At 61.0% G+C, this 57671-nt stretch carries 54 protein-coding genes and 1 pseudogene (1 of these 55 running past the window's edge); 15 read left to right on the top strand and 40 right to left on the bottom strand.

The window, feature by feature from the left end:
- Nucleotides 1-521: the final stretch of an HNH endonuclease signature motif containing protein gene (locus ACUY3D_RS07710; protein WP_269948027.1), read on the top strand. The gene continues 553 nt to the left of window position 1, outside the view; the window shows 521 of its 1074 coding nt (coding positions 554-1074); its start codon lies off the left edge, out of view; the stop codon is at nucleotides 519-521.
- A gap of 62 nt (nucleotides 522-583) precedes the next feature.
- On the opposite strand, the gene ACUY3D_RS07705 is transcribed toward ACUY3D_RS07710, so the two are convergent.
- The 19 genes from ACUY3D_RS07705 to mraZ form a co-directional block, all read right to left on the bottom strand.
- The gene (locus ACUY3D_RS07705; protein WP_168162406.1) at nucleotides 584-754 is read right to left on the bottom strand and encodes a hypothetical protein; all 171 of its coding nucleotides are present in this window, start codon (nucleotides 752-754) and stop codon (nucleotides 584-586) included.
- A 106-nt stretch (nucleotides 755-860) separates the two neighbouring features.
- Nucleotides 861-1991, bottom strand: a complete 1131-nt coding sequence (locus ACUY3D_RS07700) for a DivIVA domain-containing protein (RefSeq protein ID WP_269948026.1) — start codon at nucleotides 1989-1991, stop codon at nucleotides 861-863.
- A gap of 168 nt (nucleotides 1992-2159) precedes the next feature.
- Complete coding sequence (locus ACUY3D_RS07695; protein WP_070520150.1) at nucleotides 2160-2471, bottom strand: YggT family protein; 312 nt, start codon at nucleotides 2469-2471, stop codon at nucleotides 2160-2162.
- A 211-nt stretch (nucleotides 2472-2682) separates the two neighbouring features.
- The gene (locus tag ACUY3D_RS07690) at nucleotides 2683-3105 is read right to left on the bottom strand and encodes a cell division protein SepF (protein ID WP_070519876.1); all 423 of its coding nucleotides are present in this window, start codon (nucleotides 3103-3105) and stop codon (nucleotides 2683-2685) included.
- Nucleotides 3106-3174: 69 nt separating this feature from the next.
- On the bottom strand, nucleotides 3175-3888 hold the full coding sequence (locus ACUY3D_RS07685; RefSeq protein ID WP_448240787.1) for a YggS family pyridoxal phosphate-dependent enzyme: 714 nt from the start codon (nucleotides 3886-3888) through the stop codon (nucleotides 3175-3177).
- Nucleotides 3889-4629 carry a peptidoglycan editing factor PgeF gene (gene pgeF, locus ACUY3D_RS07680; protein ID WP_448240785.1) on the bottom strand — a complete coding sequence of 247 codons (741 nt, stop codon included), beginning with the start codon at nucleotides 4627-4629 and terminating at the stop codon, nucleotides 3889-3891.
- A gap of 24 nt (nucleotides 4630-4653) precedes the next feature.
- Nucleotides 4654-6018 (bottom strand): cell division protein FtsZ, encoded by a 1365-nt coding sequence (gene ftsZ / locus ACUY3D_RS07675; RefSeq protein ID WP_070596842.1) that lies wholly within the window; start codon nucleotides 6016-6018, stop codon nucleotides 4654-4656.
- A 206-nt stretch (nucleotides 6019-6224) separates the two neighbouring features.
- Nucleotides 6225-6884 (bottom strand): cell division protein FtsQ/DivIB, encoded by a 660-nt coding sequence (locus tag ACUY3D_RS07670; RefSeq protein WP_070685304.1) that lies wholly within the window; start codon nucleotides 6882-6884, stop codon nucleotides 6225-6227.
- Nucleotides 6877-8367 (bottom strand): UDP-N-acetylmuramate--L-alanine ligase, encoded by a 1491-nt coding sequence (gene murC / locus ACUY3D_RS07665; RefSeq protein WP_070565460.1) that lies wholly within the window; start codon nucleotides 8365-8367, stop codon nucleotides 6877-6879. Before murC ends, ACUY3D_RS07670 begins: the two co-directional genes overlap by 8 nt.
- 39 nt (nucleotides 8368-8406) lie before the next feature.
- A complete protein-coding gene (gene murG / locus ACUY3D_RS07660) occupies nucleotides 8407-9492 on the bottom strand; it encodes an undecaprenyldiphospho-muramoylpentapeptide beta-N-acetylglucosaminyltransferase (protein WP_070533315.1) in 1086 nt (361 codons plus the stop codon).
- A gap of 29 nt (nucleotides 9493-9521) precedes the next feature.
- Complete coding sequence (locus ACUY3D_RS07655) at nucleotides 9522-11003, bottom strand: FtsW/RodA/SpoVE family cell cycle protein (RefSeq protein WP_448240783.1); 1482 nt, start codon at nucleotides 11001-11003, stop codon at nucleotides 9522-9524.
- A gap of 19 nt (nucleotides 11004-11022) precedes the next feature.
- The gene (gene murD / locus ACUY3D_RS07650) at nucleotides 11023-12414 is read right to left on the bottom strand and encodes a UDP-N-acetylmuramoyl-L-alanine--D-glutamate ligase (protein WP_448240781.1); all 1392 of its coding nucleotides are present in this window, start codon (nucleotides 12412-12414) and stop codon (nucleotides 11023-11025) included.
- Entirely contained in the window at nucleotides 12411-13523 is a 1113-nt protein-coding gene (gene mraY / locus ACUY3D_RS07645) for a phospho-N-acetylmuramoyl-pentapeptide-transferase (protein ID WP_070519857.1), read from the bottom strand. The genes murD and mraY overlap by 4 nt, the downstream gene beginning before the upstream one ends.
- 23 nt (nucleotides 13524-13546) lie before the next feature.
- A complete protein-coding gene (locus ACUY3D_RS07640; protein WP_448240779.1) occupies nucleotides 13547-15082 on the bottom strand; it encodes a UDP-N-acetylmuramoyl-tripeptide--D-alanyl-D-alanine ligase in 1536 nt (511 codons plus the stop codon).
- Nucleotides 15079-16632 carry a UDP-N-acetylmuramoyl-L-alanyl-D-glutamate--2,6-diaminopimelate ligase gene (locus ACUY3D_RS07635; RefSeq protein WP_070685290.1) on the bottom strand — a complete coding sequence of 518 codons (1554 nt, stop codon included), beginning with the start codon at nucleotides 16630-16632 and terminating at the stop codon, nucleotides 15079-15081. Before ACUY3D_RS07635 ends, ACUY3D_RS07640 begins: the two co-directional genes overlap by 4 nt.
- Before the next feature lie 58 nt (nucleotides 16633-16690).
- On the bottom strand, nucleotides 16691-18559 hold the full coding sequence (locus tag ACUY3D_RS07630; protein ID WP_154761859.1) for a peptidoglycan D,D-transpeptidase FtsI family protein: 1869 nt from the start codon (nucleotides 18557-18559) through the stop codon (nucleotides 16691-16693).
- Between the two features lie 325 nt (nucleotides 18560-18884).
- On the bottom strand, nucleotides 18885-19721 hold the full coding sequence (ftsL, locus tag ACUY3D_RS07625; protein ID WP_070596835.1) for a cell division protein FtsL: 837 nt from the start codon (nucleotides 19719-19721) through the stop codon (nucleotides 18885-18887).
- A complete protein-coding gene (rsmH, locus tag ACUY3D_RS07620; RefSeq protein WP_070561916.1) occupies nucleotides 19718-20761 on the bottom strand; it encodes a 16S rRNA (cytosine(1402)-N(4))-methyltransferase RsmH in 1044 nt (347 codons plus the stop codon). The genes ftsL and rsmH overlap by 4 nt, the downstream gene beginning before the upstream one ends.
- Before the next feature lie 174 nt (nucleotides 20762-20935).
- Nucleotides 20936-21370: a division/cell wall cluster transcriptional repressor MraZ gene (gene mraZ / locus ACUY3D_RS07615; RefSeq protein WP_010190539.1), complete on the bottom strand. Its 435-nt coding sequence runs from the start codon at nucleotides 21368-21370 to the stop codon at nucleotides 20936-20938.
- A gap of 525 nt (nucleotides 21371-21895) precedes the next feature.
- On the opposite strand from mraZ, the gene ACUY3D_RS07610 reads away from it, so the two are divergent.
- The 3 genes from ACUY3D_RS07610 to ACUY3D_RS07600 are packed head-to-tail and all read left to right on the top strand — an operon-like array spanning nucleotide 21896 to nucleotide 24332.
- Nucleotides 21896-23044 (top strand): ABC transporter permease, encoded by a 1149-nt coding sequence (locus ACUY3D_RS07610; RefSeq protein WP_448240777.1) that lies wholly within the window; start codon nucleotides 21896-21898, stop codon nucleotides 23042-23044.
- Nucleotides 23041-23730: an ABC transporter ATP-binding protein gene (locus ACUY3D_RS07605; RefSeq protein ID WP_154761799.1), complete on the top strand. Its 690-nt coding sequence runs from the start codon at nucleotides 23041-23043 to the stop codon at nucleotides 23728-23730. The genes ACUY3D_RS07610 and ACUY3D_RS07605 overlap by 4 nt, the downstream gene beginning before the upstream one ends.
- Before the next feature lie 35 nt (nucleotides 23731-23765).
- Nucleotides 23766-24332, top strand: a complete 567-nt coding sequence (locus ACUY3D_RS07600) for a TetR/AcrR family transcriptional regulator (RefSeq protein WP_070561922.1) — start codon at nucleotides 23766-23768, stop codon at nucleotides 24330-24332.
- A 76-nt stretch (nucleotides 24333-24408) separates the two neighbouring features.
- Here ACUY3D_RS07600 and ACUY3D_RS07595 read toward each other — a convergent pair whose 3' ends face one another.
- Both ACUY3D_RS07595 and ACUY3D_RS07590 read right to left on the bottom strand, forming a co-directional pair.
- A complete protein-coding gene (locus tag ACUY3D_RS07595) occupies nucleotides 24409-24816 on the bottom strand; it encodes a DUF3040 domain-containing protein (protein ID WP_070596831.1) in 408 nt (135 codons plus the stop codon).
- A gap of 152 nt (nucleotides 24817-24968) precedes the next feature.
- Nucleotides 24969-25412: an SAV_6107 family HEPN domain-containing protein gene (locus ACUY3D_RS07590; protein WP_070561927.1), complete on the bottom strand. Its 444-nt coding sequence runs from the start codon at nucleotides 25410-25412 to the stop codon at nucleotides 24969-24971.
- A gap of 253 nt (nucleotides 25413-25665) precedes the next feature.
- On the opposite strand from ACUY3D_RS07590, the gene ACUY3D_RS07585 reads away from it, so the two are divergent.
- Genes ACUY3D_RS07585 through ACUY3D_RS07575 form a run of 3 tightly spaced genes read left to right on the top strand, consistent with a single transcriptional unit; the run spans nucleotide 25666 to nucleotide 28913 of the window.
- Nucleotides 25666-26238, top strand: coding sequence for a GNAT family N-acetyltransferase (locus tag ACUY3D_RS07585; RefSeq protein ID WP_448240775.1), 573 nt, complete (start codon nucleotides 25666-25668; stop codon nucleotides 26236-26238).
- A gap of 43 nt (nucleotides 26239-26281) precedes the next feature.
- Nucleotides 26282-27373, top strand: a complete 1092-nt coding sequence (locus ACUY3D_RS07580; RefSeq protein ID WP_448240774.1) for a polyprenyl synthetase family protein — start codon at nucleotides 26282-26284, stop codon at nucleotides 27371-27373.
- A 1-nt stretch (nucleotide 27374) separates the two neighbouring features.
- Entirely contained in the window at nucleotides 27375-28913 is a 1539-nt protein-coding gene (locus ACUY3D_RS07575; protein WP_070596830.1) for an alpha-(1->6)-mannopyranosyltransferase A, read from the top strand.
- Here the strand turns inward: ACUY3D_RS07575 and ACUY3D_RS07570 are convergent.
- Nucleotides 28882-29280 carry an Rv2175c family DNA-binding protein gene (locus ACUY3D_RS07570; RefSeq protein ID WP_070519830.1) on the bottom strand — a complete coding sequence of 133 codons (399 nt, stop codon included), beginning with the start codon at nucleotides 29278-29280 and terminating at the stop codon, nucleotides 28882-28884. The genes ACUY3D_RS07575 and ACUY3D_RS07570 overlap by 32 nt on opposite strands.
- Nucleotides 29281-29330: 50 nt before the next feature.
- Between ACUY3D_RS07570 and ACUY3D_RS07565 the strand changes: the two genes are divergently transcribed.
- Nucleotides 29331-30581 (top strand): protein kinase domain-containing protein, encoded by a 1251-nt coding sequence (locus tag ACUY3D_RS07565; protein WP_070533345.1) that lies wholly within the window; start codon nucleotides 29331-29333, stop codon nucleotides 30579-30581.
- 12 nt (nucleotides 30582-30593) lie between these two features.
- Here the strand turns inward: ACUY3D_RS07565 and ACUY3D_RS07560 are convergent, their stop codons facing one another.
- Nucleotides 30594-31982, bottom strand: coding sequence for a class II 3-deoxy-7-phosphoheptulonate synthase (locus ACUY3D_RS07560; protein WP_070565440.1), 1389 nt, complete (start codon nucleotides 31980-31982; stop codon nucleotides 30594-30596).
- Nucleotides 31983-32048: 66 nt separating this feature from the next.
- On the bottom strand, nucleotides 32049-32561 hold the full coding sequence (locus ACUY3D_RS07555; RefSeq protein ID WP_070519824.1) for a polyadenylate-specific 3'-exoribonuclease AS: 513 nt from the start codon (nucleotides 32559-32561) through the stop codon (nucleotides 32049-32051).
- 61 nt (nucleotides 32562-32622) lie between these two features.
- On the opposite strand from ACUY3D_RS07555, the gene ACUY3D_RS07550 reads away from it, so the two are divergent.
- On the top strand, nucleotides 32623-33885 hold the full coding sequence (locus ACUY3D_RS07550) for a glycosyltransferase 87 family protein (RefSeq protein WP_448240772.1): 1263 nt from the start codon (nucleotides 32623-32625) through the stop codon (nucleotides 33883-33885).
- A gap of 35 nt (nucleotides 33886-33920) precedes the next feature.
- Here the strand turns inward: ACUY3D_RS07550 and ACUY3D_RS07545 are convergent.
- The 12 genes and pseudogenes from ACUY3D_RS07545 to ctaC form a co-directional block, all read right to left on the bottom strand.
- Nucleotides 33921-34835 (bottom strand): annotated as a pseudogene (locus ACUY3D_RS07545) (acyltransferase family protein); the annotation flags it as partial.
- 72 nt (nucleotides 34836-34907) lie between these two features.
- Entirely contained in the window at nucleotides 34908-35654 is a 747-nt protein-coding gene (locus ACUY3D_RS07540; RefSeq protein WP_269948008.1) for a lysophospholipid acyltransferase family protein, read from the bottom strand.
- Between the two features lie 66 nt (nucleotides 35655-35720).
- Entirely contained in the window at nucleotides 35721-36677 is a 957-nt protein-coding gene (locus ACUY3D_RS07535) for an ROK family protein (RefSeq protein WP_269948007.1), read from the bottom strand.
- A complete protein-coding gene (locus ACUY3D_RS07530) occupies nucleotides 36670-37833 on the bottom strand; it encodes a glycosyltransferase family 4 protein (protein ID WP_448240770.1) in 1164 nt (387 codons plus the stop codon). Before ACUY3D_RS07530 ends, ACUY3D_RS07535 begins: the two co-directional genes overlap by 8 nt.
- A gap of 3 nt (nucleotides 37834-37836) precedes the next feature.
- Entirely contained in the window at nucleotides 37837-38913 is a 1077-nt protein-coding gene (locus ACUY3D_RS07525; RefSeq protein WP_070683229.1) for a C40 family peptidase, read from the bottom strand.
- 158 nt (nucleotides 38914-39071) lie between these two features.
- A complete protein-coding gene (locus ACUY3D_RS07520) occupies nucleotides 39072-39701 on the bottom strand; it encodes a C40 family peptidase (RefSeq protein ID WP_070533388.1) in 630 nt (209 codons plus the stop codon).
- Nucleotides 39702-40587: 886 nt separating this feature from the next.
- Nucleotides 40588-42210: a cytochrome bc1 complex cytochrome b subunit gene (qcrB, locus tag ACUY3D_RS07515; protein WP_070561948.1), complete on the bottom strand. Its 1623-nt coding sequence runs from the start codon at nucleotides 42208-42210 to the stop codon at nucleotides 40588-40590.
- Nucleotides 42210-43430, bottom strand: a complete 1221-nt coding sequence (gene qcrA, locus ACUY3D_RS07510; protein WP_070519809.1) for a cytochrome bc1 complex Rieske iron-sulfur subunit — start codon at nucleotides 43428-43430, stop codon at nucleotides 42210-42212. Before qcrA ends, qcrB begins: the two co-directional genes overlap by 1 nt.
- Nucleotides 43427-44314, bottom strand: coding sequence for a cytochrome bc1 complex diheme cytochrome c subunit (qcrC, locus tag ACUY3D_RS07505; RefSeq protein ID WP_070519807.1), 888 nt, complete (start codon nucleotides 44312-44314; stop codon nucleotides 43427-43429). The genes qcrA and qcrC overlap by 4 nt, the downstream gene beginning before the upstream one ends.
- A 67-nt stretch (nucleotides 44315-44381) precedes the next feature.
- On the bottom strand, nucleotides 44382-44993 hold the full coding sequence (gene ctaE, locus ACUY3D_RS07500) for an aa3-type cytochrome oxidase subunit III (protein WP_369815732.1): 612 nt from the start codon (nucleotides 44991-44993) through the stop codon (nucleotides 44382-44384).
- Between the two features lie 556 nt (nucleotides 44994-45549).
- Complete coding sequence (gene ctaF, locus ACUY3D_RS07495) at nucleotides 45550-45981, bottom strand: aa3-type cytochrome oxidase subunit IV (protein WP_070533361.1); 432 nt, start codon at nucleotides 45979-45981, stop codon at nucleotides 45550-45552.
- Between the two features lie 19 nt (nucleotides 45982-46000).
- A complete protein-coding gene (ctaC, locus tag ACUY3D_RS07490) occupies nucleotides 46001-47080 on the bottom strand; it encodes an aa3-type cytochrome oxidase subunit II (protein ID WP_070519800.1) in 1080 nt (359 codons plus the stop codon).
- A gap of 354 nt (nucleotides 47081-47434) precedes the next feature.
- Between ctaC and asnB the strand changes: the two genes are divergently transcribed.
- The gene (gene asnB / locus ACUY3D_RS07485) at nucleotides 47435-49357 is read left to right on the top strand and encodes an asparagine synthase (glutamine-hydrolyzing) (RefSeq protein WP_144675292.1); all 1923 of its coding nucleotides are present in this window, start codon (nucleotides 47435-47437) and stop codon (nucleotides 49355-49357) included.
- Between the two features lie 133 nt (nucleotides 49358-49490).
- Here asnB and ACUY3D_RS07480 read toward each other — a convergent pair whose 3' ends face one another.
- Entirely contained in the window at nucleotides 49491-49835 is a 345-nt protein-coding gene (locus ACUY3D_RS07480) for a HesB/IscA family protein (RefSeq protein ID WP_070512402.1), read from the bottom strand.
- Between the two features lie 167 nt (nucleotides 49836-50002).
- Here ACUY3D_RS07480 and ACUY3D_RS07475 point away from each other — a divergent pair, with 167 nt between their 5' ends.
- Together ACUY3D_RS07475 and ACUY3D_RS07470 are read left to right on the top strand one after the other, a co-directional pair.
- Nucleotides 50003-50695, top strand: coding sequence for a DUF3043 domain-containing protein (locus ACUY3D_RS07475; RefSeq protein WP_180952020.1), 693 nt, complete (start codon nucleotides 50003-50005; stop codon nucleotides 50693-50695).
- A 12-nt stretch (nucleotides 50696-50707) separates the two neighbouring features.
- A complete protein-coding gene (locus tag ACUY3D_RS07470) occupies nucleotides 50708-51625 on the top strand; it encodes a nicotinate-nucleotide--dimethylbenzimidazole phosphoribosyltransferase (RefSeq protein ID WP_448240768.1) in 918 nt (305 codons plus the stop codon).
- 12 nt (nucleotides 51626-51637) lie between these two features.
- On the opposite strand, the gene ACUY3D_RS07465 is transcribed toward ACUY3D_RS07470, so the two are convergent.
- Nucleotides 51638-52738: a branched-chain amino acid aminotransferase gene (locus ACUY3D_RS07465; protein ID WP_448240766.1), complete on the bottom strand. Its 1101-nt coding sequence runs from the start codon at nucleotides 52736-52738 to the stop codon at nucleotides 51638-51640.
- Between the two features lie 155 nt (nucleotides 52739-52893).
- Between ACUY3D_RS07465 and ACUY3D_RS07460 the strand changes: the two genes are divergently transcribed.
- Entirely contained in the window at nucleotides 52894-54393 is a 1500-nt protein-coding gene (locus ACUY3D_RS07460; protein WP_448240764.1) for a leucyl aminopeptidase, read from the top strand.
- A 48-nt stretch (nucleotides 54394-54441) separates the two neighbouring features.
- Here ACUY3D_RS07460 and ACUY3D_RS07455 read toward each other — a convergent pair whose 3' ends face one another.
- Nucleotides 54442-55716 (bottom strand): glutaminase, encoded by a 1275-nt coding sequence (locus ACUY3D_RS07455; protein WP_448240762.1) that lies wholly within the window; start codon nucleotides 55714-55716, stop codon nucleotides 54442-54444.
- Between the two features lie 28 nt (nucleotides 55717-55744).
- Between ACUY3D_RS07455 and ACUY3D_RS07450 the strand changes: the two genes are divergently transcribed.
- A complete protein-coding gene (locus ACUY3D_RS07450; protein WP_448240761.1) occupies nucleotides 55745-56287 on the top strand; it encodes an isochorismatase family protein in 543 nt (180 codons plus the stop codon).
- On the opposite strand, the gene ACUY3D_RS07445 is transcribed toward ACUY3D_RS07450, so the two are convergent.
- The gene (locus tag ACUY3D_RS07445) at nucleotides 56284-56682 is read right to left on the bottom strand and encodes an oxidoreductase (protein ID WP_070519782.1); all 399 of its coding nucleotides are present in this window, start codon (nucleotides 56680-56682) and stop codon (nucleotides 56284-56286) included. The genes ACUY3D_RS07450 and ACUY3D_RS07445 overlap by 4 nt on opposite strands.
- A gap of 148 nt (nucleotides 56683-56830) precedes the next feature.
- On the opposite strand from ACUY3D_RS07445, the gene ACUY3D_RS07440 reads away from it, so the two are divergent.
- On the top strand, nucleotides 56831-57671 hold an 841-nt coding region (locus tag ACUY3D_RS07440; RefSeq protein ID WP_448240759.1), incomplete at its 3' end, for a biotin/lipoyl-containing protein.

Here is a 57671-nt window from a genome sequence, read left to right as displayed (position 1 = left end):
TCTTGGTCCCGCTGGATGCAATGACGAAGATTCTCAACGGCGACGGCGAGGAAATCACGCTGCAGATGACCAACGGCGCAACGATGACCGGCGCGGAATACCTCAACAAGGTCCTAGCCGAAGAGATCGACCTCGATGGCGCGCTCGCGACTCTCTTCCACCCCTATCACGGGCCGGTCAATCTCTACTATGAGGAGCGCTCCGCCAGCATCAAGCAACGCATCATGGCCATGGCCGAGTTCCCGGTCTGTGCTTGGGGCTCCTGCATGAAGCCCGCCGATGAATGCCAAGTTCACCATCTCATCGCGTGGAAGAACGGCGGGTATACCAACCAGGAAAACCTGGTGATGCTGTGCCCATATCACAATGGCGTGAACCAGGACGATCCGAACGCGCCACCGGGACGCGGCCGCATGGCCCGGGTCAACGGAACGGCCATGAGGACGTACGGTCCCCTCCCGCCGCCCACGCCTCTGCAAGCGCCTCCCGGGCTATTCGACGCCCTGGAAAGAGACGACTAGGAGCGACACAACTAGGAGTCTTCGCAAAAGCCCTCCACCCAGAACTACTCCTGGGGCGAGGGCTACTCGTCGTGCTTGCGGCGCAGTTTAATCACGGTATCTGCGATGAACAGGACAATGCCCACCCCCGCAGAAGCAAAGAGCAGGTACAGAGACCACTCAGCGGCGGAGAGGATGTAATTCACGAACGCCAAGAAAGCCACAAAGGCCAAAAGCAATGCACCAATAAGCATGCGCGCTCTCCTTCCCCGTCACTGCCTGAAAATCAATACCTACTGAGAATACATACCCACAGAAAAGAATAACGGCGCCCCCGCAGGGACGCCGCTGATTCAGTGATTAATTGTTGGACTTGCCGGCTTCACCGTTAGGAGCAGCGGTGCCGCGGGACTCCAGCTCCTCAAGCTGAGACTGCAGCAGCGTCTTGAGGCGAGTACGGTACTCGCGCTCGAAGGTGCGCAGCTCGGAGATGCGAGCCTCCAGAGCGGTCTGCTGCTGCTTGACCGTGTTCATGACCTCGGTGTGCTTCTTCTCGGCATCGGCCTGCAGCGCAGCTGCCTTCTCCTCTGCCTGGCGAATCTGCGCCTCGGCGCGGGACGTAGCGTCGGACTCAGTCTGCTTTGCCTTGTTCTCAGCGTCCGCCACCAGCTTCTTGGAGCGGGTATCGGCCTCCTGCAGCTGAGCTTCGTAGCGCTTCTGGGCGTCCGCGAGCTGGGCCTTGGAGTGGGAGTCAGCGTCGGCAAGCTGCTTCTCTGCCGCCCTGCGGGCCTCAGCCAGCATGGACTCGGAATCAGCCTTGGCCTCGCTGGTGAGACGGTCCGCCATCTCCTGAGCCAAGCCCAGCACGCGGGCTGCCTGCATGTGAGTATCCGGGGTAGCCAGGCCCTGTGCGTTGGACTGGGCAGCGCCCGCACCAACCACGGCAGCGGCGGAAGAGGCCGTGGTGGAGGCTGCGGAGTTCTTCTTTGCGGACTCCAGCTCCTTCTTCGTGTTCGCCAGTTCCTCCTTGGAAGCCTCGAGCTCGCGCTTGGCGGCGGCAGCTTCCTCGCGAGCTACCTTGAGCTCGGCGGAGTAGTCCTTTGCCTGAGCAGCCGGCGCCTGGGAAGACTGTGCCTGAGCAGCCTTTGCCTGCTCCTGCGCACGCTTCGTCTCTTCCTTGGCCTTGGCAATCTCATTCTTGGAGTCAGCCAGCTTTGCCTCGTACTCGGCGCGAAGCTTGGATTCAACTTCCTTGCGCACAGCGGCCTCGTCGACCTTAGCGGCAGTAGCGCCGCCAGCGGCGCCGGCCGAAGTCTGAGACTTCAGTTCCTCAACCTGGGCGTGGAGATCATCGTTCTCGTCCTGCAGCTGAGCAAGAGCATCCTCAACGAGGTCGAGGAACTGATCTACCTCATCCTCGTTGTAGCCACGCTTGCCAATTGGCGGCTTGCTGAAAGCGACGTTGTGTACATCAGCGGGTGACAGTGGCATTGACTTCTCTTCCCCTTACGAATCGGTCAAACCTCTAGAGGTTCCAGAGGCCGGGTACATATGCGGTTAATAATACGGATTTTGCTAACTCATTGTATCCGAATCAACACATTATCTAACGCTGGCACGAGTCTCAACGTTAACAGGAGGGTTTAATACACCCGTTAGTTACACAGCAAGTCCGCTGGGGCCGAAAAATAGCCACGAAATCAGTTGCGAAAGAATGGACAAAAGCAGGAACAAAACAATGATGGAAACGTCGAGCGCAACGCCTCCCAACTGCAGCGGAGGAATCACCTTTCGCAGCGCCTTAACCGGCGGGTCAGTGACTACGAAAAGCACCTCTGCAACCATCATGAACCAGCGGGGTGGATTGAATTGGCGCGAAAAAGATTGAATCATTTCGATGACGATTCGCGCTAACAAAATCCACGAGTAAAGACTCACGGCAACGAGGAGAATTGAACCTAAAGCATTCACAGTGCCCGAGCCTATCCGAACCACCCCCGCTAACGGTATTCCCCTACCCTCCGGTTCGCGCTCGGCGAACATGAACGGCTAATCGTCGGCTGAACTATCCCCGAACTCAGTTCGCCGCCGGCCTCATAAATACGAAACCGCCCCATCGCTTCCCCTCCCCTAAGCCAACACGGGAGAAAAGAAATCGATGAGGCGGTAGAACGCGACGTACTTAGCGCAGATGCGCTGCGCGCTCCAGCTCAACAGTGGAGATATCGGCACCCTTCGGCACGATGGCAAACACCTTACGGCTGGTGTCCACGCCCTTGGTCAGGTTCTTCATGCGGCCCTCCAGTGCAAAGCAGAGGCCAGCGGCAAAGTCAACGAAGCGCTTTGCGGAGCCACGGTCAGCGTCAGTGAGCTCGAAGACCACTGCGTCACCGTCGCGGAAAGGGCCACCAACCTTCGCTGCATCGTCGAAAGAGACGAGCGACAGCGCCACGATGGTCGGGACAAATTCCTCTTCCGGCTTCTCGTAGGAAGGTGCGTACGCCGGAGCGCTGTAGCTGCGCTCGTCAGCGTAGTAAGCATCGTCGGTGTCCATGTCCATCGGGCCCAGCCCGAAGAACTCTTTAGTCCTATCAATCAGTGACATTCTGGGTCTCCCTCTGACCTAGTGTGTGCTGTTCATTTGCTGTCTTGTAATGCACTTTTGCAATGTCAATTAACCTAGCGGGCGCGCTCCCATGATCCCGGTTCCGACACGCACGATATCCGTTCCAGATGCAATCGCCGCCTCCAAATCTGCGCTCATTCCGGCAGACATTTTTAAAGCCCGTCCGAGCTTCGCCGCGACCTCGTCGGTCAGCGCCCTTACCCGAGCGAATACCTCCGCAGGCTCGCTCTCCAGCGGAGGAACCACCATGAATCCCTGCAGCTGCACATTCTCCAGCTCTTCAACGACATCCACCAGAGCGGGGACATCCTCCAGCGGGCATCCGCCGCGTGCGGTATCGCCATCGGCGGAAACCTGAATAAATGCCGGAAGGGCGTCCTCGCGTTGCCCGCGTTCTTGGGCAAGCGCCACTCCTCGGTCCAGCGCCCGGGCAAGCTTTTCTGAGTCAAGGGAGTGCACGCTGTGCGCCCAGCGGGCGACGTGGTTCGCCTTTTTGGTTTGGATCTGGCCGATCATGTGGAAGCGAATCTCGGGCAGCGCCTCTGCTTTGGCGCGCGCCTCCTGCTCGCGGTTTTCTGCCACATCCGTAATTCCCAGCTCCCCCAGCAGCGCGATGTCCTCTGCCGGGTGAAATTTCGTCACCGGCAGCAGCTGTGGCACGGGACGGTCATACGAGGCGGCAAAACGTCGAATCTCAGCGCGGGTGCGCTCCAGTCCGGCCCGTAGTTCTTCGCGACGCTCAGCGGGGTCCTTGCTAGTCATTTAATCCTCCAACCAAATCACACCGGCTTGACGCCCGGTGACGCCCTCGCGGCGATAAGAAAAGAAATCAGTGTCTTCGATCGTGCAGCGTGGATCCGACTCAATGGCCGTAACCCCCATCCCCATCAGCTGGCGAATCAGGCCGGCGCGCACGTCAACTCCCCACGTACCAGACGAGGTGCGAGTCTTGGAGCCGGGCAGATGCTTCTCGACGTCGTCCGCCATCTCCTCCGGCACCTCATAATTGCGCCCAGAAGCAGCAGGCCCCATAAGTACCTGGATCGACGCGGGGGTCGCCCCCAGCTCAACCATTGCGTTCACGGTGTTCCGGACGATTCCGTTGCGTGCGCCAAGGCGCCCGGCGTGGGCGGCGGCGATGACGCCCACGGAGACGTCGACAAGCAGCACCGGCGTGCAATCAGCAACGAGCACGCCTAGCCCCAAGCGCTTTTCGGTGGTTACGACGGCATCGGTGGCGGGGACGGGTTCGCGGACACCGCGGCGTTCGGCCCCCACCACCGTGACCGTGTTGGTGTGGAGCTGTTCCATCCACACGATGTCTTCTAGACCAGTCACCCGCAGAAGCCGCTGGCGATTGGCGGTCACGGCCTCGGGCTCATCACCAACGTGATCGCCCAAGTTGAAAGAGTTATAAGGGGACGACGACGCCCCGCCGGCACGGCTGGTGAAAACCATGCGGACGGGGCGTTGTGCTACGTGTGCTTCCTCGTTTACTGGCATGCACTCCAGAGTAGCGGGCTGGGGTTAACGCATGAAGGACGGCACGTCGAGATCGTCGTCGCCGTCATCATCGAAGTCGCGGCCACGGCGCTCAGCGGGGCGCGAGAGGCGGTACTCGTCATCGGCGCCGCGGCGGTACTCCTCACCGCGGAATCGGTCCGAGGTGGTAAACAGCCCGCTGGACGGGGCCGGCTCGGCCGGCTGCTCGCGCTCGTAGGAGTGGCGCGGGGTGTACTCCTCGCGCTCGATACGCTGGGCGTCGACACGCTGCGGCTCGGCGCGGGTGTAGTCCTCACGCGGGGCCTCGGCGCGGGATGCGGCGGGGCTTTCCGCCTGTGCCTCGGCGCGGTTCTCAAAGAGGGAACCCGGGCGGGCAGCCGGGGTGGCCTGCTGACTCTGCGGTGCAGCCTGACCGGGCTGCGCCGGCTGCGTAGTCATGTTGGCCTGTGCGTCGAAGCCGGTGGCGATGATAGTGACGCGAACCTCATCACCGAGGTTGTCATCGATGATGGTGCCGAAGATGATGTTGGCGTCTTCGTCGGCGCGCTCCTCCACCATGGAGGCGGCTGCGTTGACCTCGTGGAGGCCCAGGTCGGAGCCACCAGCGATGGACAGTAGAACGCCCTTGGCGCCTTCCATGGTCGACTCCAACAGCGGGGAGTTGATGGCCTGCTCGGCGGCGTTGAGCGCGCGGTTGTCACCGCGGGCGAAGCCGATACCCATGAGGGCGGAGCCGGCGTCGGACATGACGGAGCGAACGTCCGCAAAGTCGACGTTGATCATGCCCGGGATAGTGATGAGGTTGGTAATACCTTGAACACCATTGTGCAGAACTTCATCGGCGGCGCGGAAGGCTTCGACGATGGACAGCTCCTCGCCACCCAGCTGCATGAGGCGGTCATTCGGGATAACAATCAGGGTATCGCAGACCTCGCGCAGCTCTTCGATGCCGGCCATGGCCTGACGGGTACGGCGCGCGCCCTCAAACTTGAATGGGCGGGTAACGACGCCAACGGTCAAAGCCCCCATCTTCTTCGCGATGGACGCCACGACGGGGGCCGCGCCGGTGCCGGTTCCGCCGCCTTCGCCGGCCGTCACGAAGACCATATCGGAGCCCTGGAGGGCGTCTTCGATTTCGGTCTTGTGATCCTCCGCGGAGGTCTTGCCCACCTCCGGGTTAGCGCCGGCGCCGAGGCCGCGGGTGGCCTCGCGGCCGATGTCGAGCTTGGTGTCCGCATCGGAGAAAATCAGCGCCTGGGAATCGGTGTTGATGGCGACGAACTGGACTCCCTTGAGCCCTTCTTCGATCATGCGGTTGACAGCGTTGACACCGCCGCCGCCGACGCCGACGACCTTGATGTCCGCGAGGTTGTTGCTAGATGAGATCATACGAGGGTCTCTTGCCTTTCGAATAAGCTTTTAATGTAAACGAGGAGGCGCCTCTTTTCGCGAGAGGCGGTTACATCCATCTTTAACGACAACGGGGTAATTTCGGCGCACATTTTGCCGCGTGTCGGTACCCTCAACCTCTACTTTAGGGTTGCTGACATGCGGTTTTCTTAACAAGCGCCACACCCGCCCCACTCGCGACGGACCTAGCGGCGAGTCACCAGCGACGGGTTGGAAATGTTCCAGGATTCACCCTCGAGTTTGAGCACATCCTCGAAAGCGATCGCCTTGTTCTTGTTGTCCTCCGAGGCACCCCAAAAGATGGTCTTGTTGTCCTTGGTTCGGAACGTCAGCGAGTACCTATCCTTGACCTCGAGGGTCGATACCTTTTCCCGAATTGGAGCAGGAAGGGCCGCTACGGCATCGACGGCCGCTTGCATTTCCGGGGAACCGGAGTCGGTGCGCCCGGTGACCTCCACGGCTTCGGGCGGAGCCTCGGCTTCCACGAATTCCTTGCCGTGGTTATCCACTAGGACGGTGCTGTCACCGTCGCGCACGAAAGCCACTGCCTCGTGCTCGACGATTTCAATGTGCACCGTCGAGGGAAAAGCCCGCGACACAGTTGCGCTTTCCACCCAGGGGATCTCCGCCACGCCCTGCGCGGCCTCGCGAGCGTCCAGGCGCGCCAGGTTTGTGCCCTTAGGCACGCCACTGGCCTGTTCCACGTCCTCAGCCGTGACATGGTCATTTCCCACTACCTCGAAGGACTTCACCGTAAGGATCGGGAAAAGCCACACCACTGCGGCAGCGATCACCGCTACGAGAAGGACCGCGCCCACCACGAGCACCCCAGCCTTTTTAGACATTCGGTTCCTTCGGCTCCTCCGCCTCGTCCTTATTGCCCAGCTCGGACAGAATCTCGCCAGCCACGTAGGTAATCGTGCCCGCACCGATGGTCAGGACGATATCTCCGGGCTGTGCCAAGGAGATGACGTCGCTGGCGGCTTCGGAGAAATCGGGCTCGAAGATAACCGGCATGTCTTCCGGCATCTTGTCGGTGATGATGCGGGAGGTAATGCCCTCTACCGGCTTCTCACGGGCGCCGTAGATGTCGAGGACGACGGCGGCGTCGGCAAGCGCCAGCGCCTGAGCAAATTCGGCGTCGAACTTCATCGTCCGGGAGTACAGGTGCGGCTGGAAGCAGGCGATGACGCGCGCGCCCTCGCCCTCCGCATCCGCCTTTGCGCGGGCCGCACCGAGAACTGCGGAAACCTCCGTGGGGTGGTGCGCATAATCGTCGAAGACGCGGATGCCGCGCTCGCTTCCGCGGTACTCAAAGCGACGGCGCACGCCCGTAAAGTCGGTCAAGCCCGCGGCGAGCTCCGCCGGATCCCCGCCAGCGAGCGCACCGGCCAACAGGGCAGCGGCCGAATTGAGCACCATGTGGTGGCCGGGAACGTGCAGGTCATAGCTTAGCTCCTGCGGAGCCTGGCCCGGCAGGGTCAGGCGAACGCGGACGTGCGCGCCGACGGCAGAGACTGTCTCCTCCACAACCTCAGCCGCGAGGGGCACCGAAGAAGCAGCGTCTGCCTCGCCGCGCGCGCCATAGCCCAGCACCTGAATACCGCGCTCAGCGGCACGCTCACCGGTGGCGGCCGCCTGCGCATCCTCGAGGCAGACGACAAGGTAGCCGCCGTCGACAATGCGGTCGGCGAAGTCATCGAAGACCTGGTAGTAGCTCTCCGCGGTGCCGAAATAATCGAGGTGATCGGGCTCGATGTTCGTAATCACGGCCACGGATGGGCTGTAGCGCAAGAGCGAAGCATCGGACTCATCGGCCTCCGCCACGAAGGCATCGCCCGTACCGCCGTGTGCGTTCGTACCAGCACGGTTCAGCTGTCCACCGATAGCGAAGGAAGGATCCAGCCCCGCCTGTTGGAGCGCGGATACCGCCATGGACGTGGTCGAGGTCTTTCCATGGGTTCCGGCAAGCAGCACCTGGCGGTGGCCTTCCATCAACTCGGCCAATAGATCGGAACGGCGAATAACCGGAATACCGGCGGCGCGCGCGGCAGCGAGCTCAGGATTATCCTGCGGGATGGCGGCGAAGGAAGTCACGACAACCGTCGGCCTATCGCCGGCCATTTCAAGGTTCTCGGCCGCATGCCCAATGGCAATGTGCGCGCCCATTGTGCGGAGGACGTCAACAGCCGTCGATTTCTTAACGTCCGAGCCGGTGACGACCGCACCCCGGCTGACCAGGATGCGCGCGAGACCGGACATGCCGGAGCCTCCGATACCGACAAAGTGAACGCGGGACAGGTCCGTGGTGGAGGGGGTGTCAGTCATAGTGAAAAAATCCTTCTTTAATAAACCTGTACTGTGCGCCTAATCGCGGACGCCGGCGGCGACGCGTTGCGCGATGCGGTCAGCGATGACAGCCGCAACGTCGCCGGCCTCGCTGGCATCGGCAGCGGCACGCATGGCTGCCAGGGCCTCGGGGTGGTCAAGAATAGCGCGAACTTCTCTGATAAGGCGCTCCGAGGTCAACTCGGCGTCCGGAATCTGGACCGCGGCCCCCGCCTCCACCAATGCCCGCGAGTTCAGCGCTTGCTCGCCATTGCCGTGCGGCAGCGGCACGTAGAGCGCGGGTAGACCGGCGGCGGAAACCTCGGCCACGGTCATTGCACCGGAGCGGCACACCATGAGGTCAGCAACCGCGAGCGCGCCAGCCATGTCATCGATATAAGGCACCGCCGTGTAGTGTTCGCGCCCAGCCGGCGCCTCGTTCTTCTTGCCATAAGCATGCAGCACTTGAAAATCCCGGCACAGGTCTTCGAGTGCGCCGGCCACGGCAGTGTTGATGCTCACCGCGCCCTGCGAACCGCCGGTCACCACGATCGTCGGGCGATGTGCGTCCAGGTTCCAGTTCTGGCGAGCAGCTGCCGCCTTTGCGCCGTCGGGGTCCTCCCCCATGCCCGGCCGCACGGGGATGCCCAAGACATCCCCGGGCATCCCAGAACCTTCTTGCGCGTTAATGCCCGTGCCGCCCAAACGCACGCCTAACTTGTTCGCCATGCCGGCCAGGGCATTGGTTTCGAGAACGAAGAACGGAATGCCTAAGGACTTGGCCGCCAAATAGGCCGGGGCGGCGACATAGCCGCCGGTTCCAAACACAACGTTGGCCCCAACGTCTTTGAGTACCGCGCGGGTTTCGCGCACGGACGTGAGGATTCGCCAGGGCAGCTTCACAGCGTCAGCGTTGATCTTGCGCGGGACCGGGACGGGGGTAATCATGCGCAAATCGACTCCACGCGCCGGCACAATATCGCGCTCCAATCCGCGTGGGGTTCCCAATGCGGTCACCCGCGCGCCGTGGCGCAAGCGGAGCTCCTCCCCCACCGCGAGCGCGGGTTCAATGTGACCGGCAGTGCCGCCACCTGCGATAACGACGGAAATCGGCGTGTCATTCATGCTCTACACGCTACCAGCGCGACCCCGCCCTACCGACGCTCGCCGCGCCGACGCTCTCGGCGGTACTCCCGCCGCTGCTCCTCACGCGGTACCTGCGCACGCGGCGAGCGCCCCGTCACAGCGCGGCCAAACCTTTCCTCGCGGCTGCGCTCCACCTGTCGTTGGGAGTGCTCGCGGCGCACGCGCTGAGGGTGCTTGCCCTGCGCGCGTTCGCGCGGGGCTCGGTGGGCTCCGCCGCGGCGCTCGTTGGGCGGCGTCGGCTCGGGGATGAAGAAAATGCGGTCGAAGAGCGGGCGGCCAAAGTTCTGCATCGCGGACACTTGGAGCGGCTCATGGCGCGCCACGTTGCACAGCAGCCCCATCGAACCGATCGTAATCACCGCAGCTGTACCGCCCGCGGAAATCATCGGCAACTGAATACCCGTCACCGGCAGCACGCCGATGACGTAGCCAATGTTGATGAATGCCTGCACGACAACACCGACCGCCAACGTGGCGGCGAGCAGGGACTGGAACTGATCCTGCGCGCGGGTTGCGGTCCGCAGCCCGAAATAGCCCAGCACGGCAAAAAGCCCGATGACCAGGGCACCGCCCCACAGACCTAGTTCCTCGCCGATAATGGCGAAGACGAAGTCGTTCTTCGCTTCTGGGAGGTAGAACCACTTAGCGCGCGATTGGCCGAGGCCCACGCCCCAGAAGCCGCCGTCGGCAAGCGAAAGGAAGCCCTGGTAAGCCTGGAAACCTGTACCTTGCGTGTCCTCAATGTTTCCGCGCAAGGCATCGAAGTAGGTGTGGAAGCGGTGCGAGCGGAAGCCACCGGCTAGGAAAACGGTGATCATGCCGATAGCGCCGAAGACGCCGACGACGGTAGGAACGCGCCAATCCACGCCTGCGAAAACCAGGGTAAAGACAACGATGAGGGCAAAGGATACGCCCATGCCCAAGTCACCCTGAGCAACGATAAGCACGAACATGATGCCGGCAATGATGGAATACATCATGAATGGATCCGTCAGGCGCATCGAGCGATGCGTCTTATCCGCCAGCGCCGAGGCACCGTACATGCCCACAGCCACACGCGCGAACTCTGAAGGCTGGAAGGCCACGCCTCCCGGCAGCATGATCCATGACTGCGAACCGACCTCCGCGCGGCCAGTACCGATCCCGGGAACGAGGACGAGGATGAGAAGCAGGATGGACAGCCCCAAGAACCAGGGCACGAGCACCCGCAGCGTGCGTGGTGACATGCGCAGGCCAATCCAGAACACAATGAGGCCGGCGACGACGAGCACGCACTGACGCAGGGCGGCTGACCACGGGCTATCGCTTTCTGAAAGGGACGTCGCCATCGACGAGGAAAAGGCCATGAGCACGCCAATGCCAATGAGTGAAAAGATGGCAATACGCAGCACCAAGTAATCGAGCCCGGGATAAGCGCGCAGGCGCTCACGGAGATCACGCAGGTGGTGTCCCAGCGTGCGTGGTGGCTTCTGGGTGCTGGTGGCAGTCACGGCTTCTGGGTGCTCCTAGCTAGCGGGCGAGACGGCGGGCAGCGGCGGCAAAGATGTCGCCGCGCTGGCTCATTCCGGTGTACATGTCCAACGATGCCGCAGCGGGCGCCAAAAGTACGGTACCGCCGGCCTCGGCGTGTTGCACGGCGGCGGCAACTGCCTGCTCCATTGCTGCTTCTGGGTCGTGGCTATCCACGATGATGACGGGGACGTGCGGCGCTTCCTTTGCTAGGGCTTGGGCAAGCACATGCTTGTCGACGCCCACCAGAACCGCCGCCTTCAACCGCGCCGCGTGGGTGCGCAGTAGGTCCGAAACATCGGCGCCTTTGAGCTGACCGCCGGCGACCCACACCACGGAGTCGAGACCACGCATGGCTACCTCCGCGGCGTGCGGGTTCGTGGCCTTGGAATTATCGATGTAGGTCACGCCAGAGTGGCGGTGAACGACCTCTCCGCGGTGCCCCGCCACCACATAGGAGGCGAGGCCTTCGGCGATGGCCTCGGGGCGTGCGCCGGCGAGAGCGGCAACTGCAGACGCAGCGGCAGCGTCCAGCACCCCGGCTAAGCCGGCGGGCTGGATGGTGGTGACGTCCTCGACAACGGCGGCCTTCATCCCAGCGACCTCATTCACCACGAGGCCGCCGGCGCTAACTCCCACCTCACCCGCAGCGGGCTCGGCGTGGCTAAAGGCAGTCGCTGCCGGAATCGAGGAGGCGAGAGCTATAACGTGCTCGTCATCTTTGCCGTAAACGGCATGCTGGCCGCGCAGGATCTTGGCTTTGTCGGCGGCGTAGGCATCGAAGGAACCATGCCAATCCAGGTGATCATCGGCGAGGTTGAGCAGCGCTCCCACCTCCGGGCGCAGCTGGGAGGACCAGTGCAGTTGGAAAGAGGACAGCTCCGCCACGAGGATGTCCACGCGGGGCTCAGCGGCCAGGGCATCAAAGGACGAGACGCCGATATTGCCTACCGCTTGTGCGCGCTGGCCGGAGCGCTGCTCGTCGGCAGCCATGATGGCGGCGAGCATGCCGGTCGTCGTGGTCTTGCCGTTCGTACCGGTTATCGCGAGCCAGCGGCGAGGGGCGCCGAAGACCTCTGCGCGGTCGAGGCGGTAAGCCAGCTCAACATCACCGATGACCTCAAGTCCTTGGGAAGCGGCCGCGACGAGCAACGGCGAGTCGGGGCGCCATCCTGGTGAGGTCACGACAAGCGAGTACTCCGAAAGGTCGGCCGCAGCCGTGTCTACGGCAGCGACGCCCAGCTCGGAGGCGATGCGGCTGCGGGATTCCGCATTGCCGTCAGCCACCGTGAGGTCCACGCCTAAGCTGGCCAAGACCGCCGCGCAACCGCGACCAGATACGCCTGCGCCGGCGATAAGGACACGGCCGGAAAGAAATCCTGGACGCGTCATGCTCCGACTCCAATGCCCGCAGCGGTCAGCCAATCACCGTAGAAGATGGCGACGCCGGCCATAGCCGCCATGGCGGCCAGCAACCAGAAACGGACGACGACGGCTGTTTCTGCCCAGCCACCATTCTCGAAGTGGTGGTGGATCGGAGCCATACGGAAGAAACGCTTGCCGGTGGAGTGGAAGACCACGATTTGGATGACAACGGACACCGTCTCGATGACGAAGAGCGCGCCGATGATGATCATGAGCAGCTCGGTGCGGCTGGTGACGGAGATGCCGGCGACCAGACCACCCAGCGCCAGGGAGCCAGTGTCTCCCATGAAGATCTTTGCCGGGGCGGCGTTCCACCACAGGAACCCGAGGCAGCCGCCCAAGCCCGCAGCCGCAAGCACGGCCAGGTCGAGGGGATCGCGCACTTGGTAGCAGCCGGCGGCGAAGTTGGTGGCGCAGGAGTACCGGAATTGCCAGAAAGTCATCAGCGAGTAGGAGCCCATGACGATGGCCGTGACACCGGCCGCAAGCCCGTCGAGCCCATCGGTGAGGTTGACGGCATTCGACCACGCCGCGATAAGGATGTACATGAAGATCAAGAACACGATGGTTCCGATCACGGTGCCGCCGACGGCGAGGTCAAAAGTCTTCAGGTCACGGATGAAGGACAGCTTCGTGGAACCGGGGGTCAGGCCATCATCATTGGGGAAGCGCAGAACAAAGAAGCCGAAGAGCAGCGCCAGCACGAGCTGGCTGACGAGCTTTGCGGTCTTGTTGAGGCCGAGATTGCGGTGCCGGAAGAGCTTGATGAAGTCATCCGCAAACCCCACTGCGCCAAGTCCCAGCGTCAATCCAAGGACGAGGAGACCCGACGCGGTGAAGCCCTCATGCCCCGTCAGGAGCCCGTAGATGCTGGCAACGAGATAGGCCACAAGGATGCCGGCCAGGATGGCTAGTCCACCCATCGTCGGCGTACCACGCTTGCGCAGGTGGGACTTAGGACCGTCTTCACGGATCTCCTGTCCGCGGCCGGTATCGGAAAAGTACCGGATAAGAACCGGGGTGGTAAAGATCGCCACGAGGAAGCTAACCGCACCAGCGATGATGATCTGAGTCACGAGCTTGAAGTCCTTTCTAGCGGCTAGCTGTTGTTCAGCTGTTCCGCGACCAACCAAAGACGTTGGGCATTGGAGGCCTTAATCAAGACCACGTCCTTAACGCTACGGCTAGCCCAATCATCGACCCCTGCCGGGGCCACGCGCAGAATGCCGTCGACAGCCTTTGCAGCCGCCGCGGCATCGGCGCACACCACTGTATTTATACCCTGCTGCATGGCAGCCTTGGCCATTGCCCGGCAGTTGGGATTCTCCCCTACTGCTACTAAGTGCTCCACGTGGTATTTGGCCAAAATCTCACCGAGCTGGCGGTGCGATTTTTCCGCATCGCCGCCGAGTTCTCCCATCTCCCCTAGCACCGCGATGGCACGAGCATCGGGGCGCGCGGCGGCGGTATAGGCCAAGGCGGCGATCGCCGCGCGCATCGAATCCGGGTTAGCGTTATAGGAGTCATCGATGACAGTGACGCCATCGCGGCGTGTGCGCACGTCCATGCGGTGCTCGGAGGCGAGGAGATGCCCAGACAACGCAGCAGCCACGGTGGCGGCCGATACCCCGAGCTCGATCGCTGCGGCCGCAGCGGCAAGCGCGTTGGATACCTGGTGGGAGCCAAAAACCTGCAGCTTCACGGCAACGGGCTCGGCATCCGGGCTATGCAAGGTAAAGGAGGGGCGGGCGACGTCATCGAGTTCAATATCGGTGGCGTAATACTGCGCTGCCGGTGCGCCTCCGCGGCGGTTTTCCGTGGAGTAGTACACCACCTTGGCCGCCGTGCGGGGAGCCATCGCGGCGACGAAAGGATCATCAGCGTTGAGGACGGCCACGCCGCCGTCGACAGCCTTCGGCAGTGCTTCTACGAGTTCTCCTTTGGCCTTCGCGATGTTTTCGCGCGAACCAAACTCACCAAGGTGTGCTGTGCCGACGTTGAGAACAACGCCGACACGCGGCGCGGTGATGTTGGTCAGGTGCCGGATGTGTCCAATGCCGCGGGCCGACATCTCCGCCACGAGGTAGCGCGTGTGCTCATCGCAGCGCAGGGCCGTATAAGGCAGACCAATTTCATTGTTGAAGGAGCCTGGCGGGGCAACGGTCTCCCCCACCTCACGGAAGATAGTGGCTATCAGGTCTTTGGTGGACGTCTTTCCTGCCGAACCAGTAACGCCCACAATGGTGAGCTCCTGTTCGGCTGCAAGCCGCTGGGTTACTGCTCGGGCGAGCGCGGAGAGTGCTTCAACGACGGCCGCGGCGGAGCCATCGGCATCATTGGCATAAATGTCCGCATTGGCACCGTCGCCTTCGACGCGCCCGTGCGGCTCGACGACGATCGCCGGAACGCCCACCGGCCGCGCCGCCAAAACAGCCGCGGCCCCTTTGTCAATCGCGGTGTTGGCAAAGTCGTGCCCATCTACCCGAGCGCCGGGCAGCGCCACAAAGAGACCGCCCGGGGTGACCTTACGAGAATCGAATTCGACGAACCCAGTCACTCGGGTATCTGGATCGTTGACATTATCCAGGCGGCCGCCCGTGATCTGAGCGATCTCAGCGAGGCTTAACGCAATCATGCTTGCTCCTTGGATTCTTCGTTACTCAGGGTAGTCGCAGTGGCCATGGCATCAAGGGCGCGAGCCATCTCCTCGCGGTCATCGAAGTGATGAACGGTATCGCCAATCAACTGTCCTACCTCATGGCCCTTGCCGACGACGATGACAGCATCACCCGGCTGCGCCCACGTCACGACCTCATCGATGGCCTCGGCGCGGGAGCCAACTTCTCGAATATCGGCCGACGGGTTCGCCTCGCGGGCTCCCGCCAGCACGGCAGCGCGGATGGCGGCCGGGTCTTCGGTTCGGGGATTGTCGTCGGTGACGACAACAAGGTCGGCGCCATTCGCGGCCGCCGCGCCCATAAGCGGGCGCTTGGAAGAGTCACGGTCGCCACCTGCGCCAACGACGATGCCGATGCGGCCCGCGCTGCCGTCCAACTGCGTACGCAGGGTGTCCAGCACAGCCGCGATTGCAGCCGGCTTGTGTGCGTAGTCAACCACGGCGACAAAGTCTTGGCCGCGGTCGATGCGCTCCATGCGGCCTGGGACCGCCACCTTTTCGACTCCTTCGAGGAAAACTCGTGGCTCGACTCCCACAGCGGCGGCCATTCCCGTCGCGAGTGCCGCATTGGCAATGTTGAAGGTGCCCGGCATGGGCAGGCGGAATTCATAAGTACCGGCCTGCTCACCAGAGGCGACCTTGAGTTCCACCTGCTGTGCACCGGTGACCTCGGTGCTGAGCTGGCGGCCAGTGATATCAGCCTCGCGAGCCTCCGAACCCGTCGACACCTGAATCACCGGGCGTGCAGCTGCTCGCTGCGCCATGCGACGCCCCCATTCGTCATCGATGCAAATCACTGAACGGTCGGCGGCTTGGGGGCCGTCGAAAAGCATGGCCTTGGCCTCGAAATAGTCCTCCATTGTCGGGTGGAAGTCCAGGTGGTCCTGGCTCAGGTTGGTAAAGCCGCCCACGTTGAAGTGCGTGCCTTGAACTCGCCCCAAGGAAAGCGCGTGGGAGGACACCTCCATCACGACGTGCGTGACACCCTCGGAAACCATTCGCGCAAAAAGCTCCTGCAAAGTCGGCGCCTCCGGAGTGGTCAGGGAGGTCGGGACCGGCTCGCGGTTGATGCGAGTGCCCGTCGTGCCGATGAGGCCGACCGAATAGCCCGCGTGCAACAGCCCCGCCTCAAGGAGGTAACTCGTCGTAGTTTTACCGGATGTGCCCGTCACGCCGAGGATGGTGAGCTTTTGCGTGGGATGGCCATAAATCTCGGCAGAGACGGTACCGAGGATGGCGCGGATATCCTCCACCACGAGAATCGGCCGCGACTCCCCTGCTTCGACGAGAATGCGCTGGCCTTCGGCATCCGTAAGAATGGCAGCCGCCGCGGTATCTGCGGCGAACTTCGCGCCATGTACGCGTGTTCCAGGAAGCGCCGCGAACAGGCCGCCGGGCGGCAGCGTCGCAGAATTCAATCCACAGGCCCCCACGGTGATCGAGGCATCCCCGATCACCGTGCCCCCAGAAATCTCTGCTAGGCGCTCAAGGCTGGTGCTGCTTGTCACGATGCTTCCTCTTCTCTGTTCTTCTGTGCTCTAGGTGTATTTATCGGCGCTGTTGCTTTTACTCAGCACGCAAGGTCAGTTTCGGTGCTGGCGGGGAGGGCGGGATATTGTCGCGGTCTAGCAACCAGGATGCAATATCGCTGAATATAGGGGCCGCGGATTGACCGCCGGATCCGTCGTCGTTGACACCGGATTCAGGTTCATCAAGCATGACGGCGACGACGAAGCGGGGGTCGTCGGCAGGCGCAATGCCGGCGAAGGTGATCCAGTACTTGGAGTTGGAATAAGCCCCAGTTTCCTCATCGACTTTCTGCGCGGTACCGGTCTTGCCGGAGAGCTGATAACCCTCGATATTGGCATTTCCGGCGGTACCGTTGTTAATGCCCTGCGGGTCATCCTGGAAAACGGCTCGGAACATGTCCACTACTGTGCGCGCGGTTTCGGCGCTGACCACCCGGGTGGTCTCGGGCTCGTCCAGCTCTTCCTTCGTCCCGTCCGGCGCGGTAATCGAGTCAATGATGCGCGGCTCGATGCGCTCACCATCATTGGCTAGGGCCTGGTAAATAGATGCCAATTGCAAGGCGGTCCATGATTGGCCTTGGCCGATGGGCAGGTTAGCGAACGTTCCGCCGGACCACTGCGAGCGATCGGGAACAAGTCCCGGGGACTCGTTGGGCAGCTCAATGCCGGTAGTCTGGCCGAGGCCGAACTTCTTCAGGTAGTCGGCATACTTATCTTGGCCGAGTCGATCCGCCAACATCAGCGTTCCCACGTTCGATGACTTACCGAAGACGCCGGTCGTGGTGTAGGGCTCGACGCCGTGCGGCCAGGCATCATTCACAGTCACGCCGGCCATGTCGATGGAACCGGGCACCTGCAGAACCTCATTGGGGTCAGTAAGCCCCTCTTCAATGGCTGCTGCGGCGGTGATGATCTTTGCCACCGAGCCCGGCTCGAAGGGGTGCGAGACAGCAAGGTTATCGAAGGTCTTATTCTTGTCCAGCTGCTTTTCGATGTCCTTGTTCGGATCAACCGTTCCAGTATTTGCCATCGCCAAAACCTGGCCGGTAGCTGCGTCCAAGACGACTGCCTCGGCGCTCTTCGCCTTCGAGTTGGCCTTCGCCTTCTCCAGCTTCTGCTGCACGTAAGTCTGCAAGTCGAGGTCCAGCGTCAGCGTCACGTTCTTGCCGTCGGTGGTGGGCACCTGATCGCGGAGAGTACCTGGGATGACCTGGCCGCTGGCGGAAACGTCCTCCGTCGAGCTGCCATCGATTCCCGTGAGGGTGGTGTCTCCGGAAGCTTCGAAACCGAATTGGCCTTGGCCATCCATGGATACCTTGCCAATGACGTTCTCAGCGATCGATCCGTTGGGGTACTGGCGGATTTGCTGTTCATCGGCAGCCAGGCCGTGGTATTCCTCAGCGATGGCTACCGCGACATCCGGGTCGACGTTTCGCACGAGAACCTCGTACTGGGTATCGGCGCGGAGCTTATCCATGATCTGCTCCGAATCCACGTCCCCGGCGTCGATGCCCGCTTCCTTCAGCTTGTCCGGGATTCCCTTCGACATGTCGGTGAGCCTCTCAGTCACCTTGTCGTCGAGGTAGGTCTTCTTTGCGTCGGGCGCTAGGGACGCAAACTCGGCCTCGTCGGAGGCCTTCTGCTCTTCCTGTTCACGAAGCTCATCACGCAGGCGGGTCGGTGACACAGTCAAAGACCGAGCGCGCATGGTGTAGGCCAAACGCTGGCCATCGCGAGCAAGAATCTCGCCACGCCCAGCGGTATCCACATAAACACGAGTTCGCTGTTCTGCGGCCTTCGCTGCCAAGTCTGGGCCCCACACGATCTGCACCCATGCGAGGCGCCCCATCCACGCCAGCATGACGACGAGCAGTACCGCTGCAATGACATGAACGCGATGGTGCATCGTCTTTTGCTGGCTCATAAACGGCTTGCCGGTACGCGGGTTTCGGGAACGGGTCGCGGGAACGACGCGGTCGGCGTCGTAACGCTGCCGTGGTTGGTGAGAGGTACCGCGCGGTTGGGCGGCACGGGCGGCGGAAACGCGCCTCGGGCGCCGGCCACCTGAGTGTGGTGGGGTCACACGTCACCTTTCTATCTGCAGCGAGGATGGGTATTTGAACAGCTAAACATCGTGCCCCCACTGGTGCGGGGTGGAGATGAACTCATCCCGAATTGTGCCCTATGATCGCCGCCCGTCCACGCAGGCACGCGCGGAGCGGGAAGGGAATCTATCCCCGAGCGGCGTAAGGAGCCTGGGCCGGGATATCCGGCAGCTCTACGTTTCCTTCACCCGACTGACCTCCCTCGGAGTTGTCTCCCGAACGCGAATCATTCGGGGCAGAGCTCTCACGCTCGCCCTGCCTTCCGTTGAGATTCGGGCGGGCGTTCAGGTTGTCGGACATGTTGGCGGTCGCGTTCGGGTCACTGGAAGCCTGCCCCGGGCGGACCGGCTCGCCGTTGACATCGATGACCGATTCCATATCCGGAGTTGCCTCACGCTTTTGTTCCACGTTGCCGTCCGGACCGACTTCCACAACGCCTGGCTGGACCGGGATACCCATCTTGGCTTCGTGGGCACGGCGGGCAACATCGGAGGCGGAGCGAACATTCTCCAAGTCTCGGTTGAGAGTTTCTAGCTGGTTATCCAGCGTGGATTCCTGGGCGGTAAGCTCCTGAATCTTGAAAGTCTGGGACGTCGACAAGCCCGAAAGCCACATGGCCACAGCCACACCAGCGATAAGTAGGCCGATGGCAATGAAGGACAGGCGGGCGAAAAGACCAGTGACCCGAGTGGGCTGCACAACACGGCGCCCACGATTGCTCACTACCTGCTTCGACCCAAGGCGGTTTCCCCGCAGACTGGTTGCGCCCCGTCGTGAGGGCACTGTGCCGCGATGCGGAGTACGGCTGGGCAGCGGCGTGGTACGGCGACCTCGCTCAAGCAGTGCGGTCCCCTGCCCCGAGACGTCGGCTCCAGTAGTGAAATCGCGGCTAGCGCCCATGGTGTGGGTCCTCTCGTGGTCGCGGCGGTCGGTTGCCTGTGCAGTGCGGTCTCTCAACGTCATGGCCTACCTCCCGGTTCATGAAAAGACGGGGTCCCTTCAAGACGCTCGAGAGCGCGCACCCGGACGGATGCCGCCCGCGGGTTCTCCGCAATCTCTTCCTTGCTCGCCTTCTCGGCCCCACGCGTCACAATGGAGTAGTGCGCTGCGGTGCCCGGGAGATCCATGGGCAGGCCCGCAGGTGTGGTCGAGGTGCTGAGTTTGGTGAAGGCATGCTTGACGATGCGATCTTCGAGCGACTGGTAGCTCATAAACACCGCGCGCCCGCCAACGGACAGGGCGTCCGTGATTACGGGGATAACCTGCTCAATCGCTTCAAGCTCGCGGTTAACCTCGACGCGCAAAGCCTGGAAGGTTCGCTTCGCAGGGTGGCCGCCGGTGCGGCGAGTTGCCGCCGGGATAGCGGCGTACAACAGCTCAACTAATCGCGCGGAATTGCTGAAAGGTTCCTTTTCCCTTTCTTTGAGCACAGCGGACGCAATCTTGCCGGCGAAGCGCTCATCACCATAAGTCTTGAGGATGCGGGCAAGCTCGCCGTGACTATACGTATTCAGAATGTCGGCGGCCGTCATTTCCTGGCGTGGGTCCATGCGCATATCCAGCGGCGCGTCGGTCTTGTACGCAAATCCGCGGTCGATCTGATCGAGCTGCATGGATGACACACCAAGATCAAACAGCGCCCCGGCAATGCCGTGCTCCCGCGCGATAGAAAAAATTTCATGCTCGCCCTGCGCAATGGCGCTGCCCACCTCGTCGAAGCGCGCGTTGACGGCGACGAAGCGGTCAGCGAAGGGACTGAGACGGCGAGAAGCATTGCTCAAGGAAGCGGAGTCCCGGTCCACACCAATGATGCGTGCGGCGGGAAAGCAGTTGAGGAAGTACTCACTGTGGCCGCCGGCGCCGAGGGTGCCGTCGACAATCACTGCGTTCTCCCCTGCCGCTTCAACCGCTGGGGCAAGCAGTTGAGCCATGCGCGCACGCATGACGGGGACATGGCCGTGGTTGTCATTCACGTCGTAGGTAATAGTGCCATTGCGGTCCACAGCTGCTGTCCCCCTTTCCGTTCAGGCGCCTGAGGCTGCTGTCTGATGTGGTCGATAAAAAATCGAGTGCGTATAGGGCCCTGTCCGAGGAAGGGTTCTGATGTCGGGGAAGTACACCAGCTCATCCTCCTCGGGCAGAGTCCGTACACGCACTCTCGGTGCACCGGGCTAGCCCTAAAGCAGTCCGGCAAGTACGTCATCGGCGTCTGCCGCCGAGTAAGCGTCTTCAGTTTGCGCCTGGTATTCAGCCCATGCGGCTGCGTCCCAGATTTCGAGGAAGTCGACCGACCCCACAACCACGCATTCCTTCGTCAGGTTTGCGTACTCACGGTGGCCTGCAGACAGCGTGATACGCCCGTGCCCATCGGGACGCTGTTCGTCCGCACTCGCTGCCAAGTTACGGATGAACGCACGTGCGTCCGGGTTGGTACGAGACACAGCCGCAGCCTTCCTGGCTCGTGCCGCGAACTCCTCGCGCGGGTACACCGCAAGCGAGTGATCCTGCCCCTTGGTGACCATGAGGCCACCGGCCAGTTCTTCGCGAAACTTCGCTGGAAGCGTAAGCCGCCCTTTGTCATCGAGCTTGGGAGTGTAGGTGCCGAGAAACATCCCCGGGTCCACCTTCCTGTCACTCGAAAACTCCGGATTCCTCTCGCGACAAGAGAACAACTCTCCTCCGCTGCGCCCCACTCTACCCCACTTTCCCCCACCACCAACACCTTTAGCGCCCCGCTCGCCCGCGTGTCACGATAAACCTCCAGATAAAAGGATGTTTTTCTGGTGGGAAGTTTTCCCGGCACCCCCCTTGACATACCGCCAAAGTAGGGACCTTCCCCGGGCAATCACCCACGCAACTTCCACCCCTTAGAAACTAAATCTCCTCACCAGCCCCAGAATCCTGCAACTTTGCCCGCCCCACCCCTGACAAAACCGTCAGCGGCACCCAGGCTCCAGCCCCTAGCCCGCGCGCAGTGGGTGAAAGTGGGGAATTGAGGGAAAGCGACCAAAACGCCGTCACCACCGCCTCCCCTTTTTAGAAACGCCGCGTTCCTATGATAGAAACAGTGTGTTGCCATCTTGAGAACCACGGGATGGCGCTCCATTAGTTTTCTTCACCCACTAGGAAGATCCCCTATGTATCTAGCTTGGCGCGAGATGCTCTTCGCGCGTACCCGATTCATCCTCATGGGCGTTGTCCTTGCCCTCATGTCCATGCTCGTCGTCATCATCTCAGGCCTCACAGCAGGTCTGGTCAACGACGGCGTCTCCGGACTAAAAGCAATGGATACCGACGTCGTCGCTTTCGCCGACGGCACCCAGAAAGACTCAGCTTTCACCCGCTCGGTTGTCGATGCCTCTGATAGCGAATCGTTCTCTCAACACGACGGCGTGGAGGAGGCCGCTCCTCTTGGCCTGACCATCGCCAATGCCCATAACCAAAACGGCACGGCAGTGGACCTGACCCTGCTGGGAGTAGAACCGGACTCCTTCGTGGCACCGGCAGGTTTGCCCGCACTTGACACCAACCGGGTCGACGGCCAGCCCAGCAACACCAAGCACGACATCATCGTCTCCTCCACCCTGCACGATGAAGGCATCGAGGTCGGCGACACCATCACGCTCGATCGCTTGGATATCCCGCTGAATGTCGTTGGGTTTACCGATAACCAACGCACCTTCGGACACGTGGACGTGGCCTACCTTCCGCTCGACATCTGGCAAGAGATCCACGCCGGCGGGCGCCACGGCGAAGCCGTGAACCCAGACGCTTATGACGAAGCCTCCGTCATCGTCGCCCGCACGTCAGACAAGCCGGACACCGAGGCCCTCTCGGAACAGTCCGGCCTGGATGTTCGAACCCTCAAGGAAAGCTTCGACTCCTCCCCCGGCTACACCGCCGAGATGATGACCTTGTCCATGATCACGTGGTTCCTGTATGTCATCGCCGCACTCGTGACCGGCGCTTTCTTCCTCGTGTGGACCATTCAGCGGGCCGGCAATATCGCCACCCTCCGCGCAATGGGCGCGACCAAGGGCTTCTTGTTGCGCGATAGCCTCGGCCAGGCAGTCGTCATCCTCGTCCTGTCCATCCTGGCAGGCGCGCTTGTCGCCGTCGGCTTGGGCAGCCTCCTAGAGCAGACCGCCATGCCTTATGCCACCGAATTCAGTTCCGTCATCAGTGGCGGCCTCATCCTCTTCGTCGCTGGATTGCTCGGCGCTTTCATCGCCGTTGTCCGTGTCACCCGAACCAACCCCCTCGCAGCCCTAGGAGAAAACCGATGAGCCCAGCTTTAGAACTAAAAGACGTCACCGTCAGCTACACCGATGGCGATTCGCAGGTTAAGGCACTCGATTCCGTCAATCTCAGCATCGATCCCGGCGAATTCGTTGCCGTGGTCGGACCATCAGGTTCCGGCAAGTCCACGCTGCTCGCTGTTGCGGGCGCATTGACGACGCCCGATTCCGGCCAGGTCTTCGTTGCGGGCGAGGACATCGTGCAGCTTGGCGACGCCCAACTGGCACGGATCCGCCGCAACCACATCGGCTTCGTCTTCCAGTCCACCGGAAATCTTCCTTCCGCGTTGACCGCGGAGGAGCAGCTCGAGTTGGCCAGCAAAGTCATTGGTAAGACTGGGCGCTATTCCAGCACTGAGCTCCTCGACAAGGTTGGCATGAAACATCGCGCCAAGCACCGCCCGGGCAGCTTGTCCGGCGGTGAACGGCAGCGCGTTGGCATCGCGCGCGCACTCGTTGGCGACCCCCAAGTGCTGCTTGTCGACGAGCCCACCGCAGCCCTGGATCGTGCACGCTCCCAGGAGATCGTTGCGCTCTTGGCAAAAGAATGCCACGACTTTAACGTCGCGGGCATCATGGTCACTCACGACTACGAGGTTCTCGATCACTGCGACAAAGTCTATGAGATGGTCGACGGCCGCTTGACGCCCGCCAGCGCCTCTGCCCAGCGATAAGCAAAGAATGCGCAGCTTAACGTAGACTCACACGCATGCCAAAGATCACTGAAACGACAGTAGCCGAGCACCGCGCCGTCCAGCACCGCGCGGTGCTCGAGGCTGCCGAAAAGCTGATCATCACTAGCCATGGTGCAGTCCCCACCTTGGCCGAAGTTGCCGCAGAAGTCGGGCTTGCCCGCCCCAGCATCTATCGATACGTATCATCCCAGCACGATCTACTGGTACAGCTGCTTATTCAGGCGACCCAATCGTGGAATGAGCAACTCGAGGCCGCCATGAAGGTAGCCTCCCCGGAGCCTAAGAAGCGCATCCACGCCTATGTCGACGCCACGCTCGATCTCTTCATTCATAGTGCACACGGCCATTTGATGACCGCCGCACAGCACTTCCCCCAAGCCTTTGCTGACGAGGAAGTACAAAAATCACATGGCGGATTCGCCTCCATCGTTGACGAGTTCTGCCCCGGCGTTTCCCCAGTAGATATCTCGTTGCTCAATGCGGCCATCGTCCGCGCCTCTGAACTGGCGGACGGCTCACCGGAAAAGCTCAGCAGCGCAACGCAAACCCTTTACGCAATGGCCGAAGCCATCCTGCCCTAGGTCACCGCATTAAAAGAGCCCTCCGCTGATTTTAAAGCGGAGGGCTCTTCGGACCGGCCTTTAGGCGCATATGCGCTTAGCGGCCTTCAAAGCGACGACGGAAATTGTCTTCGAGGCGGTTCCCAACGTCGCTACCACCCTTCTTGGATTGCTTGCCGCGATCCCGAGTGGACGACTGCGCACCGACTGCAACCAGAGAATCCTCCGAGTTTCCGAGCAGCATCCAGACGCCGGATCCAAACATGACTAGGAAGCCGAGGACCGAGAGGCTCACAAACCACAGGGATTGCTGGGCCAACGCAATACCGCCCACCATCATGCAGAGACCGACAACAATCAAGGCAACTCCGCGGAGGGTGATAGCGCCCGAGTTTGCGCCGAAAGAAGTTTCACCGGACACCGACGCACCAAAATCAGGATCATTGGCCAGCAACGACTGCTCAATTTCACGCAGCGCTTGCTGTTCGTGCTCAGAAAGGGCCACAGCGTCCTCCGTAGTGGGTTGGGTTTAGGTAGTGGAACTGGGAAATAGGATTACTACCTCTATAACGTCAAGAATAGCGAGATAGTTCCCGCAAAGACAGTCCGCACGTTTTAGCCGCACTACACCACATCGCCAGGGCCCTGCGCTCCGCATTAAGCCGCGAGACCACCGAAGCCCAGCTCAGACTCAGTCGCATCCACATAGCGGGCGGCAAGCGCCACATAGCGATAGACCGTATCAGGATCAGGGACTGGATCCAGTCCGGATGCCACTCGCGAACGCACACGCGAGTAGTCCTTAAACTCCGCTGCCCACTGCGCATCAGCCGGGCCGATGAGCGCCACTTGCTCCCAAGCGGAGGTGGGCAAGCGCCGGCGACGTGACACCGTGGACGCTGCCACCCGAGCCCCGGCAGCGCGCAGCGAGGCGCGATAGGCCATTTCTAAAGCATCCGCGAAACGCCCCTCCGCTGCGCTCTGACGCGCGTCCACCAACAAATCCAACGCTTGCCCCACGAAACGATCGCGGCGTACGCGCTGCAACGCCTCCCGGTTACGGCTCCGCGCCGCTGCTGTTGCTGAGATTACCTGTGCCATGACCTCTCCCCCTTGGGCTTCTTCCTGAGCTTGTCAATAGAGACTGTGTTGCTGATTTTCTGTCGTTGTTTGTTGACGCGATTCACCTTAAAGCCGCCTTCCTACATCCACCCCCAATTTTAGTCCACATGTTCGAATTCGACAATAGGTTTACTGAACTTCTCCACGTTTTTCGAACAGGCACATCAATTTTGCTCGGAATGGGTTCGCCGCCTGCTTTCACATACCGCAAGAATCTGTTGTTATTAGACATGTGAGTTACACGCTGCGCCGACTAAGCCCCCAAGAGTTCGCCATTGCCCTCCCGCACTTGGTGGATATCTACATTGCAGCGATGAACTACGACCCCTCAGTACGCAACAGCTCCATCATGCGGTGGCGCGGGGATCTCATACGCCCGGGGTTTTCCTGCGTGGCGGCCACCTCCGAAGACGGCATCGCCGGATTTGCCTACGGCTTTCTCGGCTCTCCTGATACCTGGTGGGACAAGCAACTCCGCCGAGCGCTCTCCAACAACGGCGGCGCAACCCCAGAGCAAGAAGAGGTTCTCCACAACTATTTTGAGTTGGCGGAAATCCACGTAGTGCCCGAGGCACAGGGCCACGGTCTGGGCCGTGCGCTGCTTGAAGCACTGGCCTGGAACCTCCCCGCCCGCTACATCCTGCTCTCCACACCTGAGGTTCCCAATGAAGCCAACTCCGCCTTCGGCCTCTACCGCAAAATGGGCTTTAGTGACTTCCTTCGCCAGCTCCATTACCCCGCCGATTCACGCCCCTTCGCCATCCTGCAATCAGCTGTGCCGCTAGCACCAGCCGGTACCGCTTAACCTGGCGTCTAATCCGTGAGCCTGCCCAGGTAGAGTGGCAGGCGTGACTACTCCGCAAATACCTTCCCTGGACGATATTCCCGTAGCCGTACGTGAGGAGCTCGCGCTTTTCCTAGATAGTCAGCGCGACGTCATCGCGTCCATCGGTTCCCCGGTGACTAACGCGATCTCCTATTTGGAATCCTTCGTGCTGGACGGCGGAAAACGTATCCGCCCTCTCTACGCGTGGGCAGGTTTTATCGGCGCACATGGGCTCGAGGGCACGGAGTCCCCACAGGCGATGCTCCGCGCAGCTTCTTCCCTAGAATTCATCCAGGCTTGTGCCCTCATCCACGATGACATCGTGGATGCTTCCGATACTCGGCGCGGCAATCCCACCGTCCACCGTGGCGTAGCCGCTCGCCATCGGGAGCTCGGGCTCAGCGGTGACGCTGACTTTTTCGGGCAGTCTCTCGCCATCCTTGTGGGCGATATGGCCTTGGTCTGGGCCGAGGACATGCTCCAGGATTCCGGGCTGAGCCCCGAGGCGCTCGCGCGCGCTCGGGCGCCGTGGCGGGCGATGCGCCGCGAAGTTATCGGCGGGCAAATGCTGGATATTTGCCTCGAAGCGGAAGGCTCCGAGGATGCAACGTTGGCGGACTCAGTAAACCGTTTCAAGACCGCCGCGTACACCATCGAGCGCCCGTTGCATTTGGGCGCAGCCGTAGCAGGAGCACCCGAAAAGCTTGTTGCCGCTTTCCGCGGCTATGGACAAGACATCGGGGTCGCATTCCAGCTCCGCGATGATTTGTTGGGGGTCTTTGGTGACCCAGCAATTACTGGCAAGCCCGCCGGTGATGATCTGCGCGAGGGCAAGCGCACGGTCCTCTTGTCATTGGCTCTGCAACGTGCGGATACCACTGATCCCGCTGCTGCCGCGGAGCTTCGCCGACTCATCGGCCAGACGGAGGATCCCGCAGATATTGCCCGCATGGCCCAGATCATTGCCGATTCCGGGGCACCGGATGTCGTCGAGCAGCGCATCAGCGATCTCACGCGCTCGGGCCTTGACCACCTTCATAATGCCCAGGTCGCCCCCGAAGTCACGGCAACGCTGGAAGAGCTTGCCCACAAATCCACCGCACGCCGGATGTAGCATGGCCCGCTCCGCATCCGCGCGCGTATCCCTGCGCATTCCCAACCCCCTTCCTTTGGGCATCGTCTCCGCGGCGATCCTTGCTCTCGCCTCCTTCTCTGGTGGCGCAACCCGGAACCGCGGCGGCTTTCTTGAGGCACTCAATATCGGATTTCTCGCGTATGGCCACGGCCGCAACATCGGCATAGTCCTCTATTGGGTTGGCCTCTTTGGATTGGTCGCCGCGTGGGTCCTGGCTGGGCGTTATCTCATCGCCCCACAGCTCAAGAACCCGCAACCCGACGGCGCGCTGTCTGACATCCGCCGAATGCTGATGTGCTGGGTTGCCCCGCTGTTGTGCGCGGCCCCACTGGCTTCGCGGGACGTGTACTCCTATCTCATGCAGGGAGCCATGGTGCGCGATGGTTTCGATCCTTATGTCGAAGGCGCGGCTGTTAACCCCGGCCCCTTCCTGCTGGAAGTCTCACACGACTGGCGAAACACCACTACGCCTTATGGTCCGCTGCACTTGTGGATGGGCAACGGGGTAACCAACCTCGTGGGGGACAATGTCGCCGCGGGCATCATCGTCTATAAGGCGATATCGGTCCTCGGCTTTGCCGCCATCGCTTGGTCGATTCCACGCCTTGCACGCAGCATCGGGGGCGATCCGGCGCTAGCACTGTGGTTGGGTGTAGCGAATCCAGTGATTCTATTGCACCTCATCGGCGGCATGCACAATGAATCGGTCATGGTGGGCTTGGTATCGCTGGGATTGCTCGCCGCGGTTCACAACAAGTTTCATCTCAGCCTCCTTCTTGTCGGCGTAGCGGTGTCGCTCAAAGCCACAGCTGTATTCGCCGCACCGTTTATCGTGTGGCTCATGCTGCACCACTGGGCGCCGAAAGGCACCACGCCACTCAAGCGCTTCGGGGTCTTTCTCCTGTCCGGCATCGTTGCCGTGGCGGAGGTCGCGCTGGCGGTGGCGGTGATTACGTGGGCGTCGGGAAGCTCGTGGGGCTGGTTGTCACAAATCAGCGGCAATTCCAAGGTGATCAATCCCCTGGCCGGCCCTACCTTGCTCGCCGACATTCTGGTACCGCTCATCCAGGTCTTCTCCCCCGATACCACCTATAACGGGGTGCTCAGCGTGTTGCGTTCAATTGCGATGATCCTCATGCTCCTCGGCCTCGTCATCGTGTGGTGGTGGGGGCGAACGGGCGTGCGCCGCGCGATTGCCGCTACGGCTGCTGCCTACCAGGTGGCGTTCGTCTTCAACTCTGTGACGCTTCCCTGGTATTACGCCTCCGTGCTCACGCTCATGGGAACCTTCCGCCCACCGCTGCCCTTGATCAAACTAACCACCGGCGTGGCCCTCTTTATCGGAGTGGCCTTCGCTGGCGACGGAAACCACCAGCTCTATAACTGGTTCTGGGACATCGCCATGGTGGTCGTGGCATGGTCAGCAACGCAGTGGATTTTCGATGGTGTTCCACGCACCACCGCGGCCATGGATGAGGCTGCTACTGCTAAAACGCCGAAGCCTGCGCGCGCCGAATAACCTCGCGCGCAAGGTGCCCGTGGAGCGCGTCAATGGGGCGGCCTGGCAAAGACTCATCTTCGGTAAACAGGTGCGCCAGAATCTCATTGTCGCCCCACCCGTTGTCCGAAAGAACTGTAATGACACCGGACACGTGCTTGGAAATGACGCCCTTGGAATTGAAGAATGCCTCCGGGACGAGGCGCTCCCCCTCGGCGTTTCGCCACACGATGAATTTACGCGCGTTGAGCAGGTCGAAGACGCGAGTGATGGGAAGATCGAGCTTTTCAGCAACCTCAGCGAGCGTCAGCAGCTTTTCGCCGGCGAGGAGCTGCGGTAGTTCCGGGTGCGGATTCTCGAAGTTGTTCTCAGAATTAGTCACGGACACAACTGTAGCCGGATCACACTTTGGGGCGCTGATCGGCCATACTGGAATCCATGACAAGGCTGAACGTGGGCGACATTCTTGAAGGACGCTACCGCATCGATCAGCCGATCGCTCGCGGCGGCATGTCCACCGTGTATCGCTGTGTCGACATGAGATTGGGCCGCGCGGTCGCCGCCAAGGTCATGGATGAGCGCTATCACGATGACCCTGTCTTCGTCACCCGCTTCGAGCGCGAGGCCCGCGCCATGGCGCAGCTAAGCCACCCCAACCTCGTCGCCGTGCATGATTTCTCCGCGGATGGGTTGCCCATCTATCTCATCATGGAGCTCATCACCGGCGGAACCTTGCGCGAGCTTCTTGCTGAACGCGGACCCATGCCGCCGCATGCCGCAGCCGGGGTCATGCACTCCGTGCTGGCCGGGCTCACCGAGGTCCACCACGCCGGCCTCGTGCACCGCGATATCAAGCCAGACAACGTTCTCATCACGGACAACCACCGCGTTAAGGTCGGCGATTTCGGCTTGGTGCGCTCCGCCAAGGCGGAGCACGATAGCTCGGGTCAAATCGTCGGCACCGTCAGCTACCTCTCCCCCGAGCAGGTTACGGGTGCGGATATTACCCCGGCTTCCGATGTCTATTCGGCCGGAATTGTCCTGTTTGAGCTCCTTACCGGCACGGTCCCCTTCCACGGCGAGACCCCACTGGCCCACGCCACAGCGCGCGTGCACGCGGATGTGGTGGCGCCGTCCTCACGCATCGAGGGGGTGCCTATGCTTTTCGACGCCCTCGTGGCCACCGCCACCGCGCGCCAGCCGGCCGAAAGGTTTGCGGATGCCGGCGAATTCCTCGATGCGCTAGATGATGTATCCCGCGAACTGCAGCTCCCGCAATTCACCGTCCCCGTCCCGCGGAACTCGGCTGCTGCACGGACAGCCGCTGTGCCCACGGATTTTTCGGGGGCAGGCAATACCCGGGTCTTCGAAGCCACGTCCACGATCCCGGCGCCTCAACCGCCCACGCGGGAAACCCGTGTAGAGCCTCGAAACGATGCTTTTCTCCCGCCGGCCGCACCGGTAAATCCCCCGGCACCGTCCCCTGCGGTAGCAGAACCTTCTGCGCCGCTTCCCCCGGCCGGTGCCGAGGAGGAGCCAGAAGAGCGCCCTTTGAGCAACCGCAGCGCCATCGCGCTTATAGGTTTCCTCATCCTCGTCGGGCTTGCCACCTTGGCCGTCGCCGTGGCGGCCTGGTGGTTTGGCTCCGGAGAATACGGCACGTGGCCGATTCTCTGGAGGCCATATTAGCCTGCGCAACTTCTAGTTGCGCAGCATCTCGGCGATAAGGAAGGACAGCTCCAGCGATTGCTGGGTGTTCAGGCGCGGATCCACGGCGGACTCGTAGCGGCCCGGCAGATCCACGTCCGTGATGTCCTCAGCGCCGCCGAGGCACTCGGTGACGTCCTCGCCGGTGAACTCTAGGTGGACACCACCCGGGTGGGTACCCAGTTCACGGTGCACCTCGAAGAAGCCCTGAACCTCGTCGACGATCTTGTCGAAGTGGCGGGTCTTGTAGCCGTTCGATGCCGTGAAGGTATTCCCGTGCATCGGATCGGACTGCCACACAACCTTGTGGCCGGAGTCCTCCACGGCCTTGATGATCGGCGGCAAGACGGAACGCACCTTGTCGTGGCCCATGCGGGCGATCATGGTGAGGCGGCCAGGCTCACGGTTCGGGTCCAAACGCTCTGCGTACTGCACAGCCTGCTCCGGGGTTACTCCTGGGCCAAGCTTGATGCCCACGGGGTTGCCAATGATGGAGGCGAAAGCTACGTGGAAATCGTCGAGGCCGCGGGTGCGCTCGCCGATCCACAGCTGGTGAGCGGACAGGTCGTAGAGCTTGGTCTCGCCGTTAGAGTCCGTACCCAAGCGCAACATGGAACGCTCGTAATCCTTCAGCAAGGCCTCGTGAGAGCAGTAGATCTGTGCCGAACGCAGGGTCTCGTCTGAGACTCCGCAGGCGTTCATGAAGGCCAGGCCGTTCTCAATTTCATTCGCCAGGGCCTGGTAGCGAGCGCCTGCCGGAGAGTTGGCCACAAACTCGCGATTCCACTCGTGGAGTCGGTAAAGGTCAGCGGTTCCGGACTGGGTCAGCGCGCGGACCAGGTTCATGGCCGCCGAGGAGTTCGCGTAGGCACGGATCATGCGGGCGGGATCGTGGCGGCGGGATTCCTCGTTGGCTTCTACGCCGTTGACGATGTCACCGCGGTAGTTGTACAAGCCGTTTGCGTCCAGATCAGAGGAGCGCGGCTTCGCGTACTGGCCGGCGATGCGACCGAGCTTAACCACCGGGGTGGACGCGCCATACGTCAAAACTACGGCCATTTGAAGCAGCGTCTTGATGTTGCCGCGGATGTGCGGCTCCGTATTGGACTCGAAGGTTTCCGCGCAGTCGCCTCCCTGGAGGAGGAAGGCGTTGCCCAGGGCGACGTCGGCAAGCTTGCGCTTGAGGTCCTCAATCTCTGGAGCCACAACGATAGGTGGGACGGATTCCAGGATCTTGCGCACGTTATCGGCTTGCAGCTGATCCCAGCTGGGTTGCTGCTTTGCCTCGCGGGCAATCGCATCTTGAAACTTCTCGTTGATCCCCTCCGGCAGCGGTGGCAGATCAGGGAGCACTTCTTTGGGAATATCTACTGTCCAACTCACACCCAGTATTTAACCATCTTGGGTCTATCGCGCGTTAGTTAATGGCATTTCGACCACGGTATTAATTCACGCTTTATTAACGCGGTTGCCCCTAGTCAACGGCAAGTGCTGTTCACAAACCCGAAATTTGGCCAGATTATGGCGGGCGTCGACCAACGCGTCATGGTTGCCGTTCGGGACAGGAGGCAGCTTGGGGCGGCCGGCGAATTCCCAATACTGCTTAAGCTCCCGGGTATAGCGCGGCAGGCCCTTGGGCAGACTCGCCATATCGCCCCAGAGTTGCGCAACAACCACGTGGTCATAGGCGCCCACCCAGGCCCACAACTCGATGGGAGTGGAGTGCCGGCCGAGGAATTTCAGGAGATCTTCGCGGATGGTTTCGCGTGATTTCCATACCGGGTCTGCTGGACTCGGCAGCTTATCCAAAACATTCTCACGCACCCATGCGTTTGCCTTGGCCGGATCGAAGTCTGTGGATACCGCGTAGTATTCGCTACCGTCTTCCCCGACAATTCCGATGGAGACCAATTCAATGGTCGATCCGTCCTCGATAAATTCGGTGTCGTAGAAGTAGCGCACGCCCCGTATCCTAGTCTCCCGCCCACATACGCCTGTCCACTGGGGGTATATACTCAACTGCGTGAAGAAAGCTCTCTCCTCCCCTCTTCTCCCCTTGTTCATAGCAGGGCTGGCCTCCCTAGCGTGGATTATCCAGCTTCCGGCATTATTCAGCAGCGGCAGCATTGCACCTTATTACCACATTGACCTCGATGTCTATCGCGAGGGAGGACGCGCGCTTCTACGCGGAGAGAATCTTTACGCACAGAGCTATGTGCTCGACAACGGTTTTTCGCTGCCTTTTACCTACCCGCCTTTTGCTGCAGCGCTTTTCGCCATGGTGTCATGGCTCCCGTTGTGGCCGCTGTCCGTTCTTCTTACCGCAGCATCGCTCGGGGCGCTGTGGGTTTGCCTGTATGCCGTGATTTCTCGGAGCTGTGCTACTGAGCGACCTGGTTGGTGGTCCTCGTGGGCATTGTGCGCCTGCATGCTGATGGAACCGGTTACTGAGACGCTCAGCTTCGGCCAAGTGAACCTTTTGTTGACCGCGGCGGTCGTTGTAGATTGCTTACTGCTGAGCCCACGAAGCTCGTGGCGTGGTGTGCTTACAGGCATTGCAATAGCCATCAAGCTCACCCCAGCGGTGTTCCTCGCCGTGTTTTTCGTTCGCCGCGACTGGCGCGCTCTTGCCACTGCGGTGGGGTCCTTCGTCACATGTGGCGTGGTGGGGCACCTCGCCTCCCCGGCAAGCTCCGCGGTGTATTGGACCGATACCCTTCGTGATTCCTCGCGCATCGGCGGGCTGGCCTACTCCGGCAACCAATCACTCCGCGGCCTGCTAAGCCGCATTGTCCCCGAGCAAGCATCAGCTCTTTGGATTCTCGGATGCATCGCCATCGTCGCGCTTCTGTGGTGGCTTATGGAGCATACATCATCGCAGGTCGAGCTCGTGCTGCTCGCTTCCTCGGCGGCGCTGCTGTGCTCCCCGGTCTCGTGGTCTCACCATTTCACGTGGCTCTGCTTGGCAGCGGTATATCTGACCGCCCGCCGACACTGGTTCCTAGCTGCCCTCACAGGGCTGACGTTGCTGGCCCGCGGCCACTGGCTCGTCCCGCACAATGAGCAGCTGGAGCTGACGTGGTCGTGGTGGCAGCAGATTCCGGGCAACGACTATTTCTTGCTCGTCGTGTTTCTTGTCGCGGTGAGCTGCTGGCTCAGGCTTGAGCCTACAGACGACGGTTCCGTTTTTCGCCGACCCGCACCGATTGGCGGCGGTTTAAGCGTCCAGCCCACGACGGGCACCTTGCCCAAAGCCCACAGTGCTAGCGACGCGACTGCGCAATAAAGAACGCACATGCTAAGCCAGAACCACGTGTTTTCCAGCGGCCACTGGCCCGCCAGGCTAACCTCCCGAGGATGGAGCGCCATGGGGTAGCCATAAAGAACGGTGAGACCGATGGGATGCCCAAGATAGATAGGCAGCGTGTGAGCACCGATGAAACGCAGTCCGGTGGACAGGGCCGGAATATAGGACACCACAACCGCCACCGCGATTCCCACTGGGACCTCGAAGAACTGCTCTACCATGCGAACAAGGATATGAACGTCATCCCTCACCAGCGCCTCCGCGCCCGGGAGCAACCACGTAACGTCAACTTCTCCGGAGAAGTTATCCCACGCGCGGCGAGTAAAAAAGCCGATGGCGTAGGCCACTGTCATCCCGGAATACGCCCAAAAACTGCGGTGATCCCATATGCCCTTAAACGGTGCCTCGATAGCTGCAGCGAAGTCGGAAATGGCATCACGGAAATAGGCAGCGCCAACAAAGACCGGGAGAAACATGATGGCCTTCGCAATCGAGGTGTATTGCGCCTGCCAAGCGGTGAACAGAATCGGGCTAAAGCTCAGCGCCATCGCTGCCCACCCGGGGAGCTTGCGTACGCACCACAAGAAGATGTTGAACAGAATCAGCGAATGCAAAAACCATGCCATGGAATGGCCCACGAGCAGGCTGGCTGTCATTTGGCCAACATCGAAGATGGGATCTCCAAAGACCCAGTGGTACTCCACGCGTTTGGTTTGTTGCTCAACGAGCATCCAGACCACATAGGGAACGAGGAAGTACCACAGGCGGCGTGTGAAAAGCTCCGCGAAGCTAAAGCGAAAAACCTTCTGGGCAAAAAAGCCGCTCACCAAGAAGAACAGAGGTAAGCGAAGCGGATCCAGCCAGACGTTAAAGGCCGCCAGCCACGTCTTCCCTGATTCAGGAACGGTGAGCGTGATGTGCAGAAGCACGACGCCCAGGATGGAGATGCCTTTCGCTACATCGGGCCACGCCAGGCGTTTGGTTAGAGAAGAAGACACTGACTACCGTGCCTCCGAACCGGGCTCGGCCCCTTCCGGGTAGCCGTGTCCAGCTTGCAGAGAGGCCTTCACATCGGAGGCGTACACGTCGACATAGGGTTTACCTGCCAACTCAGCCAGCTGCTTCATCACGTAGTCCGTGAAGGCGCGCACGGTAGCGTGGTCCTGTGGATCAAGGTTGCGCTCGGCAGCCCACGCCTGGGGATCGATGGGCTCACCCACGCGCATGCCGACGCGAGCCGGGCGCGGAATCCATGAACCGATCGGGTTTGCCTTCCGGGTATTAATCATGGCGATCGGAATTACCTGCTCACCAGTGGTCAACGCGATGCGCGCCATGCCGGTGCGCCCTTTGTAAATGCGTCCATCGGGCGAACGAGTTCCCTCCGGGTAGATTCCAAAGAGATCCCCACGGCCGATAATGCGTTGCGCGCTCGCTAGCATGGCGTCGCTCGCGTCTTTGTTGACGCGGTCAATCGGCACCTGCCCCACGGAGCTAAAGAACCACTTTTGCAGGCCGCCAACGAAACCGGGGGTGGTGAAATACTCACTCTTAGCCAGAAAAGTAATCTGCCGCGGGCATAACAGGGGGAAGTAGAAAGAATCCATGACGGCTTGGTGAGAGGATGCCAAGATAGCCGAACCGGATTCCGGGATGCGATCCATTCCTTCGGACCATGGGCGGTTCCATACTCGAAGGGCCGGGCCAAAAAAGATGTGCTTAAAGGCCCAGTACCACTTGTTTCGCATCGCTTATAGTCCTATCTGTTTATGCCGAACAGGCCGCGCTGTCCAGTGAAAGAAAAATGTGCGGTGTTAACCTCGGTGCTCCTGGCGGGCGAGATCAGCGACACCAATCATACCCGCCGCGGAACCCAGTTTCGCGGTTGCGACTCGGGCCAGAGGCCTGTGACCGGCGCCGACGATCTGTTGTGCCATACACTCACGGGCGGTATCGAGGAATAGATCTGCGTCCTGCGACACACCTCCACCAATAACAATGAGCTCCGGATCAAGTACGTCCGCCACCATTGACAGGCCTTGGCCGAGCCACTGTCCAAAGTCCTCCATAACGGCTGTGGCCAGCGGATCTCCTTGACGCGCCGCGGCAGTGATGTCCTCGCCGGAAGGTTTCTCAGGAAGCGCGGTCTCATACTTCCCACGCAATTCTGCGAAGGTATCCGGCAGTGCAGTACCGGAAGCGTAGCGCTCCAAGCAGCCGCGCTTGCCACAGGAGCACAAGCGCCCACCGGGGTTAACAACAAGGTGCCCAAACTCAGGGGCAGTGCCGAAAGCTCCGCGGTAGATCGTGCCGTCATTAAATAGCGTGGCTCCAATTCCGGTACCGACAGCGAAGAAAACCCATTCCTTCGCCCCGCGCCCTGCACCAAAGCGCCACTCCCCCCACGCGGCCGAGTTGGCGTCGTGCTCAAGCCGGACAGGAACGTCCAAGCGCTTGCTCAAGATTTCACGCACTGGGGCGTCCCGCCACGGCAAATGCGGAGCAAAACGCACAATCTCGCATTCGGGATCCAAGAACCCTGCGAGGGCAAGCCCAACGGCATCAATGTCATGAGAAGCTGCGAGGCTGTCGACGCAACGCACGATGTCATCTTCGAGCTCTCGCGCTTCCATGGCCGTAGGCACGCTCATCGAATCCACAATCTCTCCGGCGGGATCAATCACCGCGGCGCGCAGGTTTGTTCCACCAATATCGAATCCGATGGTGAGGCCACTGCGGCCGTCTTCAGCGGAGGGAGTGTGTTCAAGCATGACTAGTAGGATATACCCCGGCTTGCCCTCGATCATATTCAAGAATCTCGCGCAATCGTGCGCCCATGATTTCCCACGTCCAGCGCTCCTCTACGTGGCGGCGCCCGGCTGCCCCCATACGGTGGGCCCGGGGGGCATCGCCAAGCAACGTGCACAGTGCTTCCTCGAGCTCCGGTACCGAAGACCCGCGCACAACGAGCCCTGTCTCCGGAGTCACCGTCTCCGGCGCTCCGCCGGAATCTCCAGCAACCACTGGCAGCCCCGCCGCCTGCGCCTCAAGGTAAACAATGCCGAGTCCCTCGACGTCGAGTCCGCCGCCTCGTGTGCGCGCAGGCATGGCGAATACATCGGCCGCATGGAGGGCCAAACGCAATTCCGCCGTATCCCGCGCCTCCTGAATCACGGCGTCTGGGCAGTACAGATGTGCAAGTTCACGCAAGGTCGGCTCGTAGCGGCCGCGTCCGATAATGAGTAATTGCGCATCTGGAATTCGCCCACGCACCGCTGGCATAGCGCGCAAGAGTTGATCCTGCCCTTTACGCGGGACCAGGCGGGAGATGCAGACAATTACTGGGCCGGAACCCAACCCGAAATGCGCGCGGGCCGCCTGCTTCTCATCTGCGGTTGGTGGAGTGAAATCCTCCAGGTTGACCGCCGAGGGCAAATGAACCCACCGCGCACCCGAGCCGAACGCGGGCTCCAACCTGTTGCGCGTGTAGTCCGAGATATACGTGAGGACATCCGAAGACTTGCCGATCCTGCGCAAGGCTTGCCGTGCCCCAGGAAGCATGGACCACCCCACCTCATGCCCGTGCGTTGTGGCTACGATGCGGCGCGCGCCCGCTGCACGCGCTGCCGGCGCCATGAGCGCGAGTGGGGCCGCGGCACCAAACCACACGGCCTCGATATCGTGTTCTCGGATGAGGCGCTGCATCTGGCGGGCCGTAGCAGGCGTTGGCAGCATGATGGAGCGCGGCCAGCGGACCACGGTATAGGGCAGCGTCGAGTCATACTCCGCAGCGGCGTCCCCGTCTTGGGTCGAGGCAAAGACGATGACGTCCTGCGGGTTGAGGGTCGCCAGAAAGTCTCGGAGATAGGACTGAATCCCGCCGATGGTGGGCGGGAAATCATTGGTGACGAGGAGTGTGCGCGCCATGTCCTAATAGCGTACGGCACCTTCCACCGGCATGGAATTCAGCGGCACCACGGCCACGGGGACGCCATAGGTGGAGGCATGAACAATCTGGCCGTCACCGATGTACATTCCCACGTGGGTAACGCCGGGGTAATAGCCCACAATATCGCCGGGCTGGAGTTGGTCCAGCGGCACCGGCGTACCACCGGCGAGCTGCGCCTGCGAGGTGCGCGGAATGCTCTTGCCCATCTGCTGATAGCTCCACACCATCAGGCCAGAACAGTCAAAAACATCAGGACCCGTTGCGCCCCAGCCATACGGGGCGCCAATACGGCTGAGAGCGGCTTCCACAGCGGCAGACCCGGACCCATCGGCCAGCGCAGCCAAGTCAAGGTCGGAGGATCCACCGAAGTGCTGGACCCATGCCTCACGCGCTTCTGGGCTTAAGCCATCAACGGTGGCCTCAAGTTCCTTCTGTTGTTCTTCCAGCTCGGCCTTTTCTTTCAGCACCGAGTCACGCTTTACCTGCAGCTCGTCACGCTTATGGCGTGCCTCCTCGGCGGCATCAACCGCCTCTTGATGCGCGTTGTCGGCCGCTGCGGAAGCCGCGACCATTGCGTCTTCCTCACGCTTCGCGGCCTTGGATAGGGCACCTAGATAGCCCATCCGTTCTACTGCACTGGCCACGTCATTTGCATTGAGGGCGGCGGAGACCGACGTTGCAGCGGCATTCCTACGATAGCGCTTCTGCGCTAGAGCATCGATGCGTTCCTGTTGTTCAGCCACGGCGGCTGAGGCGTCTTCGGAAGTGCGCTGCGCCTCCTCGGCCTTCAATTCCAGCTCGCCGATCTCTTTCTCCGACTCAGCGAGCTCATCCTCGAGCCCCTTGACTTCCTCACCCTTGGCAGACACGCGCTGGGCGACGTCCGCCATGCGCTCAATGAGGCCGGGCAGGTCTTCAGGATCCTCCGCTTGCGGAGCGCCTTCCTGCTGCTGCTCCGGAGAAACCTCCTGGGACACAGCCGACGGTGAAAGGACGGCAACTGGAACCGTGCTCAAGGCAAGTGCAGCGACCGCACACGCAAGGCCACGACGCGACATGGATACCCCCGAAACTTAGAGAAGGTTAATAGATAACTGAATTATACCCTCAGTCGAGCAAAAACATAACGCCTACAAGAATAGCCGAACCCCTTCCCCACCCTCACCATCAACATGGCAAGAGCGGCGGAAGGGGTTCGGACGATTACCGAATGCGCTTAGAAGCGAACTGCGGAGTGAATCGGCATGTAGTTCAGGGAACGCTCACCCACCGGGGTACCAGAGTTCAGAGCGTCAATGATGGTGCCATGGCCGGTGTAGATGCCAACGTGAGATGCACCGGAGTAGTACACGATGATGTCACCCGGCTGCAGCGCATCGAGGGACACCGGGGTGCCGGCAGATGCCTGCGCCTGGGACGTACGCGGGATGGACACACCAGCCTGCTGGTAAGCCCAGGAGGTCAGGCCAGAGCAATCGAAGGCGCTCGGGCCGTTAGCGCCGTAGACGTACGGGGAACCGATGGCGGAACGAGCGGCTTCAAGAACCTTCTCGCCCACGGACTGGGTCGGCGCCGGGGCCGGTGCCGCCGGGGACTCAACAGCAGCGGCGTAGCCGCCACCCTGGTTTGCCTTGAAGGCAGGGATGTAGCGATCAACGTTGGGCAGCTGCTGGATGTTAGGGACGTTCTCCAAGCCGGCAACCTCGAAGCGGATGTCGGTGTCCGGAACAACGACCTCGGCAGCGTTGGCGGCAGCCGGTACGGTGACAGCTGCGGTTGCTGCGATAGCAGCGGTAGATGCGATGCGACGGGTGTTCACGTTGCCCTGACGACGGTGCTTAGCCACGAATTTAAACTCCAAATCTTCCTATGCGCCTACTTCGCCCGCCAAGACGGCGAATCATTCATTCACCTTCTTGATGGCGCGGGCAAAAGCTCTGACCCAAGGGGCGGGCCTAGCGTTCGACGATGACCCATTCCTGTAGAGCCATCTCCGCTCGGCCCCCGGTTTTAGGAGGGGCCAGACGCGGCGCTTAAATCTTCAGCTCGTATTGAGCACCGGTGATGTGTACACCGTGTCGGTAACTCAATGTCTCGAATAGGTTACGAAATCATCACAAGCGATGTCGAGTCAGAAACGCAAAACCGGCTTCGTTACCGTCCTGTTATCAAACGGAAACCTAAAAGACATCCCCCGCGCAGCCCCGACTCCAATACACACTACCCGCCAGAAGATACGGGCAACAACCTGCCACAACAGGGTCGCCAGCCAACGCGAGACCGCTAGACCAATAGCGCATGACCGGAATCAGAATCCGCCATAAAATTAGTGATGTAACCTTCGTCACACACCGGTAATGCCGGGCATCAAATGCCCCAACCTACCCACAGTGCACTCCTAAAACACCACCAAAGAATCAAGAAATGCTGTGGACTTTTAGCAGATTCCTCCACCGACCCCCAGTACTATTCCTCACCCCACCAGAGATCAGCCACCTTGCGTGACATTAAGGAGCAAAGTTGACTCACCGTTAACGGAAAGTTAACTGCAGCCGCTCTACCCAACCATGGCAGAGCCATGAAGCGCTTATCCGAGTCAGGGCCCACCAGTGCGCCCTGAAGCCCGCCACAGCGCTACGAAGCGGATACAGAAACGCTGAGAGCCCGTGCTCCTTTCCTCGTATTGGGAAGGAACACGGGCTCTTGTGAGCGTGTTTCAGCGAGTGAAGGCGCTAGATGCGGCCGTTCTCCTCGTCTTCGCGGCGATTAGCCTCGTTGAGCTGACGGAACATCTCCGCTTCCTCAGCGTGGTTCTCGTGGCGAATCTCATTGACGCGGGAGACGATGGACGGGTCATCGGAAGAGAAGATGCCCTGCGTCTCGGAGTCAGCCAGACCAAGCTGGTTGAGCTGCTTCGGAACCGCGGCACCGGAGTACTCGAGCGGAATCGGGTGGCCATGGTCATCCACCGGGCCAAGCGGCTGGTGGACCTCAATGAAGGCACCATTCGGCAGCTGCTTAATAACGCCAGTCTCAATACCGTGCTCCAGGACCTCACGGTCGGAGCGCTGCAGACCAACGCAGATGCGGTAGGTCATGAAGTAAGCGATCGGCGGCAGGACGATGAGGCCGATACGGCCAACCCAGGTCATCGCGTTCAGGGAGATCTGGAAGAAGTGAGCCACGTGGTCGTTACCACCGGACAGCGTCACCAGAAGGAAGAACGTGATGGCAGCCGCGCCGATAGCGGAGCGAACCGGGACATCGCGCGGGCGCTGCAAGAGATTGTGGTGGGCGTCGTCACCAGTCAGCTTCTTTTCGATGAACGGGTAAGCAAACAGCAACACAACCATCAAGCCACAGAGCAGTGCAACCCAGAAGGCGGACGGAATCGTGTAGTTGCCGATGTAAAGCTCCCATGCCGGCATGACACGAGCAACACCGTCAGTCCACAGCATGTAAATATCCGGCTGGGAACCAGCGGAAACCTGAGACGGGTTGTACGGGCCAAGGTTCCAGATGGAGTTAATCGTCATCAGACCGGAGATGAGTGCCAGCACGCCGGCAACCATCATGCCCATGCCAATGGCCTTGGTGGCGAAGACCGGCATAATGCGGACGCCAACAACATTGTTCTCAGCGCGGCCCGGTCCAGGGAACTGGGTGTGCTTCTGGAACCAGACCATGATGAGGTGAGCTGCAATCAGGCCCAGAATGATGCCCGGGATAACCAGCACGTGCAGGATGTAGAAACGATCCAGCATCAGGTCGGACGGGAAGTCGCCACCGAAGATGGCCCAGTGCAGCCAGGTGCCGATGATCGGCAGGCCCAGGATAATGGCGGACATGATTCGCAGACCGACACCGGAGAGGAGGTCGTCCGGAAGGGAGTAACCGAGGAAGCCCTCGATCATGCCCAAGAGAATCAAGGCGCAACCGATAATCCAGTTAGCCTCACGCGGGCGACGGAACGCACCGGTGAAGAAGATGCGAAGCATGTGGGCAATCATGGACATCATGAACATGAGTGCTGCCCAGTGGTGCATCTGGCGCACGAACAGACCACCGCGGACCTCGAAGGAGAGGTCAAGCGCAGTTGCATAGGCGCGCGACATCTCCACACCGTTGAGCGGGGTGTAAGCGCCGTCGTAAATGACCTTCGTAATGGAAGGATCGAAGAACAGCGCCAAGTAGATGCCGGTCAGCACCAAGATGATGAAGCTGTACAGTGCCATCTCACCGAGCATGAAGGACCAGTGAGTGGGAAAGACTTTGTTGAGCTGGGTACGCAGGACGCCGGCAGCGGAGTACCGCTCGTCCATGTTGTTACCCATCTGTGCAAGTTTGTTACTCATTATGACTTACGCTCCCAGAATGCAGGTCCGACGGGCTCGATGAAGTTGCCCTTAGCAATGAGGTAGCCCTCTTCGTCCACGTCAATCGGCAGCTGCGGAAGTGCACGGGCGGCAGGACCGAAGACCGGCTTGCCGTAGTGCAGAGCGTCGAACTGCGACTGGTGGCACGGGCAGAGAATGCGGTTGGTCTGAGCCTCGTACAACGAGGTCGGGCAACCAATGTGGGTACAAATCTTGGAGTAGGCGTAGTAATCGCCGTAGTGGAAGTCCTCCTGGCCCTTGCGCTCGATGGCCTTCTTGGCGTCATCGTTGCGCAGGCGGATGAGCATCACGGCGTTACGGTTGCCATGGATGGAGTGCATGTGGTTCTCGTAGACGTCCTTGTCCTCGGAGTACTCAGCACCATCGTTGACATCCTCAGCAGCCAGCGGGAAAACGGTCTCCATGCCGCCGGCCGCAAGGTCCTCCGGACGTACACGAACCAGGCGGGTAACACCGCGGGTGGTGTAGTGAGTGCCGGATTCGCCTTCATGCTTCTCGGCAATAGTACCGGTGTCGCGAGCAAGGTAGAGCTTGACGCCCTTTTCATGCATGGTCCAACCGGAGGTCCACAACGTGCCGTCGCCGGCATAGTTCAGATCGTGGCGCTTCTTCCACGGGTTATTGATGGCGCCACCCAGCGGCGCAATAACCGTCAGGCCGAACAGAACGCCGGCGCCGCCGAGCAGACCCTTGATGGTGGAACGGCGACCCAGCGTCGACGTGTTCCAAGAATCATTAAGCAGCGCGGTCAGCGTGCGGCGGTCAACCTCTTCGGAAGGACCGTCGTGGCGACGCTGGACTGAGATCTCCTCCGGGAGAATCTTCTTGACGTACTGAACAATGGCGAAGCCCAGGCCCAGAATGCACAGGCCGGAAGTCAGGCCCAGCAGCGGGGTGTAGAGCGTGTGCCACCACAGGCCGTCCTCCCCCAGCATCTTGTACTGCCACGGCCAGAAAAGGTAAACGCCAAGGAAGGCGATGCCCATCAGTACAGAAACGATGAGCCAGAAGGTGACATTGCCGGCGGCGCGCTTCTCAGCGGGGTCGCCCTCGACCGGGAAGCGTTCCTTGCGGAATGCGACGGTGACGTCGTCAAGCTCGGTGCCGAGTGCTGCGAGCTCGTCGTTGCTCATAGCATCGAGCTCTTTGCGAGAGTAATTCTTCTTTACGTTGCTCATGAGCGAGATCCAATCCACATAGCGGCAACGCACAGAAGGCTGATGCCGATGATCCACATTGCCAGGCCCTCAGCCACTGGGCCGAGACCGCCGAGCGACCAGCCGGCCGGGGACGGGGTTTCCTTTGCAGACTTGAGGTAGGCGATGATGTCCTTCTTCTCGTCTGCGGTCAGCTGACGGTCAGAGAACTTCGGCATGTTCTGCGGGCCGGTCAGCATTGCCTGGTAGATCTCCTGCTCGTTGGCCGGAGCCAGCGGCGGGGCAAACTTACCGGAGGACAGCGCGCCGCCCTTGCCGGTGAAGTTGTGGCAGGACGCGCAGTTCATGCGGAAGAGCTCAGAACCCTTAGCTACGTCCTCTGCCTGAATCTGCCCGTTGTAGTTAGCGCCGCGCAGGGATTCCTGCGCAACGGAGCCGTCCTCGTTGTAGACGATATCGGCACCGCCACCGTTGGCAGCAACATAAGCGGCAAGCGCCAGGGTTTGCTGCTCGGTGTAGCGCGGAGTCTTACGCTCAGCCTGAGCGTCGTTAGACATCATCGGCATGCGGCCGGAGTGAACCTGGAAGTACACGGAGCCGGCACCAATGCCAACGAGGGACGGGCCGCGGTCCTGGATGCCCTGCAGGTTAGCGCCGTGGCAGGTAATACAAGCGACTTCGTAGATGTCCTTGCCCTCTTGAACGAGTGCCTGGTCATCCTTTGCGGCTGTAGCCACCTGCGCGTCAGGGGTCAAGGCAGAAGCCAAGACGCCAGCGCCGGTAAGGCCGATGCTCAGCGCAAAGACGCCAGCCAGCGTGCGCTTCGCCTTGCGGCGACGGCGGGTCTTCTTAGCCGCGGCAGTGGTGTCTTCCACTGCGGCGGGCTGCTGGATGTTATCCATCATTTTCCTTTAGATAACTCGTACATGGAAATGAATGGCTGTAGGCCGGTTGCTCCCCGGCGACTACGGCCTACTGAACTAGGTAGATGACTACGAACACGCCGATCCACACAACGTCAACGAAGTGCCAGTAGTAGGACACTGCCATTGCCGCGGTGGCCTGTGCAGGCGTGAACTTGGAGCGGGCGATGCGCGCCAAGATGATTCCGAAGGAAATCAGACCCGCAGTCACGTGAGCCGCGTGGAAGCCGGTCAGAATGTAGAAGACCGAACCGAACACGCTGGACTGAACAGTGACACCAGCCATGATCAACTCTGTCCACTCGAACGCCATGATGCCTAGGAAGACAACACCCAACGCGATGGTCACCGAGTACCAGAGTCGGAGCTTGTATACGTCACCCCTTTCTGCTGCAAACACGCCGAACTGAGAGGTCACGGAGGAAAGAACCAGGACTGTCGTAATGATGAAGCCCATCGGCACGTTGATGTGCGCGGTGTGCTCAGCCCAGTCACCCTCCTGGCCGTTCGCACGCGAGGTGAACCACATCGCGAACAGTCCAGCAAAGAACATCAATTCCTGAGACAGGAACACGATGGTGCCAACGCTGACCATGTTGGGTCGGTTCAGCGCGGCAACACGTGGTGCTGCCATACCTTGGTTAGAAACTACGCTCGTCACGCATAACAGTATGGCTGGTCTAGCCGCATAAGTCATCTCATTTCCCCCCGATTTTTTTGAGGCCAGAGCATAGACCTTCACTATCTTCAGCTCGTCCGGAGCCCCCAAATCATTCAGGAAATAGTTGGGAACTTTTCACCGCGCTTTACGACGCCCCATCCCTGCAGGTAGTGCAACGTACTAACGAAGACGGCAAGCATTCAAAGCACGTCAACTACCCGGAGCCCGTCCGCCAGAGCTACTTCCCCATGACGTGCCCTAATGAGATAAATCACACCCCCGCTCGGCCGCGTAAGTGCAGGACTGCAACTTTCGGATGACCCCCGTAAAAACGCACGTTAACGTGCTGGAATTCCTACGGCCGACCTGCTCCCAGCCATCCTGGTACCCCAAGCCCTTCCCCAGTCTGCCGGGCTACACGAAGTTTTTTGGGGCCTCCGGGAACTTTTTGCAACGCTTCGCGACGCCTTGAAGATCGACAAGGCCCCCGCCACGTTGCGTGGCAGGGGCGTGAGAAGTCGTGGCGCTAAATCGCGCGGCAGATGTGGCTTTAGCCTTAGTGCTTTTCCTTCGGAATACCGTACTGCAGGGACAGGCCGGTAACGGACGTCACGAGCAGGACAGCACCCAGAATGATCATCCAGAAGTAGAGGTAGATGATACCAAGACCCAGCACCGCAATGGAGCCGGTCATGCACAGCGGCCAAATGGAGCTCGGAGAGAAGAAGCCGAGGATACCGGCTCCATCTTCAGTCTCCGCCTCCTCCCAATCTTCCGGCGTAACGTCAACGCGGTTATCGGTGAAGTGGAGGTAGCCGCCCAGCATGATGCAGAGAAGCATGGCAAGGACCATGCCGACGATGCCGACCCACTCGGTGCCGTATAGGTAGCCATCATCCTTGACGTAGTTAACACCAATGATGTAGACGATGAGCGACACGAAGAGGTAGGTCGCAATTGCGTAAAAGACCTTAGATGTTGCACGCATTGTGTATCAGTTCCTTTTCTTATGCCGCAGACGAGGTGTCAACGAAGTTGTCGGCATCGCGGGTATCGCGCAGCGAGTTGAACGGAGTAGTGGTAACTGCGTAAGGCTCTTCACCAATGTGCTCAAGGGCCTCGGCGTTGGTTGCCTGCGGATTCTCCTCACGGAACTTGAGGTACTCGTTAAAGTCCGCGCGGTCAACGGTGCGGATCTCGAAGTTCATCATGGAGTGGTAGGTACCGCACATCTCAGCACAGCGGCCGACGAAGGCGCCCTTTTCCTCAATCTTCTCAACCTGGAAGCGACGCTCCTGGGAGTTCTTCTCCGGGTGTGCGTAGGCATCGCGCTTAAACAGGAACTCCGGAACCCAGAATGCGTGGGAAACGTCACCGGAGGCAAGACGGAACTCAATCGGAGTGTCTACCGGGAGAACCAGAACCGGAACCTCTTCGGTGGTACCGACGGTCTCAATCTTGTTGAAGTTGAGGTAGGAAATGTCGCCCATGGACTTACCGTGAATCGGGTTGGGGTTCGCAGTACCCTCTGGATCCACAGCAGATTCCTCAGCGAGCTTCTGGCGCTCAGTATCGGCGCCATTGTAATTCTCGCCATCAACCTTGTTCTCGGCGTAACCAAACTTCCAGTTCCACTGGAAGGCAGTCACGTCAACGGTGACCTCAGGGTTCTTATCCAAGGCCGTAACCTTCTGCTGTGCCTGAACGGTGAAGAAGAACAGGCCCATAATGATAAGGATCGGAATGATGGTCAAAGCCATCTCCAGCGGCACGTTGTACTGCAGCTGCTTCGGGAACTCGCCCTTGCCAGCCTTCTCAGCCTTCTTCGCGCTCCAACGGAAGATGGCAGTGAGGAAGAGACCCCACATAATAAAGCCGATGATCCATGCAGCAACCCAGACCCAGATCCAGAAGTTGTACATCGAGTGAGCCTCAGGGGTAACACCCTTCGGCCAACCCATACCTAGGAGATTTTCAACGGCCGTCGGCGCTGCGACGTCACAACCTGCCAGAGCTAGACCGCCCAGAGCGATAACGCCCGCCAAGCCTGCCTTACGGCCGAGGTTGCGTTGCTTACGCTGTCCCACGTGTGTTCTGCCTTTCTGTGCACACAAACTTCTCGAATACTCACAGAGCATTCCTACCCAATCAGGATAGAGGATCATGCCTGAATTTCAGACCCTTTCGCTGGACTGATCAGGTGTTAGTTCCGCTCTATAAATAGTGAACGTACGGGATGTTACCGGCCCACCTGCGCAAGGTCACACCAGCTACCCCACCCTCCCCCTTCCGCCTATGACTCAATTCACAAGGCATACTGCTGTGCATCATCCGAAAGTTCGCACCCTAACGGGGAGCGCGGCGCGGGGTTCGCAGATCGCCCAACTCCAGCCGTAAAGTGTGTCGAGGATAGACCTTGATATATAAGGAGAAGCAAGTTTATGTGCGGACTCTGCGCGCTACTCAGCGCCGATCGCAACGCCGCCCAACACGTGGAGGCACTCGAGCAGTCCCTCCAGTGCATGCGCCATCGCGGCCCCGACGCTGCTGGTACTTGGCATGACGATGATGCGGCTTTTGGCTTTAACCGCCTGTCCATCATCGACCTCGAGCACTCCCACCAGCCGCTGCGTTGGGGTCCCGAAGACAACCCGCAGCGCTACGCTCTCACCTTCAACGGCGAGATTTATAACTACGTCGAGCTGCGCGAAGAGCTCATCGCCGCCGGCTACACCTTTAACACCGAGGGCGATGGTGAGCCCATCGTCGTCGGCTACCACCACTGGGGCAAGGACGTAGTAGAGCACCTACGCGGCATGTTTGGTTTCGTCATCTGGGACACCGAAACGCGCACGATGTTTGCCGCTCGAGACCAGTTCGGCATCAAGCCCCTCTATTACGCCACCACGGCTGCCGGCACGGTGTTCGCCTCCGAGATGAAGTGCATCCTCTCGATGGCCAATTCGCTAGGTCTAGATCTCAGCCTTGATAAGCGCGCCATCGAGCACTACACCGACCTGCAGTACGTGCCGGAACCGGAATCCCTCCACGCCAATATTCGCCGCGTCGAGTCGGGTTGCACCGTTACTCTTCGTCCCGGCGAAAAGGTCGTGTCTGAGCGCTACTTCAAGCCTCGCTTCCCTATTCAGCCCGTTAAGCAGGGCGAAGAGCAAAAGCTCTTCGACAAGATTGCACGGGCGTTGGAGGATAGCGTCGAGAAGCACATGCGTGCCGATGTAACCGTAGGTTCCTTCCTGTCCGGCGGCATTGACTCCACTGCCATTGCAGCCTTGGCCAAGCGCCACAATCCGAACCTGCTCACCTTCACTACCGGCTTCGAGCGGGAAGGCTATTCCGAGGTGGATGTCGCCGCCGAGTCTGCCGAGGCAATCGGTGTGGAGCACATCGTCAAAATTGTCTCCCCCGAGGAGTACGCCGACGCCGTCCCGAAGATCATGTGGTACCTGGACAATCCCGTTGCGGATCCTTCCCTCGTGCCGCTGTACTTCGTTGCCCAGGAGGCCCGCAAACACGTCAAGGTGGTACTTTCCGGCGAAGGCGCAGACGAGCTCTTTGGTGGCTACACCATTTATAAGGAACCACTCTCGCTGGCTCCGTTTGAGAAGATTCCTTCCCCACTGCGCCGCGGCTTGGGCAAGCTCTCGCAGGTGCTCCCCGAAGGAATGAAGGGCAAGTCCCTACTCAACCGCGGTTCCATGACCATGGAGGAGCGCTACTACGGAAATGCTCGTTCCTTCAACTTCGAGCAGCTCCAGCGCGTCCTGCCCTGGGCTAAACAGGAATGGGACCACCGCGAGGTGACCGCGCCGATTTATGCGCAGTCTCAGGACTTCGACCCCGTAGCCCGCATGCAGCACCTCGACCTGTTTACGTGGATGCGCGGCGATATCCTGGTCAAGGCCGACAAGATGAACATGGCCAACTCGCTCGAGCTGCGCGTGCCCTTCCTTGACAAGGAAGTGTTTAAGGTCGCGGAGACCATCCCCTATGACCTCAAGATTTCGCACGGCACCACCAAGTACGCGCTGCGCAAGGCCATGGAGCAGATCGTCCCGCCGCACGTGCTGCACCGCAAGAAGCTTGGCTTCCCAGTTCCCATGCGTCACTGGCTGGCCGGCGATGAACTCTACGGTTGGGCCCAAGATCAGATCACGGAGTCCCAGACCGAGGACATCTTCAACAAGAAGGAAGTACTGGAGATGCTCAAGGAACACCGCGACGGAGTATCCGATCACTCGCGCCGCCTGTGGACGGTTCTGTCCTTCATGATCTGGCACGGCATCTTCGTGGAAGAGCGCATCGACCCCAAGATTGAGCAGCGCGATTATCCCGTGAAGCTCTAGAGTCACCCACCCTCTTCTGTCCAACTTCCAGAAGTAGGAAACGGTACCGGGAACCCGGTACCGAGAAGATTGAAGAATAAAAAGCGAAGCCCTCGCCACATGGCGAGGGCTTCGGCATATCGTCTATGTGACTTTAATTGAAGGAGTCACCGCAAGCGCAGGAACCGCCAGCGTTGGGGTTATCGATGGTAAAACCCTGTGCCTCAATGGTGTCGGAGAAATCAATCTTGGCACCGGTGAGGTACGGGATGGACATCTTGTCTACGACGAGGTTAACGCCGCCGATGGTGTCCACCTTGTCACCATCCAGAGTGCGGTCATCGAAGTAGAGCTGGTAGCGCAGGCCAGCGCAGCCACCCGGCTGGACGGCGATGCGCAGCGAGAGATCATCGCGGCCTTCCTGCTCAAGCAAGGACTTTGCCTTGGCAGCAGCGGCCTCGGTCAGGATAACTCCGGTTGCAGACGCGGGAGCGGTCATGGTTTCTCCTCTTATATTTACGGAATTTTCTGGAGCCCACCCTACCCCCTCACAGGAGAGGAAGAAAGGATGCCTCGCAGTCGAACAGTGTCGTGCTCCCTTTCCTCAACGCCGGCTCCCGCGGGCCTATTCCCAGTATGTCCGTGCGACCTTGTACGCTAAACAGCGTGAAACTTCCGTGGCAAAAAGATGACAAGACCTCTTCACCCGCCGAACAAACCCCGGCGCCGGAAGAGCAACCCGCCGCCGAGAAACCGCACCGCAAGGGCTACACGCCGCCGAAGGGCCGGCCCACGCCCAAGCGCGATGCGCAAGAAATCGCCCGCGGCGTCAAGCGCGATCCCCGAGGCATGTCGGATGCACAGCGCTACCAGCACCGTAAGGAGCTCAAGGCTTCCATGTCCAAGGCGGAATGGAAGGAATACAAGCGCAAGGAGCGCCAAGAGTCCCGCGAGCGCAACAAGGTGGCACAGGAGCGCATGGCTGCTGGCGACGAGCGCTATCTGCTCGCCCGCGATAAGGGCGAGGTCCGCCGCTACGTGCGCGATTGGGTAGATTCCCGCCGCTTCATTAACGAGTGGGTCATGCCTTTTGCCATCGTGCTGCTGGTGCTCATGTTCGTCAGCACCCGGGACCCGCGCCTGTCCCAGATCATTTCTATCGGCGCCATGGCGGTCATCGTAGTCTTCGCGGTCGAGGGCTTCTGGCTCGCGCGCAAGTGCAATAACGCCGTACGTCTCAAGTTCCCCGGCACCACCGAGGCCGGTTTTGGCCTAGGCTTCTACGCGTACTCCCGCGCCTCCCAGCCGCGTAAGTGGCGCACCCCGCGCCCGCAGGTGGAGCGCGGAGCCACCGTCTAGACCGGAGGACACATGCCTGAATTCACCGCCGTTCCCCAGCTTCGCCCTTCAACCGCAGCACAACCAAACCGCGTGGCAGAGATTGCGGCGTGGTTGGCGGCAGCCCAGGATTCTCAGCAGGCTAAGCCCCTTCAGCGCCCTCGCGCCATTGTCTTTCTCAGAAATCCCGCTATCGCGGTGGACACGACCGATGCCGGCGCGCTCACGCAACAATCCCCTGCTGATGAGGAACGGTGGCGCGATCACCTCTTCAGCGCTGCGCAGCGCGCAGGGGCAGGCATAGACTTCGTCGAGTGCACCAGCGCAGAGTCCACCAGCCCTGAGCCTGGCGCCTCCTCCGCCGCCATGACCCCTGCGGAGTTCGAATCCTTCATCGATGTGGGCATGGCCACCGCAGATCGCGAGATCGATTCCGGTTCGGATCTACTCATAGCGTCGGCTCGTGGCATCGATGACGCGACCGTCGCCGCAAGCCTTATGGGCCGGATTACCCACACTGAACCGGTGGCCATCGTGGGGACGAATACGCTCGCCAGCGGTATTACGGATGCACAGTGGAAGACACGAGTGAGCATTGTCCGTGATTGCATGTTCCGCGCCCGCAACCTGGAGGGCTGGGAAGTTGTGCAGACCATCGGCACCCCGAGTGTGGCAGCGCTAGTGGGTTTCATCGCCCAAGCCACGGCGCGGCGGACTCCGGTGCTTATCGACGGCCCCCTGGCCGCCACCGCCGCCGTCCTCGCCGAGCGCAGTGCCCCCGGCGTGAAAGGCTGGCTGCGCGCGGGAAGCACGACCCCCGAACCGGCGTATGCCCTCGCTCTCAAGGAGCTCGGGATTGAACCGCTGCTCGATTTGAATCTAAGCGAAGGTTTCCCCCTCGGCGCGCTCGCGGCCCTGCCGCTGGTGCAGCTGGCCGCCGAGCTTGCCTAAGCGAATTGCGCTCTAAGCCTCCACCAGCGTGTGCAGCCAGCCGTGGGTATCCTCAACGGACCCACGCTGGATACCGGTGAGGCGCTCACGCAAAGCCATCGTCGTGGCCCCTGCCTCATCGTTGTTGATGTGGAAATCAGTATCGGTGCCCATGACGTGGCCCACCGGGGTAATGACGGCAGCGGTACCGCAGGCAAAGGCCTCCACCATCGCACCGGAGGCAACGTCGTGCTCCCACTCCTTGTAGGTGATGCGACGCTCTTCGACCTTCAAGCCCATATCTTCGGCCACCTGCAGCAGGGACTTGCGGGTAATGCCCGGCAGCAGCGAGCCCGACAACGCCGGAGTTACCAGGGTCTGTTTGCCCTCTTCGCCGTAGACGAAGGCCAAGTTCATGCCACCCATCTCCTCGATGTAGGTGCGGTCGATGGCGTCCAGCCACACCACCTGGTCGCAGCCCTTCTCCGCTGCCTGCGCCTGAGCGAGCAGGGAGGCCGCGTAGTTGCCGGCAAACTTGGCCGCACCCGTGCCGCCGGGGGCGGCGCGAACAAAGTCGGTGGACAGCCAGACGGACACCGGCTTGATACCACCGGAGAAGTACGCGCCGGCCGGGGAGGCGATGACAACATAGCGGTAGGAGTGCGCCGGGTGCACGCCCAGGGACACATCGGTAGCGATCATGAAGGGGCGGAAGTACAGAGCTGCTTCGCCACCGGCTTCGGGGACCCAGGCCTGGTCGACGTCGACAAGCTGGCGCAGGGACTCAATGAACTCTTCTTCCGGGAGCTGCGGCATAGCCATACGCTCCGCGGAAGCCTGCAGACGCTGCGCGTTCTGCTCCGGGCGGAAAGTGGCGATGCTGCCATCGGGCTGGCGGTAGGCCTTGATGCCCTCGAAGATAGCCTGGCCGTAATGGAAGACGGTGGACGCCGGATCCATACTGAACGGCGCGTAGGGGCGCACCTGCGCGTCGTGCCATCCCTTGTCCTCGGTCCAGTCAATCGTCACCATATGGTCGGTGAAGTACTTACCAAAGCCCGGGTTCGCCAAAATCTCCTGCAGGCGCTCCGGGGAGGTGGGGTTTTCAGTTCGCGTCACGGTGTAATTCAACATGTTTCATAGCGTACTCCCCCAACACCTATAGATATGCAGAAATGCCCTAGCGGCGTAGTCACCCCTTGAGCGCATCGCCCCTGACGCGTCCCACATCATGGACACGGGTAGGGTGTGAGGAGTATCCCATTGTCACTTTTCTCAAGGAGGACATCGTGGCTTCTACCACGTTCGAATTGCCCGCACGCGGCTCTTTCCCCACCGTTGAGCTGGCCAAGAAGGCCCCCAAGCAGGCGGACGCCCTGTTGATCGCAACCTTTGCTGGCGAGGATGGGCTCGAGGTGCCGGGTACCTCCCTGCTCGGCTCCTCGGCGCTGCGCTCAACGTATGAGGCGCTCACCGCAGTGGGGGCGACGGGCAAGGCTGGGGAAATCGTGAAGGTCCCCGCCCCGCAAAAGGCGGGCGCTGCACAGGTCATCGCGTTGGGTTTGGGCGGCGTCGAGGAACTCGACGATGAAGCACTGCGCCGCGCCGCGGGCAGCGCCGCCCGTGCCACCACTGGCGTGGGCACCATCGTGACCACCCTCGCGGACTTCGGTGTGAGCGCCGCCGTCGAAGGCCTCATCCTTGGCGGCTACGCCTACCGCGGCATCCGCTCCACCGAGCTCACTAAGAAGGAACAGCCGGCAACCTTCGTCGTCGTGGCTGATAAGTCCGCCTCCGAGGAGTTCGAGGCCGCTCGCACCGTGGCAGAGTCTGTCTTGTTCACCCGCGACTTGGTGAATACCCCGGCGAACGAGCTCTACCCGGAGTCCTACGCCGCCATCCTTTCCAGCCAGGCCAAGGAGGCCGGGCTTGACGTCGAGGTGCTCGATGAGAAGCAGCTGGCAAAGCAGGGCTTCGGTGGCATCTTGGCTGTGGGCAAGGGCTCGGCCCGCCCGCCGCGCCTGGTGCGCCTGAGCTGGAAGCCCAAGAAGGCCAAGAAGCACGTGGCTCTCGTGGGCAAGGGCATCACCTTCGATACCGGCGGCATTTCCCTGAAGCCGGGCAATGGCATGTGGGACATGATCTCGGACATGGGCGGCTCGGCTGCCATGGCGGCCACCATTATCGCGGCTGCCAAGTTGAAACTGCCGGTTCAGATCACCGCTACCCTGCCGCTGGCTGAGAACATGCCGGGCTCTGGCGCCACCCGCCCGGGCGATGTTATTACCCATTACGGTGGCCTGACCTCCGAGGTGCTCAACACCGACGCCGAGGGCCGCCTCGTGCTTTCCGACGCCATTGCGCGCGCCAGCGAGGACAAGCCCGACTACCTCATCGAGACCGCCACTCTTACTGGTGCACAGATCGTGGCGCTGGGCTCTCGCACCGCGGGTGTTATGGGCTCCGAGGTCTTCCGCGATCGCATCGCCGAAATCGGCCGCGAGGTGGGCGAAAACGCTTGGGCGATGCCGCTGCTGGAGGAGCACGACGAGGAGATTAAGTCCCAGGCCGCGGACATCCGCAACATCAACGCCAAGCGTGAAGGCGGCATGGAGTTTGCTGGCACGTACCTCAAGCAGTTCGTAGGCGAAGGCATCGAGTGGGCGCACATCGATATCGCCGGCCCTTCCTGGAACGGTTCCGCTCCGCGCGGCTACACCCCGAAGCGCGCCACCGGTGTGCCGGTGCGCACCGTGGTGGCAACCCTGCGCGAGATTGCCGAAGCCTAGATCAGAGCGGCTTTGACTAGGCCCGTCGTGTGAGCGGCTTTAGGCCGCTCACACCTCTTCGCCGGCGATGACGTAGTCCTCCTTGTCCGCCAGCGGGAGGACGGTGCCGTCGGACATCGCGCGGTCGGTGACGACCCCGTTATCGTCGACAAGCGCCACCTCGTTGCCGCCCTCACGCAGCCGGCGCAGGCCTTCCTTGAGCATGCGCCGGCCCACCGTGTGCAGGCCGGAAACCTGCGAGAAGTCCAGCGCTAGGCGCTTGCCAGAGAATTGGCGCTCCTCCAGCTCGTGGAGGATGGCTTCCGTAGCGGTGAAATTGATGTGGCCCTGCAGGCGGATGATGGCCGTATCATCATCTTCATCGACGCTGCGCACCGGGTGCACGCCGAAGCGGTTCTCCGTGGACATCAGGTGCAGGCCCATGTCCGAGGAAAGCTCGCGGAAAATCGCGGTGCCGCGCACGCTATTGCCCTGTTCATCGAGGCGCGGCGAGAACGTCGCCACACCAATCTGCCCCGGCAGCGTACCAATGAGCCCGCCGGCCACACCCGACTTAGCGGGGATTCCCACTTCCGCCATCCACCGCCCCGCGCCGTCATACATGCCACACGAACTCATCACTGCCAAGGTCATGCGGCACACATCGGCGTCCAGAATCTTCTCCCCTGTCACCGGCTGGCGCCCACCATTGGCCAAAGTCGCGGTCATGACGGCGAGGTCGCGCACGTCGACCGACAGCGCGCACTGCGAGGTATAGGACAGTACCGCGTCGTGGGCATCGTCCTGAATGATCTCATAAGAACGCAGCATGTGCGCGAGCGAAAGGTTTCGTTCGGCGTGCTCGAGCTCGGAGTCACACAGGCGCTTGTCGACGTCCACCTCGCGCCCCGCCAGCTTTGAAATGAAGGAACGAATCTTCTCCACGCGGTCCTCCACGCTGGAGTCCACACCGTTGATGAGCTGGTTGACCACAATGGCACCAGCGTTGATCATCGGGTTCACTGGGCGGTGATCTTTTGCCAGGGAAAGCTCGTTAAAGGCCTGGCCGGAGGGCTCTAGGCCGACGACTTCACGGACCTCATCGAGCCCCAGCTCCTGCAGCGCCAGCGCGTAGACGAAGGGCTTGGAGATGGACTGGATGGTAAAGCGGTTCTCCGCCTCGCCAGCGCTGTACAGGTGCCCCGTCACAGAGCACAGGGCTACGCCGAGTTGGTCAGGGTTTGCGCTGGCCAGCTCTGGGATATAGTCCGCGACCTCGCCGGAATCGTGGTCGTGAACGCGGTCGAGGATTTTTTGTAGATAAAAAGGAATCGGTGATTTCATCGGCATCCAGCCTATAGAATTACCGCGTATGAAACCTGCACTCATCATCGTTGACGTCCAACATGACTTCTGCCCTGGCGGCGCACTTGCCACCGAAAAAGGCAACGAGGTGGCTGACCGTATCGGCGCCCTTCAGCCCAGCTATGACACCGTCGTGGCTACCCAGGACTGGCACATCGATCCGGGCAGCCACTTTTCCGGATCGCCCGACTTCGTCGATTCCTGGCCAGTGCACTGCGTTGCTGATTCCTTTGGTGCCGCCATGCACGAATCCATCGGCGCCGCCCAAGCCTACTTCCGCAAAGGCGAATACACCGCTGCGTATTCCGGGTTCGAAGGCGCGGCCGATGGTGTGTCATTGGCAGACTGGTTGCGTGAGCACAACATCACCGCCGTGGACATCGTTGGCATCGCCACCGATCACTGCGTGCGGGCCACGGCACTCGACGCAGTTAAGGAAGGCTTCGCCGTCCGCGTTCTGGCACGCTACTGCGCGCCTGTCGATGAGTCCCGTGGCGCCGCCGCGCTTGCCGAGCTCGCGGATGCGGGCGCAACCATCGTGAAGGACTAGTCCTTATTCTGCTGCTGGCGCTGCTCAAAGCGCTCGCGGCGTTCACGTTGCTCTTCCCTCTTGCGCAGGATGCGTTCGCGTTCAATGCGCTCGCGCATGCGCTGCGGATAGCCGGTCTCCTCGACGTCATAGACATCGCATCGAAGCAGCTTGGCTACCGCATCGATCCCTTTCGGCCCGCCGATACGGCGGCGGATGAAGGCGCCGTTCTCATCAACTACGACCACGGACATCTCGTTGACCACGGTTTCCGGCTCAACGAAGGCCTCGATATATGCGCGTCCCTGTGCCCAGGTTTGAAGCTCCCGGGCGTCTTCTGCGCGAATCGTCTCCCCCGGTGCGCGGGGCGGGCGCAGCTGGGACTTAGAGCTGTTGCGGCGGAAGGGGTTGAACATGGCTCTTTAGCCTACCGGAGGCATCCTTGAGCCCCATCGCGCGGAGGATGCCCTAATTCACCCCACCCGTGCGCGCCTTTTATAAACACGCTGTAGAATCGAACACTAGCGTTTCAATAATTCCAACTTTCGAGGAGTCTTAATACTTATGGCACACTCTGTTGTGATGCCCGAACTGGGCGAATCTGTAACCGAAGGCACGATTACCCAGTGGCTGAAGTCCGTCGGCGACACCGTTGAGGTCGACGAGCCTTTGCTCGAGGTCTCCACCGACAAGGTCGACACCGAAATCCCATCCCCGGTCGCCGGCACCATCCTCGAAATCAAGGCAGAGGAAGATGACACCGTAGACGTGGGCGAGGTCATCGCCATCATCGGTGACGAGGGCGAGTCCGCACCGGCTGCTGAGGAGTCGGAGGATTCCTCCGAGAAGGCCGAGGAGACTCCGGACAAGCCTGCTGAAGACGCTGAGTCCGAGGCCCCTGCTGCTTCTGGTGATGCCACCGACGTTGAGATGCCGGAACTCGGTGAGTCCGTCACCGAGGGCACCATCACCCAGTGGCTGAAGTCCGTCGGCGACACCGTCGAGGTCGACGAACCACTCCTCGAGGTCTCCACCGACAAGGTCGACACCGAAATCCCGTCCCCGGTCGCCGGCACCCTCGTTGAAATCCTCGCCGAGGAAGACGACACCGTCGACGTCGGCGCCGTCATCGCCCGCATCGGCGACGGCTCCGCCGCCGCTTCCGAGAAGCCTGCCGCCAAGGAAGAAAAGGCCGAGAAGAAGGAAGAGCCGAAGGCAGAGGAAAAGGCCGAGGAGAAGTCCGAGGCTCCTGCTGCTTCTGGTGATGCCACCGACGTAGAGATGCCGGAACTCGGTGAGTCCGTCACCGAGGGCACCATCACCCAGTGGCTGAAGTCCGTCGGCGACACCGTCGAGGTCGACGAACCACTCCTCGAGGTCTCCACCGACAAGGTCGACACCGAAA

The sequence above is a fragment of the Corynebacterium guaraldiae genome (assembly GCF_053480195.1).
This window is presented reverse-complemented; position numbering and strand designations above follow the sequence as displayed.

Bases quoted from the DNA above. Each gene is read 5' to 3' on its own strand.
- ACUY3D_RS07705 (WP_168162406.1), bottom strand. From the start codon at position 754: ATGCTTATTGGTGCATTGCTTTTGGCCTTTGTGGCTTTCTTGGCGTTC.
- ACUY3D_RS07700 (WP_269948026.1), bottom strand. From the start codon at position 1,991: ATGCCACTGTCACCCGCTGATGTACACAACGTCGCTTTCAGCAAGCCG.
- ACUY3D_RS07690 (WP_070519876.1), bottom strand. From the start codon at position 3,105: ATGTCACTGATTGATAGGACTAAAGAGTTCTTCGGGCTGGGCCCGATG.
- ACUY3D_RS07685 (WP_448240787.1), bottom strand. From the start codon at position 3,888: ATGACTAGCAAGGACCCCGCTGAGCGTCGCGAAGAACTACGGGCCGGA.
- pgeF (WP_448240785.1), bottom strand. From the start codon at position 4,629: ATGCCAGTAAACGAGGAAGCACACGTAGCACAACGCCCCGTCCGCATG.
- ftsZ (WP_070596842.1), bottom strand. From the start codon at position 6,018: ATGATCTCATCTAGCAACAACCTCGCGGACATCAAGGTCGTCGGCGTC.
- ACUY3D_RS07670 (WP_070685304.1), bottom strand. From the start codon at position 6,884: ATGTCTAAAAAGGCTGGGGTGCTCGTGGTGGGCGCGGTCCTTCTCGTA.
- murC (WP_070565460.1), bottom strand. From the start codon at position 8,367: ATGACTGACACCCCCTCCACCACGGACCTGTCCCGCGTTCACTTTGTC.
- murG (WP_070533315.1), bottom strand. From the start codon at position 9,492: ATGAATGACACGCCGATTTCCGTCGTTATCGCAGGTGGCGGCACTGCC.
- murD (WP_448240781.1), bottom strand. From the start codon at position 12,414: ATGACGCGTCCAGGATTTCTTTCCGGCCGTGTCCTTATCGCCGGCGCA.
- ACUY3D_RS07640 (WP_448240779.1), bottom strand. From the start codon at position 15,082: ATGATTGCGTTAAGCCTCGCTGAGATCGCTCAGATCACGGGCGGCCGC.
- ACUY3D_RS07630 (WP_154761859.1), bottom strand. From the start codon at position 18,559: ATGCACCATCGCGTTCATGTCATTGCAGCGGTACTGCTCGTCGTCATG.
- ftsL (WP_070596835.1), bottom strand. From the start codon at position 19,721: ATGACGTTGAGAGACCGCACTGCACAGGCAACCGACCGCCGCGACCAC.
- mraZ (WP_010190539.1), bottom strand. From the start codon at position 21,370: ATGTTTCTCGGCACCTACACTCCCAAGCTCGATGACAAAGGGCGGCTT.
- ACUY3D_RS07610 (WP_448240777.1), top strand. From the start codon at position 21,896: ATGTATCTAGCTTGGCGCGAGATGCTCTTCGCGCGTACCCGATTCATC.
- ACUY3D_RS07605 (WP_154761799.1), top strand. From the start codon at position 23,041: ATGAGCCCAGCTTTAGAACTAAAAGACGTCACCGTCAGCTACACCGAT.
- ACUY3D_RS07600 (WP_070561922.1), top strand. From the start codon at position 23,766: ATGCCAAAGATCACTGAAACGACAGTAGCCGAGCACCGCGCCGTCCAG.
- ACUY3D_RS07590 (WP_070561927.1), bottom strand. From the start codon at position 25,412: ATGGCACAGGTAATCTCAGCAACAGCAGCGGCGCGGAGCCGTAACCGG.
- ACUY3D_RS07575 (WP_070596830.1), top strand. From the start codon at position 27,375: ATGGCCCGCTCCGCATCCGCGCGCGTATCCCTGCGCATTCCCAACCCC.
- ACUY3D_RS07565 (WP_070533345.1), top strand. From the start codon at position 29,331: ATGACAAGGCTGAACGTGGGCGACATTCTTGAAGGACGCTACCGCATC.
- ACUY3D_RS07540 (WP_269948008.1), bottom strand. From the start codon at position 35,654: ATGCGAAACAAGTGGTACTGGGCCTTTAAGCACATCTTTTTTGGCCCG.
- ACUY3D_RS07535 (WP_269948007.1), bottom strand. From the start codon at position 36,677: ATGCTTGAACACACTCCCTCCGCTGAAGACGGCCGCAGTGGCCTCACC.
- ACUY3D_RS07530 (WP_448240770.1), bottom strand. From the start codon at position 37,833: ATGGCGCGCACACTCCTCGTCACCAATGATTTCCCGCCCACCATCGGC.
- ACUY3D_RS07525 (WP_070683229.1), bottom strand. From the start codon at position 38,913: ATGTCGCGTCGTGGCCTTGCGTGTGCGGTCGCTGCACTTGCCTTGAGC.
- qcrB (WP_070561948.1), bottom strand. From the start codon at position 42,210: ATGAGTAACAAACTTGCACAGATGGGTAACAACATGGACGAGCGGTAC.
- qcrA (WP_070519809.1), bottom strand. From the start codon at position 43,430: ATGAGCAACGTAAAGAAGAATTACTCTCGCAAAGAGCTCGATGCTATG.
- qcrC (WP_070519807.1), bottom strand. From the start codon at position 44,314: ATGATGGATAACATCCAGCAGCCCGCCGCAGTGGAAGACACCACTGCC.
- ctaF (WP_070533361.1), bottom strand. From the start codon at position 45,981: ATGCGTGCAACATCTAAGGTCTTTTACGCAATTGCGACCTACCTCTTC.
- asnB (WP_144675292.1), top strand. From the start codon at position 47,435: ATGTGCGGACTCTGCGCGCTACTCAGCGCCGATCGCAACGCCGCCCAA.
- ACUY3D_RS07480 (WP_070512402.1), bottom strand. From the start codon at position 49,835: ATGACCGCTCCCGCGTCTGCAACCGGAGTTATCCTGACCGAGGCCGCT.
- ACUY3D_RS07470 (WP_448240768.1), top strand. From the start codon at position 50,708: ATGCCTGAATTCACCGCCGTTCCCCAGCTTCGCCCTTCAACCGCAGCA.
- ACUY3D_RS07465 (WP_448240766.1), bottom strand. From the start codon at position 52,738: ATGTTGAATTACACCGTGACGCGAACTGAAAACCCCACCTCCCCGGAG.
- ACUY3D_RS07455 (WP_448240762.1), bottom strand. From the start codon at position 55,716: ATGAAATCACCGATTCCTTTTTATCTACAAAAAATCCTCGACCGCGTT.
- ACUY3D_RS07450 (WP_448240761.1), top strand. From the start codon at position 55,745: ATGAAACCTGCACTCATCATCGTTGACGTCCAACATGACTTCTGCCCT.
- ACUY3D_RS07445 (WP_070519782.1), bottom strand. From the start codon at position 56,682: ATGTTCAACCCCTTCCGCCGCAACAGCTCTAAGTCCCAGCTGCGCCCG.